This is a genomic window from Brevibacillus sp. FSL L8-0520, from assembly GCF_037963895.1.
GTDB classification, from domain to species: Bacteria; Bacillota; Bacilli; order Brevibacillales; family Brevibacillaceae; genus Brevibacillus; species Brevibacillus borstelensis.
This window is the reverse complement of the sequence record NZ_CP150171.1, coordinates 4,009,909-4,067,579: the sequence shown is the minus strand read 5'-3', so window position 1 is coordinate 4,067,579 and position 57,671 is coordinate 4,009,909. Positions and strand designations below refer to the sequence as shown.

Sequence of the window (57,671 nt, the reverse complement as noted above, 5' to 3'; positions counted from 1 at the left end):
CTGGTCACCACGACGGCGAAACAGCTTACGGTCTATGATCCAGTAACGGTTAAGCCGATGTTTTCCCTGCCCAAGGCGACCTTGGCTCCGAGCGACGGGAATCGAATGCCCTATTTCAAAGTGATCGTCGGCGGCAAATACGGTCTTGTCGATGTAAACGGGAAGTACGTCCTGCAGCCGCAATACACAAGCGTCCAAATGATGGGCAGCAGTGGTTTTTTTCGCGTGCAAAACCAAAAAGGAAGCGGCTTGTGGAAGGATGGCCGGATGCTTGCCGAGCCGCAGTACGCCGAGGTCAGAGTCGAGCATGACATGGCAGACGGTTATGTAGTGCTGCAGGGCGATCTGGAGACGTACCACTCCATTTCATCCGGTACCTCCTTTTCATTGAAGAAAGGGGCCAAATATTTGCATGACGGCTACGTTTTGGGGCAGGACCCGACAACCTCCCGTTACGGAGTGAAACGGATCAGCGGTGAAACGGTAGTGCCGTTTGAGTATCCGCGCCTGGAAGGGGTACCGGCGATGTGGCTCTTGGTTCGCTCCGATGGCAAAAAGGGCATCCTGCGCGCAGCGTGGGGAAAACCGGTAAAAGAGCCGGATGCCTGGTTTGATGCGGTGACGACGCTCGGGGGATACGACCTCGTCAGTGTTACGGACGGGAGCAAGACCGGACTCTATTCGCAGCAAAAAGGGCTTCTCGTCCCGCCGCAGTCGGGCACAATCGTCCGCTATGACTCAAAATTCGGGCGCGTGCTGGTCCAGGGACCGGACGGATCGACGCGCGAATACCGGCCAGACGGCACTTCGCAAGACACGGCTGAGCCCAAACCGCAGCGGCTGACGGATGCCCTTTCCTTTATTTATAAGCCTGGAGAAGGAGTCTTTCTCGTGGACACAGCTAGCGGCAAGCCGATCAGCAGTCACGCTTACCAGGGGGCCAATGTGGCTGCAGGCGGAAAACTCGTCGTGGCCTTCAGTGCCGGAGAAGCCGACCTGTACACGGCGGAGGGGACACTGCTGACAGCGGATGTCAAGCTTCCGGCAACCCATTCTCCACAGGAAGGGACGACAGTAACGCTCTTTCCGTCGGGAGAAAGCATGTATGCAGCCGGGATGAAAAAAGGGACACAGCAGCAAGCGTTCATCCGCGTAGCGGGCGGGGCAATAGAAGCGCTGACAGATTTTGTGTATCGCAGCGTTTCGATTCAGCCATGGGGGGATCGGCAACTGATCGCGCTGCAAAGGGCTGATGGCAGCTTTGATCTTGAGGTATTGGCGAGCGGACAGATTGCAGCCAGGCTGGAGCAAGTGCAAAACTATCGGCTGGAAGAATCGCAGTCCGGACTGTTTGTCCAGAAATCGGGCGGATGGGACGTCTACTCGGCCGATTTGAAGCAGATGACGAGTGGAAGCTACGGCCGGCTTGAGGTTTTGTCCACGTACAGCGGTGCGAAACTCGTCACGTATCGGGACAAGAAAACGGGACTTCTCGGCGTGCTAAGCAAAGACTGGCGGACAGCCGCTCCTCCGGCGTATGAATCGATCAAGCCGATGGATCAGGTGTTTCCGATGCTTGGCGTGGAACAGCTTCCGGCACCATTTGTCTTTACGACCAAGGACAAGTTTGGCTATCTGGACGCGAACGGCGCCGAGCTGTTTCGCACCGCTCTTTTGACCAAACGGCCGACAGTCACGTATCAAAACGTAACCGCCCAGCCATTTCCTGCCTACCAGCAGATGCTTCAGAGCGATCCGCTGAAGCTGGTAGATTTCGGCAAGCCGTACAAGTGGGATCGCGAACTCAGCGGAGAGGCGAACTTCTTTGCCAATCTGGCCTTGTATTTCGACCTTCCGACCGGTTCCGGGAAGCGGGAAGTGCTGGCTTTCCTGACCGGAAAAGGAATTCTGCAGCCAGATCCCGCCCGTACGGATTTTGCGGGAACCGACTTTTACGCACTGATGCATAATGTCGTCCAGGGAACGAGCGGCAAGTCGCTGACCCAGCAGCAGTTGGTAGATTGGGCGACCAAACGCGGGCTTGTGCGTGAGCGGGGCGGCCATTACCAGGGAGACATCTATGCGGATTATCACCAGTTGTTTTTCCAAGAGCTGCTCAAAGCCCAGGCCGGAAAAGGCAGCTACAAAGCAAAGCCTCTGGCCCTTTCAGCCCTCGATGAATCCCAGCGAAGCATGCTGAGCACGCGGATCATCGTAAACGGCAGGGCATTCGAACAGCTCCCCGTCCCGCTGCCGAGTGTCGAACTGGACCGCCATCTGAACACATTGATCCAGCAGTACAACAAGCATGCGGCTTCCCTGCTGCAAGCAGCGGTAAAGCAATTATAGAAAGCAAAAGTCCGTCTTGTGCATGTGAGCATAGGACGGACTTTCTTTTAGATCCGGACAGTCAATTCCCAGAGCACCGTACCCTGAGCATTTTTCTCCCTGTTTCAATCTCCTTCATCAAAGCCAGCCTTTTCTCCCAAGACCTTCAATTTCGAAAGTTGAAAAAAGAAAGTTGACGATGCTATACCCGACTGTTACTATCAAATTAATAACATGGTTGGAGAAATTAAATGAGGAAATATGGTTCTTTGACGTTTTCTATTCCATCTTCCCACATTGCCTCCACTAGTTTTTCAGGTTAACCCATTATTTAATACCATCAGTGGATTAATTCTGTACTGTTGGTCCTTCCTTTCCACACATACCATTAAGACAGAGTTGGTGATTAGAAATGAATTACAGCACATTGGTGGAAGAATACCGCGGTGGAGTGCTGGAGAATATCCACTTTGGCGTCATCTGCGGCGTAGACGAATCAGGAAAAGTCATCTTGTCCGCGGGCAGCGAAGAGCATATGACGTTTCTCCGCTCGGCGGCAAAGCCGTTCCAGGCCATCCCGGTCGCCAAACAGAAAATCGACGAAAAATTCGGGCTGACCAGCCGTGAAGCCGCCCTTTTTGCCGCTTCCCATCGCGGCGAGACGTATCATATGGAAGGATTGGAGTCGATCCTGAAAAAAACCGGCATTTCGGAAGAAGAATTGCTGACCTGCCCGACCTATCCGCTCAACGAAGAACCGAAGTTCGCCTGCCTGCGCGAAGGCGTGCCGAAGCGCCGTCTTTTCCACAACTGCTCCGGCAAACACCTGGGCTTTCTCGCCCTTTCCAAAGAGATGGGCTATCCGACAGACAGCTATTACGATGTCAGCCATCCTGCCCAACAAAGCGCTTTGGAAGCGTTTGCTTATCTGGCTGAGTATCCAAAGGACAAGATTGGCCTCGGCGTTGACGGGTGCGGCTTCCCTGTTTTTGCCGTGCCGCTCGTGAACATCGCCAAAGCGTATTTGAAGCTCGCTTGTCCCGATCTGATCGCGGACGCAGAAACGAGAGAGGCAGTCGTGAAAATTACCGGATGGATGTCAGCCAATCCCGACATCATCGCGAGCCACAATTTCGTTTGCACAGCGCTGCTGACCGATCCCAACATCATTGCCAAAGGGGGCGCGATGGGGGTATACGGCTTTGGCCTGAAAAAAGAACGCATCAGCTTTGCCCTGAAGGTTCTGGATGGCTCTGAACTGGTGTGGCCGCTGGTAATCGCCTCGATTTTGGAGCAGATCAACTACGAGAACAAGGACACCATTGAACGCCTGCGTGCGCTGGTGCCAAGCGAGATTAAAAATGACAACCATTTGGTCGTTGGCGAAAAGCGCACGGTGTTTCAGTTGGAAAAACGATAAGACGATGAGGGCAGCATGATACGTGAACCTGTTGCCTGAATAACGCCGCAAGCTGTCTGCATGCCGCTTGCATGACCAGGCAAGAAGAAAGGGATGGAAGAGGATGGACATTTCGGTTGGACAGCAGCGGGAGATGGAAGTCACGATCCGCCTGCTTTTCCAAGACTCGCCAACAGAGCACCTGCCGTATGCGCTGCGCCCGCACATGAAAGCGAAGGGAGCTGTCACCTGGTTTTTTGGCCGCGGAGAAGAAGGGCATGAGCTCATTATCGGACTAGGGGAGCGGGCGCGTTTTGACCTGGAGGCATTGCGCGATGCGGCGGGCAATGCGGGTCGGGCCGCGGAGAAGGAAAGGGTTACAGAAGCATGTGTGACGTTTGATTCGCTGGAGCCGCTGTTTGCTGCCGGACTGGACCGTCATAGCGCCGTCACAGCCTGGACAGAGGGCTGGCTTCTCGGTACATATGTGTTTGACCGGTATTTGTCAAAGGCGCAAGAACGGAGTGTCTCTATGCTGCATATCGCTTGTCCGGGTGCAGAAAAGGCGGAGCAGGCGATCGAATGGGCCCGTATCCGTGCAAAGGGTACATGCTTTGCCCGCGATCTCGTGAATGAACCGCCCAATCAGCTGACGCCGGTCTCCTTTGTCGAGCGGCTGCAGAACCATTTCGCCGCACGAGACGTGGATGTGACGGTTCATCGCGGGGAGGCGTTGGAGCGTTTGCAGATGGTTGGCCTGATCACGGTTGGCAAAGGCAGCGTCCATCCGCCGGCTATGGTGGAAATCCGATACTGCACCGACCCGTCCCTGCCGCTGACCGCGCTGATCGGAAAAGGAGTCACCTTTGACATGGGCGGCATGAATGTCAAGGCCGGGCGGGATATCAGCGACGCCCGCATGGATATGGGCGGAGCGGCTGCTGTCGCGGGCGCGCTGGACATCCTCACTTCCGTAAAGGCAAGGGCCAATCTGCTGGTGCTTCTGCCGATCGCAGAAAACGTGCCGGACGGCGGAGCCTTCTTGCCATCGGATGTGATCCGCTACCCCAACGGTCTTTCTGTGCAGACGGCCAATACGGATGCAGAGGGGCGTCTCATTTTGGCCGATGCCCTGATTCACGCCGACAGGCTGGGAGCCAAGCAGGCAATCGATATTGCCACGCTGACGGGGAATGTCGGGGAAGCGCTCGGCTTAAAGCTGGCCGGTATTTGGGGAGATTCCGGGATGACTGCCAAGCTCATCGCGTCAGGTAATGACTGTGGAGACAGACTGTGGCCGATGCCGTTGGTAGACGATTACGAAGAATTGCTGAAAAGCGACTATGCCGACATGACCAACATCAGTCCGATCAGCTACGGTGGAGCGATTGTCGCCGCGTTGTTTATCCGCAGGTTTGTGGCCGCCGGCATGAAATGGGTGCACATCGACATGGCTCCCCCTGTACAGGCGAAAGCCACCGGAGGCTATCGCGTCATGGGTGCCACCGGATATGGGGCGAGACTGCTCGCGGACTACGTGCTCGCTCAATAGACGGGCAAGGCAGAATTGTCAACCAGCAGCGCGGAAGATCAGCCCTTGGCGTTGCTGTTTGTCATCGAAGCGTTTTACAATAACAGGAAAACGGACGGGAGGATACCGTGCTATGTTGTTGGAAGTCATCGCGACCTCTGTAGAGGACGCCAAACGAGCGGAAGCGGGAGGAGCCGACCGGCTCGAGCTGATCACCGGGATACTGGAGGGCGGCGTAACCCCGAGCTGGGGCTTGATCGATGCTGTGGTCCGGGCCGTATCCATTCCGGTCAATGTGATGGTGAGACCGCACAGCCAGTCGTTTGTGTACACGTCTGACGATTACCGGGTCATGCGCGAAGACGTGCGAATCATTCGCGAGCTCGGCGCAGCAGGTATCGTCACCGGCATGCTTGCTCCTGACGGCCAGATCGATACGGAAGGGCTGGAAAGCCTGCTGGATCAGGCGAAAGGGCTGGATGTGACATTCCACCGCGCATTTGACGAGGCGGCTGACCAGTTGGAGGCCGTGCGGCTGTTGATGCGTTATCCGCAAATTTCGCGGATTCTCACCTCCGGCGGACAGAAAAGCGCCATCGATGGAGCGGAACGGATTGCCGAGCTTGTCCGGATGACCGCTGGGGAGCATTTGAGCATTTTGGCCGGAAGCGGGCTGGGCCTGGCAAACATCGCTGATTTCGTCGGTCGTACGGCTGTAACGGAAGTCCATTTTGGCACCGGCGTTCGGGAAGCCGGAAGCGCGCTCAAGTACGTAGATCAGGAGAAGGTAGCGGCTGTCAAACGATTGATTGCGGCAAAGTCATAACCAGGGAGCAGAGGAAGCAGCAAAATCGAAACGGCTTTTTCCCGGGCCCCGGTTCATAATTTGGCAACACATCATATTTCATAGAGAAACATGCGATACAAGGTCCTCGCCCAAGTTTAGGGAGAGGGCTTTTTTTGCGAAAAACCGAAAAGAATGGCAAATAGACGAATCTGTGAAGTACATCACATCTTACGTTTTTCGCCTCCTCTATAATCCGGAGTAAGAAGTGATCCATAGGGGAGGTATTGATATGTTTTGCTATCAATGCGAGCAAACACCGACAGGCGGTTGCAAAACGGTGGGAGTATGCGGAAAGACTGAGGAGCTTGCCAGTATACAGGATACGATCATTTTTGCGCTCAAAGGGATTGCGGCATATGCAACGCATGCCCGACAAATGGGACACATCGACCCGGAAGTGGACGGCATTACACAGGAAGCACTCTATTTTACTTTGACTAACGTGAATTTCAATTTAGATGAACACTTGAAAATGGCAATGAAAGTGGGCCGTGCAGCCATTCGCGTCATGGAGCTGTTGGATCAGGCCCATACGAGCCGGTTCGGCATCCCTCAGCCCATCCGCGTTTCGCAAAACAAAATCGAAGGAAAGTGCATCGTCGTGACCGGGCACAACCTGTTTGCGCTGGAGGAGCTGCTGAAACAGACGGAAGGAAAAGGAATCAATATCTACACCCACTCGGAGATGCTCCCCGCACACGGGTATCCCGCCCTCCGCAAGTACAAGCACCTCAAGGGAAATATCGGGAAAGCGTGGTTTGACCAGCGCCGGTTGTTCGAACAGTTCCCGGGTGCGATACTAGCCACGACCAACTGCGTCATGCCGATCAAGGGGACATATGCCGATCGCTTCTTCTCGTATGATGTGGCCGGACTCGAAGGCGTTACCAAAATTGAGAATGACGACTTCGCGCCTTTGATCGAGCGGGCACTCGCATTGCCGGATGCGGATGTAGAGTCGGATCAGACGCTGCTGACCGGATTTCACCATGAGACCGTACTGGGTATTGCCCCGGAAATTCTCGACGCCGTAAAGGCAGGCAAAATCAGCCGCTTCTTCGTCATCGCGGGCTGTGATGCTCCCGGAAAAGGCGGAGACTACTACCGGGAGCTGGCCACTTCTTTGCCGGCGGATGCGGTGATCATGACCACATCCTGCGGCAAATTCCGCTTTAACGATGTCGATTACGGCAAAGTACCGGGTACGCAAATCCCTCGCTACATCGATCTGGGGCAGTGCAACAACTCCATCTCGACGGTCAAAATAGCCGGCGCTTTGGCGGATGCGCTGGACTGCGAGGTCAACGATCTGCCTGTCAGCATCGTCCTCTCCTGGTTTGAGCAAAAGGCGGTAGCGATTCTCTTGGGGCTGTTCAGCCTGGGAGTCCGCGACATTCGCATCGGACCGAAGCTGCCCGAATTCATCCAGCCCGGGGTATGGGAGGTGCTTCAGAATTTGTTTGGAGTCAAAGCAATCGGAGAAGCACAGGCAGACCTCCAGGATATGATGGGACAAAACGTTTCGTAAGCCTGGTCTGGAGAACAGTTGCGCCAAAGAGACATGCCCGTTTCAAAACAGGCTCCCTCCGGTCTGCCGGCCCACATGACGTCAGAAAAGCTCCGAGCAGAACAGGCAGGCAATTATGCTTGGACCTATCACATTTCATCCGAAAACACCTTGCAAAAACCATGCAGGGAATTAACCAGAGACAGAACGTCCGGATATCATCAGGACGTTCTTTTTCATTGTTTTAGAAAATCCCTTTCTCGCAAATGGGATCGTATTCCAAAAAATGAGAAACGGACAGAGCGAACTGGAGCGCAGAGAATGCGAGTTGATGCGGTTTCCACGCAAAAAGCCTTCGTCTTTCTTCCACGTCCCGTTTGGCATGCGGTTTGCTACATGGATGGGTACCATGGACGAAACACGGAGGTGAACAGCTTGCAATATCCGTTGTCTCCAGACGTAAAACCGGAATTTTGCACCACGGGCTCTTACATGCGGCTGCCGGCACAAAGGGAGAACGCCAGAGTAGCCATCGTCGGTCTGCCCTTTGATACGGCTGCGTCTTTTCGCGTAGGAGCCCGCTTTGCCCCTCAGGCGATCAGACAGGCTTCCATGCTTCTGTTTCCGTATCATCCCGTTCACAAGGTCTTTCCATTTGAGGACACAAGAGCTATCGACATCGGGGATGTGCCGGTGATTCCGCACAATATCCATCGCAGCTACGACCGGATGGAAGCCGTCATGCTGGACTTGATGGCCAAAGGGATCGTACCGATCGGACTGGGAGGCGACCATTCCGTCACACTGGCCACATTGCGCGCCGCCAAAAGGGTGTGGGGGTCAGTAGCGCTGATTCAGTTCGATTCCCACACCGATACATGGGATACGTATTACGAAGAGAAGTACTGGCATGGCTCTCCGTTTATCCGCGCCCACGAGGAAGGGCTGCTGTTGCCGGACAAGGTTTTTCAGATCGGCATCCGCGGTACGCTGAACCACCCGGGTGACCTGGAAGCCAGTCTGGAGCTTGGCTATCACGTGATGACGACCCAGGAGCTGCGCAAAACCGGAGCCGCCGAAACGGTGAGAAAGATAAAAGAAGCGATTGGAGATACTCCCTGTTTTCTCAGTTTTGATATTGATTTTGTCGATCCCGCCTATGCGCCCGGGACAGGAACGCCGGAGGTCGGAGGATTTACAAGCTTCGAGACGCTGGAGCTGATCAGAGGACTGACGGACTTGAACTACATCGGCTTTGATCTGGTGGAAGTGCTGCCGCCCTACGATCCGGCCCAGACAACATCGCTGCTCGCGGCGACGCTCATCCACGATTTTGCAGCACTTGTTGCCCTGCGGGAGAAGCGGCTGTTGGCAGCGGGGGAGATGGCGGCAGATGCCGAGTAACGACAACAAGTCCCCTTGCGGACAGTGGCCGCAAGCCTTTGTGGATAATGGCTACAAGCATCGTCACTTAGGTAATCAAGCACACATCAGTAATACGAGGAAAGGTGGGGCATGCAGATGTTCAATCTGAAGATGTACATGGCTGGCGAGTGGGTGGATGCGGAAAATGGGGAGACTCGGGAGATTGTCAATCCGGCCACAGGAGAAGTGATTGCACGGGCGGCAGAGGGAACGGAGGAGGATGCCAAAAAAGCGATTCGCGCGGCACGAGAAGCATTCGACAGCGGGAGCTGGTCCGAGCTTGCGGCTGCAGAGAGGGCGCGGTATTTGTTCGCCATTGCTGACAAGCTGGAGGAACGCGCTGAGGAATTGGCTGCTTTGGAGACGCTGGACAACGGCAAGCCGCTGCGGGAAGCCCGCTTTGACGTGGCGGATGCGGCCGCTTGCTTCCGCTATTACGCCGGAATGGTCACCAAGCCTGACGGACAAACGTACCACGTCGCGGACCCGGTACAGGCGATGGTCGTGCGCGAGCCGGTCGGTGTCTGCGGACTGATCGTCCCGTGGAACTACCCGTTGCTGATGGCTGTTTGGAAAATCGCCCCCGCGCTGGCGGCCGGAAATACGATTGTCTTCAAGCCGTCCGAGGTCACGCCTGTTACGGCGATCAAGCTGTTTGAGATCATCGAAGAAGCAGGGGTGCCAGGCGGTGTGGCCAATCTGGTCATGGGACCGGGCCCTACGGTCGGACATGAGCTGGCCGCAAGCCATCTGGTAGACAAGGTTTCCTTTACGGGAGGCACGGCGACCGGCAGAAGCATCATGACTGCGGCTGCAGGCAACATCAAAAAGATTTCGCTGGAATTGGGGGGCAAGTCGCCCAACATTGTCTTTGCCGACGCGGACTTTGAGACAGCCGTAGACTACGCCTTGTTCGGAATCTTCGCCAATCAGGGGCAGGTCTGCTCGGCAGGCTCCCGGCTGCTTCTCGAGGACAGCATTCACGACCGCTTCGTCGAGCGGCTGGTGGAGCGTGCGAAAAAGATACGGGTAGGAGCGGGAGACGAACCGCAGACCGAAATGGGGCCGCTGGTAAGCGAGGCTCACATGGAAAAGGTACTGCGCTACATCGAGTACGGAAAAGCGGAAGGAGCGACACTCGCCTGCGGCGGCAACCGTCTGACAAATGGCGGTTTGGAAAAGGGCTATTTCGTCGAGCCGACGATCTTTGTCGACACGAGGCCGGACATGCGAATCGTCCAGGAAGAAATTTTCGGCCCTGTATTGGCCGTGCAGCGCTTCCGCGATGAAGCGGACGCTATCCGCCTCGCCAATGACACCGTCTACGGCCTCGCCGGGGGCGTCTTTACCCAGGACGGAGCCAAAGCGATGCGGGTCATCAAAAAATTGCGGGCAGGCATCACCTGGATCAACTGCTACCACCCCACCTACAACGAAGCCCCCTGGGGCGGCTACAAGCAAAGCGGAATCGGCCGCGGCCTGGGCACCTTCGGCTTCGATGAATTCACGGAAGTGAAACAGATCAATGTGAATTTGCAGGTGCAGCCAGTCGGCTGGTTTGAGAATTAAGGAAAAAACAGTGAGACACACGTAAACGGACTGGATCAGAATTAGAGAAGGCACGTCAGGGAACGCCACCCCTGATCCGACTTCCTGAATGATCTAAAAAAACAACGAAACAATCCAAAGCTGTAGAGATGAAAAAGGGAGAAAACGCGAAGGTCTTTGGGACACCACCCAGGCGGAATGGAAAAAGCGGAACACTCTTTCAGCGTCCAACCTCTGAGACGCTGCCTTGAGTAGGCTGCTTTTGGACGCAGCTTACGCTTTTGGAATGGAGCCGGACAGTAACGGCTTCCCGCAGTGTCCCACCGTACCCTGAGCATTTTCTCCCTTTTTCATCTCCTCCCCAACAGCCCTACAGGCATTTCCAATCTCGCCAAAGAAGCTTTCACAGGCTATTTCTCAAAACCAAGGAAGGATTCCAACTCCCAGCCGGGGAATTTCCCCTCATTGGCAAAACATTGGCTGTCAATCAGACCACCAGGTACGGAAGAGAATAAAGGAGGAGCAGGCCACATGAAGAGTTTGCAGGAGAAGCTGGAGACGATCATCGCTGCGGCCGGCGGACAATGGGGAGTGGTAGTGGAAGAAATCAACGGAAGCTTCTACTGGGAACACAACACCACGCAGACTTTTGCAGCCGAAAGCATCATCAAAGTCCCCGTCATGGCAGCCGTTTTCGATGCCGCCAGCAAAGGAAAAGTCCGCCTTGACGAAACGGTACTGATGAAGCAAACGGATCAGGTCGCAGGTTCCGGTGTCATGCAGCATCTCACACCTGATACGCATTACCCTGTGTACGATCTGATCACCCTCATGATCATTCAGAGCGACAATACCGCGACCAATATGCTGATCGACCTCATCGGCGAAGATCAGGTGCGGCTCACAATGGCAGAGCTTGGCATGCACGACAGCTGCTACAGCCGAAAGCTGATGCTGTACCCGGCGGACAGTCCGCCCAACAACATGATTACCGCTGGTGACATCGCCCGGATGCTCAAACGGCTGGCAACAGGAACGTTTCTTGGCGAGCATGCCTGCCGCCAGATGATCGGGATCATGAAAAAGCAGCAGGTGCGAAATGCGCTGCCTGCCCGGCTACCCCGCATCGAGGAGGGAGTGTCGGACGCCGCTGCCGTGTGGGAAATGGCCAATAAAACCGGCTGGGACACAGGCCGCCAGCACGATGTCGGCATCCTGTTTGCAGGCGGAAAAGCGTACTCCCTGACAGCCCTGTCGGAGAATGCTCCCCCGGATGCCTCCCTGCAGGCGATGGCCGCTATCGGATATGAAGTGTACCGCTGTGCGGTGAGCTGACCATAGAGAGCGAGTACAGAAAAAATCCCCAGTTTGCTTGGGGGTTTCTTTTTTGGGCAAAACATGGTAATGTATGGACGGTTTTCATCTTAGTGAAAAAGGCAGGAGAAAGAAAAGTGTCACGAAAACGTCGGACAGGTGCAAGCTTGAACAGTCCGCAGCGCAAAGCAGTCGAATACGGCATGCTGCTCGTGGGTTCCTTTGTGCTTGCCACCAGCTTCAACCTGTTTCTCAACCCTAATCAGCTAGCATCGGGAGGAGTATCGGGCCTCTCTGTCATTTTGTACCATCTCTTTCACTGGCCGCCGTCCATCGTCCAGTGGGCGCTGAACATCCCGCTGTTTTTGTTGGGCTTTTGGCTTTTAGACAGGCAGTACAGCATGAAGGCGGCGGTAGGCTCTATCGTCCTGCCGTTGTTTGTCGCGCTGACCAGCCATCTTGAGCCGCTTACGGATAACACGCTGCTCGCCAGCATTTACGGCGGGATGGGCGTAGGGCTCGGGATCGGCATCGTCTTCCGGGGCCGGGGCTCTACAGGAGGATTTTCCATCGCTTCGCAAATCCTGCACAAGTACAGCGGCATCAGCCTGGGCGTATCCGTTGCTGTCTTTGACGGCTTGGTCATCCTGCTAGCCGGTTTTGTCTTTACTCCCGAAAAGGCGCTGTATGCCTTGATTGCCCTGTTTGTGACCAGCAAAACGATCGATATCGTGCAGATGGGCTGGAATACGTCCAAAGTGGCGTACATCATCTCCGATGAAACAGACAAGATGCGCGAGGCGATCTTGTTTGATCTGGACCGGGGCGTGACGCTGCTGGACGGCGCTGGGGGGTATACCGGCGACGAGCGCAAGGTGCTGATGGCCGTGGTGAGCCAAAGCGAGGTCAGCAAGCTGAAAATGCTGGTGCGCTCTGTTGACGCTGAAGCGTTTATCATCCTGTGTCCGGCTCAGGAGGTATTAGGCGAGGGCTTCCGGGCTGTGTAGCGGGCATGTGGAGCCGTGGCCTATTGGTGAACGATGTCAGCTTTTGTGTGAAAGCACCAAACAATGAAAAAAGCGTTGCATCCAACAGTTGGATGTATCGCTTTTTACTTTTACAGGCATATCGTGGGGCTCGCGTGCACATTTTTCAAAGACAGCCTCATGAAAGTGATTGGGAAAAGCACAGCAGAGCGACAAGCCTGCAGGAAACCCTGTTTCCATGCTACAATAAACAAAGGAAAATGTCCGGTCAGGGGAGGAATCATGATGACAGAACAGGCATTCATGCAAAAAGCGATTCAGATGGCGTGCGAAAACGCGTCGTCCGGCCACGGTACCCCCTATGGTGCCTTGGTGGTGAAGGACGGCCACATTATTGGAAGCGGTGTCAACGAGGTGACAGCCACCAACGATCCTACGGCTCACGCCGAAATCCTCGCGATCAGGGAGGCGTGCAAGCACGAGAACAGCATCAAGCTGGAGGGCTGTGTCATCTACGCGAGCGGAGAGCCGTGTCCGATGTGTTTGGCCGCCATTTACTATACCGGGATCAAAACGGTCTACTACGGCTATTCCAAGGAAGAAGCAGTGCCTTTCGGATTCAACTCCGGGGCGATTTACGAGCAGATTGCGCTGCCGATGGAGCAGCGTTCGGTCCAGATGAAAAAGCTGGAGAATGATCAGTCGGAGCCAAACCCGTTTGTCATCTGGGAGCAGACACAAGGGAAGCTGGACTGAATGGCTTGCCTGCCTGATGCGACAACATAGATAAGCTCGTGCTGCAGGCATGCGAGACAAACAAAAGGAGTTCATGAGCTACAACCCCTTGGTCGCAGCAAAATGGTCAAGGGGTTATTTCTTGTTCAAAAAAGGAGAGTAGGGATAGCTGCTTATCCGAGTGCTTCGTCACAAAAATGTCGCACATCGCGGGTCCTGTACTTTTCCTGACTTTACGTTATAATAAGTTTAGTAAAATGACTGTTGGCAGGGAGTGAACGATTCGTGTATAAAGCGTTGGTGGAATCCCACGTTGGTGGCTGGGAAGTGGCCTTTGTCCTTCTGATCATCGGCTATATCCTTTACCGTGCAGGAAAAGAACGGGTAGCAAAAATTCTACATATGATTTTGCGTCTGATGATTGTGATCATTGCTGTGTCCGGCATTTGGATGCTGTTTGCGTTTCGTGCGGGCGACTGGCTGTACTACGTCAAAGGCCTTCTCGCGCTGATTGTCTTTGGACTGATGGAAATGTCGCTGGGCCGCGCGCGCCGAAACGAAGCGAGCATCGGCTTTTTCGTCGGGGCGCTGGCGCTGATGGTCATCGTGATTCTGATCGGATATCGGGTAATCGTGTAAATAGTGTTTTGCAAGGAGACAGGCCAATTCCTACAAAGGGATTTGGCCTTTTTATATGCCAAGAAAACCGGAGAGACGATGTTTTTATTCCCCAATTTTTCTTTTTGGAGAAATACTCCACTTTATGATAACATATTGGAGGAATCATTCGTTTTTCTGCGCGAAGCAATAGCCAAGGAGGTAACCGATGACAGAATCAACAGCAGACAGGGGAGAATGGACGACAACGAGTACAGGCAAAACAGCCACACTGCTGGAGATCAACAGTCTTCTTCCTTCCTACACCAAATCCGAACGCAAGGTAGCGCAGTACGTTCTGGCCCATACCGAAACCGTTATTTATGCGTCGGTCATTGATTTGGCGGAGAAGATCGGGGTGGGGGAGACCACGGTTTTGCGCTTTTGCCGAAAAATCGGTTTCCGCAGCTATCAGGAATTTAAGCTGGCACTCGCCCAGGAACTGGCAAATCCGTCCCAGCATTCCCGCGATGAGGTGACCAAGGAAGATTCATTGCATGCGATTGCGCAGAAGGTTGCCGCTTTTAACGTCCAGTCGATTCACGATACAGACGCCCTTTTGGATGTCGAACAACTAGGGCGCTGCGTACAGTTACTCATAGAGGCGAGAACGATTCATTTCTACGGGGTAGGTACCTCGGGGGTGACAGCTCTTGACGCCAAATACAAGTGCCTGCGTATCGGGCTTCGAGTAGACGCCTTTTCCGATGCGCATTTGCAAGCGATGGCAGCATCCACGCTGGAGCCGGGCGATGTGGCTGTAGGCATATCTGTATCGGGCAGTACAAAGGATACGATTGACGCCCTGAAACTGGCGAAAGAAGCCGGCGCCTCCGTCATCTGTCTGACTCATTACCGCCGGTCCCCGATTACGCAGCATGCCGATATTACGCTCTTGACCGCCGCCAAGCAGGGGCCGCTGGAGGGCGGTTCGCTCGCTGCGAAGATCGCCCAGCTTCACGTGATTGACGTACTGTGCACAGCGGTATCCCAGAAAATGAGCGACAAGGCGTTGACCTACAAGCAGAAGACAGCCAAAGCCGTATTGGATAAAGTGTATGAGCCAGCCCAACCGGGCAAAGGCAAACCATAAAATGAAAGAGATTGGACAGGTGACTTACATGAAGTGGAAAATCGTTGAGAATTACGAGGAGTTGAGCGCGGAGGCAGCCAGGCTTGTCGCTATGCAGGTCAAGAAAAAGCCCGACTCTGTGCTCGGACTGGCTACGGGAAGCACGCCGGTCGGCATGTACAAGGAATTGGCTCGTATGTATCGCGTAGAGAATCTGGACTTTTCCCGGATTACCACCTTTAATCTGGACGAATATGTCGGACTGTCGGTCGATCATCCGCAAAGCTATCATGTCTTCATGCAGGAGCATTTTTTCCGCCACGTAAATCTGCTCCCGGAGCATACTCATATTCCGAGCGGAGACGCCTCCGACCTGGCGACGGAATGTACCCGATACGAGCAAGCGATCAAGGCTGCAGGTGGAATCGATGTGCAAATCCTGGGGATCGGGGGGAATGGCCACATCGGGTTTAATGAGCCTGGTTCTGCGGCTGACTCCCGGACGAGAGTCGTTCAGCTCGCCCAAAGAACGATCGAAGACAATGCCCGCTTCTTTTCTTCCATCGAGGAGGTCCCGACAGCAGCGGTATCCATGGGAATCCAGACCATTCTGGAGGCCAGGAAGATCGTGCTTTTGGCCAGCGGCGAATCCAAGGCAGAAGCCGTTCACCGCATGCTGGAAGGAGAGCCGACAGCGGAAGTGCCAGCGTCCTTGCTCCAGCAGCATCCAGACGTGGTCGTCATCATGGATCGGTCGGCTGCCAGCCGTCTCAGCGCCGAATGCAAGGAAACCGAACACGCCCGTCTGTAAGGCGTGTTTTTTGCTGGACACGAAATGCAGAAGGCAGAGGGTTGTTCACCAATTCGTATCGGATAACCCTCCGGCGATTATGCTATACTGGGAATGGTAACAGGAAATACAAGCCATATCACGCAAAGGAGCTGATCCTGATGAGTACAAACGAAGCGCTTCTCACGTTGGAAGGTTGGTATACGTATCACGATTTCCGCAAGATCAACTGGGAAAAATGGAAGAAGGCGACTCCGGAAGAGCGCAATGCAGCTGTGGACGAGCTCCAAGGGCTCCTGAAAGCATGGGACGCAAACGAGCAGGAGCAGGCAGGCAGCACTGCCGTCTATTCCATCCTCGGACACAAGGCCGATCTGGTGTTCATGTTCCTTCGCCCGACCATGCAGGAGTTGGACGCGATCAAAACCGCCTTTAACAAGACGAAATTTGCCGACTTCACGGAAGTGGATTATTCCTACGTATCTGTAGTTGAATTGAGCAACTACGTACATAATCCGGGCGAAGATCCGAAATCCAACCCGCACGTCCGTGAGCGGCTCTATCCGACCTTGCCGAAATGGGAGCACATCTGCTTCTACCCGATGAACAAAAAGCGCGACGGACAAGACAACTGGTACATGCTGACCATGCAGGAGCGCGCGGAAATGATGCGCTCCCACGGCATGATCGGCCGCAAGTACGCAGGCAAGGTCAAGCAAATTATCGGCGGTTCCGTAGGCTTTGACGATTGGGAATGGGGCGTCACCCTGTTTGCCAACGATCCGCTCGAATTCAAGCACATCGTGTACGAAATGCGCTTTGACGAAGTAAGCGCGCGCTACGGCGAGTTTGGCAACTTCCTGGTGGGAAATCGCGTGACTGCGGAGTCCCTGCAGGCGATGCTGCAAGTGTAAAGAGGCGCCATCACGAAGGCTTCTGACCAACAAAACCAGTGCAAACATACAAAAATCTACCGCTGCAACGAGCGGTAGATTTTTTATTTTTCCAAATTAATGGTAATATAACTAATGATGTGTAAATTTGGGAAGGGGTTGTATGGCTTGAAAAACAAAAAACAAACCTGGCGGCTCACGGCCGGACTGTCAGCGGCTGTGTTGTTGGCGTCGCTGCCTTTGCCCGCGGGAGGAGTTCTCGCGGCTGGGAGTACGGGGGCTGCTACTGCAGCAGCGGAAGCTGACACGGCAAGCTTAACAAAAACGCAAGTAATGGATAGGGCGGGGGAAATTGTCAGCATTCCGGCTGAGTTTACATTGGAGGGAGCCTCCCTTACAAACAATCATAGTCTTCCGCCAACTTGGAATCTCAGGTGGAAAAGTGAAGGTGATGAATCTAAATATATCCATATGGAGATCGATGCCCGAACAGGTACGCTCATTGAGTACTCGAGAGATACCGGCAAATCAAAAAAAACGGGCGGGAATTTGGTAGAGGAAGAAAAAGCTCTGGGCTCAGCAAATGGTTTTTTAATCCGAGCCTTGCCAAAGGAAGAATGGGAGAATCTCTCGGAACCAAATGAATTTGGGTTGAATTTCGACTACTACTATGATTCGGCACAGGAACGGGTCTATACCTTCACCCGTATGCATGACGGCATTCCATTTATCGAGAACGGCGTTCAAATCGTTACAGACCGAGCCGGCGTAGTTGTCAAATACAAACGATACTGGACGGATGAGCCTCTTCCTGAAGCAAAAGACATCCTGGCGGAAGAGGAGGCAGTCAAACGTCTGGCTGAAAAGACGAGGCCGTCACTCGTGGTTGTAGATTTGCCTTCTCGTAGGAGTGGCTTTAGCTTTGACGAACACGATGCTTTTTATGAAAAGGGAGAGGCGTACAAACTCGTCTACGGCTATCTAGGCAAAGACCCCCGCTATCTGGACGCGAAAAGCGGCAAAATGCTGAACATATGGGGAACGGAAGCAAAAGACTATGAGATTACTCCGCTTGGAAACACCATCAGCAAGTCAACGGGAGAAAAATCGATAACGCAGGCAGAGGCGAAAAAAATCGCGGACGATCTGCTGAAGAAGCTTCCGGGTTCATACCGGTTTCTGCAATTTAGAGGGGGCAGCTCCGCCCAAAACCTAGAGCAAGTAGTGGAACGACACGCAGGTATGGAATATGTGCCCGCAGATCCGCAAAAGGAAAAGACCGAGAAGGTGACAGTGATTATTAGCCCTAAAGGCGAACTGCTCCAATATTATAAAGAGATAAATTCAGAAAGCAAAAAAGTTGACAAGGCAATTTCCTATGAACAAGCGAAAGAAATTGCCCTTCAGATGGTGAAGACCTTAATGCCTGAACGTTTGGGGGAACTGTATCTGATCGAACGAAATCCTCCTTCCGATCAAGAGGTCGAGGAGATACTGGCAAGTGGGAATCGGAATTATGTGTTCAGTTACGGTTTACTGATCGATGGCATCCCATTTGATCCTCTTTATCTTGATGTCAGGGTAAAACCTGGTACAGGGGAACTGGTGGAATTTGGATTTCTACAAGACGCAAAACCGCCAGCCACCCTCCCAGCAGCAAAAATCGACCGGGAAGCAGCAAAGAAGATCGAGCAGAAGAATCAAAAAGCCATGCTCACTTACTTTCTGCCGGAGAATTGGATGGATAAAGCCAAACGTGGAGAGAAGCAAACACCAATGCTCGTCTACCGCTACATAGGCGATGAAGGACTCGTAGATGCGGTCACCGGCGAATGGATCATTCTGGATAAACAGAGAGAGAAAGAAAGCAAGGGCCGAAAATAAGCGGAAAAAGAACCGATGTATCTACGGCATGAGGTACGGCATGAGGAAAGATATCCATGACAAAATCTCTGTTTTTGCCAGATGAATGGCAAAATTGATGTGAACAAAATGAACAAAACGTAAAAGTCGAAAGGAGTTGGACGAAGTGACGAGAAAAAAGCAGTCCTGGAAGCTTGCAGCCGGGCTGACTGCAGCCGTGTTGATGACGTCATTGCCTTTACCCGCAGGAGGACTTCTGGCAGTGGGCAGTACCGCATTTGCGGCAGAAGCGAAAACGGGCGGGATGACAAAGGAAGAAGCGGTCAAAAAACTGCAAGGCTATGTATCCATCCCGGGTGATTTCAAGCTGGAGCGGGCTACCTACCTGGACCCGGAAAGAGAATCCTTCTATGATCGCCCATCCTGGCGCCTGAGCTGGGATGATGGGAAAGAAGGCGGTATTTACGCGACGATCGATGCGAAGACAGGCGTTTTGCTGGACTACTCGAAATATACGGAGCAGCGGGAAAAAGGGGCAGGGGAAGCAAGTCTGGAGGAAGAAGCCGCTCTGGCAAAAGCGAAGGAGTTCATAAAAAAGGTAGCGCCAAAAGATGAGCAGCGGAAGCTCTCCCAGCCGAATGAATACAAACAGCTGCTTCCTTACTACTATAGTTTGGGAAGTGAACACACATTTGCATTTACGCGGGTGGAAAACGAAATACCCTTCCTGGAGAACGGTTTTCAAATCGTCGTCTCCCAGGACGGGGAGGTAGTAGAGTATCACAGGTTGTGGAGTGACGAGGCGCTCCCGGACGCAAAGGATGTGCTTGGGGCAGCGGAAGCAGAGAAGCTGCTGGCGGAACGGACCAGCCCTTCTCTTGTGTTTGTGGAAAAGTCATCACTGACCAGGCAGCCCCTTCAAGACCGGAGTCAGTATCAGCTAGTCTATCGCTACCTGGAAAGCGACCCCCAGTTTTTGGATGCGAGTAGCGGCAAAGCCTTGAACCAGCGGGGCGAGGAAGCGAAGGAATCCGTGTTCAAGCCACTGGGTAGCGCAGTCCGCAAGACGGACGGTGAAGATCGCGTCATAACCAAAGAAGAGGCGCAAAAAATAGCCGACCAGGTGATCAAGCTTCTCCCCGGCTCGTATCGTTCCGATGGCAATCGGGGCAGCGGAAGCAGCACAGGACCTGACGGAATCGAACGGCGCAACTGGAGCTTTGATTACACTCCGCTTCACACCCAGGAGAAAAATGTGGAGCCGGTCAAGCTTCGGATCAGCGACCGGGGAGAGCTGATCGAATATTCCAGCAAGGAACGAGGTTTTCGTGCAGAGACTGGCAAAAAGATCGAAAAAGCGGTTTCCTACGAAAAAGCGAGCGAGAGTGCCCAGCAACTGGTGAAAACGCTGCTTTCCGACCGCCTGGGCGAAATTTATATGATTGATCGCACGCCTACGGAACAACAAATCGAAGAGCAACTGGAACGTGGTCAATACTACTACATTCCGTTTGGCTGGATGAAAGACGGCATTCCGATCGAGCATGCCGAGTTTGAAGTCGTGGTCAATCCTGAGACGGGTGAAGCGGAAACGTTGAACCTTCGCGGGGAAGGCTATCCGAAGATCGAGAGCCCGACAGCTGCCAAGATCGACAGGGAGGCGGCCAAAAAAGTAGAGCAAGAGCAGCAAAAAGTGTTGCTCACCTACTATCAGCCGCAGGCGAACTACTACAGAGCAGCGCCGGACAAACAAAAGCCGCTTCTCGTCTACCGCTATGTAGGGGACCGCGGCATGGTGGATGCAGTCACTGGTGAATGGCTCAGTCTGGACAAGCAGCTTGAAAAAACGAAGGCGAGCGACATTTCGGATCATCCTGATCGGGAGGCATTGCAATTTGCCGTTCGTTTGGGCCTGTTTCCGGTAATCGACGGGAAGGTTGAGCCGGATAAGGAGGTGACCCGAGGCGAAATGGCCGTCATCGCTTCCCATCTCATTGAGCGCATCGAATTTCACCGTTCGTACAGCCTCTCCAGCGACGAGGGGCGACAGCCGTATCGCTTTGATGATGTCGATCCAAAGCATCCGCTGTACGGCGTCGTCCAGAAGGGAGTTCAGACCGGTCTCTTCGCCAAGAAAGGGAGCAGATTCGAACCGGATCGTCCGATTACCCGGGCGGAGGTGGCTGAATTCGTAGCACGCCTGCTGGGATACGGCGACCTTTTGGATAAAACGGACATCTTTTCTGCCCCATACGGAGACGTAGAGAAAAACGCTGTTCCAGCGATAGCGCTCGTCCATGCGTTCGGGCTTCTGGGCGAAAAGGGGAAAGCCGATTTTAAGCCGAACGGGACGCTTACCAGAGCAGAAGCGGCCAGGCTGGTTCAGAAGCTGATCGAACTCAAGAAAGACTACAGATAGAGAAAAATAGCTGGCTTCGGTCAGATGGATGACTGCCGATTTTGCAAAAGAAATCGGCAGTCTTTTCCATGTTTCTATCCGAGACGGAAGGGAGGGATCGTTCTTCCATCGATATCTGTAAAGCCGTATTCCTCTGCCAGCTCCCCTACTCTCACGATTTGACCGCTTTTTTGCTTCACTTCCGGGTCACCTGCCAATGCGCAAATGGCACGCCCGATGTAGTGAGGAGTTTCGGTGTTCTTCAATTCCTCGACAGCTTGCCAATGGTCTGCGTCCGTGTTGAACGCGGCCAGCACAAGTTCTGTTCTCATCCATCCCGGAGAAACCGCGACAACGGCGATGTTGTCAGCCTGAAGTTCTGTTGCCAGTCCGTAGGCCATTCGGTTTAACGCGTTTTTTGCTAAATCATAGTAAAAATGTCCAGTGTATTTGTGATCGTCCCAAAACGTTGTATGCACGATCAGACCTGATTGGCGCCTTCGCATAAGCGGGACGGCGAAGTGGTTGGTCGCAAGCTGTGCCCGCACACCTGCCTGAAACATGTGATCCCAATGCAGCAAGGGCAGCTCCCAAAAAGGCTGATATTCGATAGCCAGCTCGTTCCCGCCCCACACATTATTCACCAGGATGTCCAATCGTCCTTGCTCCTGTTGGATGCGGTCAATGACAGCTTCTGTTTCTTCGTCGTTTGTGTGGTCGCAACGAACGGCAAATGCGGTTCCTCCATGGGATTGAATTTCTGCTGCAGTGTCGTCAATTGTTCCCGGATAGTTTTGCGTAGATTTTCCTCTGACACTTCTCCCGGTGACATACACCGTCGCCCCGGCTTTCGCCAGTTCCACCGCAATTCCTCGTCCGGCGCCTCTGCTTCCCCCCGTGACCAAAGCGATTTTGCCTGTCAATGGATTCATGGAACAGATCTCTCCTCTCGATTAACCTTGCGTAAAAGCAAGTCATGCCTCTATTTTTGCAGGCCAATATGACATCTGCTGTCTTGATTGCCAAAATTTCAGTTGGCTTCTTTGCCCTAGGGTTGTCCCTCTTTTCAGCTCCTTTACGAAAGCCCCGGCAGAGGTGCAGATGAAACCTGAAAGCACGGCAGAAGACTTTCCTGCCTCACGATGCTACAAGAAGACTGCCACCACCCAATCCGAATCCATTGCAGTCATCAACATTTCGTGTAAGATGGGGAAAGGAGGGGTGCCCATGTCTATTCGGCTGCGATTGCTGCTTTCCTATACAGCCATGCTTTTGATTACCGTGATTTTATTTGTCGCGGCCGTGTTTCTCATCGCCGTGGCGGTGACAGGGGACGTCAGGCATGTACGCGACCTGTACACGAGCCGCTATGCCGTCATGCCGTTGACCGAGCCGGAGGAGACCGTGTCTGTAGAGACCAAGTTTCTCGGCAAGAGCGACCCCGAGCAGCTCCTCGACGCGGCATTTTTGCGGGAGCTCGAGCAGCGGTTGGCTCCTGTTCAGGCGGGGATTCTCGTCCGCAAGGGCAGCGAAATCCATCACGCGACGCCGATGCTGCAGGTGCCAGGGATGAAGGCGGCGCTTCCGCCCTACGAATTCGGCAACCTGCATGTACGCGACATTTTGGAGACGGAGGGCCGCTTTTTTTCCTACGTCAAGTTTGATTTTCACTTTGCCGACAAGACAGAGGGCGGCGTTTACGTAATGAAAGAGGTAAGCCCTTATGCGGAGCTGACCCGCAGCCTGTTGCCTGTCTTGATCCTGTTTTTGCTGTTGATGCTTGCGCTGATGAACGGCTTGCTGAACTTCCTCGTCTCGCGGAGCATTATCCGGCCGCTGTACCGGTTGAAAACGGCAACGGAGCAAATCAGGGACGGCGAGCTGGATTTTCATATTGAGCAGTCCGGCCGCGATGAGATCGGCCAGCTCTCCCAAGCCTTTGAGGATATGCGAAAAAAGCTGAAGGAATCCGTGGAGCTCCAGCTGCAGTACGAGGAAAACCGCAAAGAGCTGATCTCCAATATTTCTCACGACCTGAAAACGCCGATCACCTCCATTCTCGGATATGTAGAAGGGATTCGCGACGGGGTGGCGGACACGCCGGAAAAGCTGGAAAAATATCTCGATACGATCGCCCGCAAGGCAAAGGGTATGGACCAATTGATCGACGAGCTGTTCCTGTTCTCGAGGCTGGATCTCGGAAAGCTGCCGTTTACCTTTGAACGCTTGGACATCGGACGCTTTCTGGAGGATTACGTAAGCGAGCTGCGATTTGACCTGGAAGAGAAAAATGTGACGGTCGAGTTTGAACGGCAAGGGTCAGCAGTTTCGGCAGCCCCATCAACGCCCCCGGCGCTCGTACTGGCGGACCGCGACAAGCTGAGGCGGGTTCTGGCCAATGTCGTCGACAACAGCTTGAAATACAATGACAAGCCGGAAAAGCGGATATCCTTTTCGCTGCAAGTCGATACTGGACAGGTGCGAATCGAGATTTCCGACAACGGTCCGGGAATCGATCCAAGAGCGATGCCGAATATTTTTGACCGGTTTTATCGGGCGGAGCAGTCACGTGGTACGGACACGGGAGGGAGCGGCCTTGGTCTGGCCATCGCCAAGCAGATCGTCGATGAGCATCGGGGCACGATCAAAGCGAGCAGCATTGCTGGCGAAGGAACGGCCATCCTGATCACCCTGCCGCGTGTAGAGGGGGCAGAAGCATGACGAAAAGCATTCTCGTCGTTGAAGACGATAAAAGCATTGCAGAGCTTCAACGTGATTATTTGGAAATAAATGGGTTCCGTGTGGATGTGGAGCACTCCGGCAGCGCTGGACTTGCAAAGGCGCTGAAAGGCGACTACGATCTGATCATCCTTGATGTCATGCTGCCCCATGTGGACGGATTCGAGCTTTGCAAGCAGATTCGTACGAGCAAAGACATCCCGATCCTGCTGGTCACGGCCAAAAAAGAGGAGATCGATAAGATCAGGGGGTTCGGTCTGGGAGCAGATGATTACGTGATCAAGCCGTTCAGTCCCGGAGAACTGGTGGCCCGCGTCAAGGCGCATCTGGCCAGGTACGAACGCCTCTCGGGCGGAAGGGAGCAGCGCAGCGACGAGATCCAGATCAGGGGTTTGCGGATCGACAAAGCGTCGCGTCGCGTCTTCGTCAACGAGAGGGAGGTGCCTTTTACCACGAAGGAATTTGACCTGCTGGCGTTTCTCGCAGCCAATCCGAATCGCGTTTTTAGCAAAGAATATCTGTTTGAACGCATTTGGGGACTGGATTCCGCGGGTGATATTTCTACCGTGACGGTCCATATTCGCAAGCTCCGGGAAAAGGTGGAGACCGATCCCTCCCATCCCCAGTATATCGAGACGGTCTGGGGTGCCGGGTACCGGTTTACGGTGTAGGAGAAGCTTGTTTAGAAAATGTTTCGACCCGCTTAAGGTTTTTTTAAGAACTGCTTTAGAACGGGTTTAGATTTGCTCCCTATCCTGAGGAGGAACGAGAATCCTCTGGAATGGAAGGAGCGTTACCACATGAAAAGAAAAGCTTCGCATACAATCACCGGACTGCTTGCCACCGCTGCAATTGGTACGTCTGTTCTGATACCTGTTCAATCTGCCTGGGCAGCGGCCAACTTTGCCGATATAAACAAAGCCGGGTCTTATCAGGCTGCAGTGAAAACGCTGGCAGAACAGCACGTATTCGAAGGATACGGTGCTGATCTGCTCAAGCCGCAGCAGGCGATTACCCGTGCCGAGCTGGCCAAGTTGGCGGTGGCGGCATTCGGTCTGCCGACAGGTCAGGGAAGCGCAGCTTTCACCGATGTAGGAAGCGGCGACTGGTTTCATCCGTACGTGACGGCTGCTGTCTCCGCGGGCATCATGAGCGGAGACGAAGCAGAATTCCTGCCTGATCAACCGCTGACCGTCAGTGAACTGGTGCATGTCGTGGCGAAAGCAAGCAAAACAGATAGAGCGGCCCTCCAGAAAATCCTGGGCAATGCGCAGTCTCAGGCGAAAGCATCCAGAGCCGAGGCGGCTTATCTGGTGGTCGAGGCCAAGCGTACGGCCCAGCAGGCCCAGCAGGTTCAGCAGGCAGCCGAGAACAGAGTGACGAGCATCGAAGCGCAGAACGTGATTACGCTGGTCGTGAAGTTCGCGAAGCCTTTGCCAAAAGAAGAGGTGGAGCTGGAAGCAGCGAAGAAAAACTTTGTCTTTGACAACGGCTTGACCATCCGCAATGTGCCGCAGCTGATGACAGGCACTGAAGCGACGTATATCGTGCCGACCACCGTTCAGAAAGAAGGAACCACCTACACATTGACGTACAAAGGGAAACAGGCAGGCACATTTGAAGCCAATCCGGAGAAGCTTGCCCTCCGTTCGACCCAGCAGGTTACAAGCGACACGTTTGAAGTGGAATCCAGTCTCGAAGACGGCGTCACTGACTACGGAAACGTCATCGTAGCGTACCGCAACTCTCGCCCGAATCCGTTCGCTCTCGACGAGAACAACCAGTACAACGGAAAAACGTATGAAATTCTCTCCTCGATGCGGGATATATCCGTCACGATCACGCCAGAGGGCGGCGAACCGATCAGAGCGGGCTACGTTCCTTTCACGCAAGCAACCGATGGCCGCCAGGCGCCAAAGTTCCGACTGCCTGACGGACAGAAGCTGAAGCCGGGCACCACGTACACGGTGACAGCGGATTGGGCGACGCTGCAGAAAAACACGTTCGTCGCAACCGAGAAGGCGCCGCTGACGATTGAAGAAGTGAAGGCTGCGGATGAAAAAACGCTGTCTGTCACCTTGGCCGAAGATCCGAAGGACGAGCTTTTCGCCTTGCGCAGCATTACGCTGACAGCACCGGACGGTACCAAGCTCACTGCCGATTACAAGCTGACAAGCCGCAAGGGTCAGGTAGGGACATTTGAATTGAAAGACGGAGCGCTTGAAGCGGGCACGACATACGAGGTCGCTCCTGCAGGCGACTGGGCGATTGCGGATAGTGTCCGTGTAACGCTTGAATAGAATGTTGATCTCCCGCACAAGTTTATGAATTCTTTGCCGCGAGAGTCTCTCATGAGGAGAGACTCTCTTTGTTTTGCACGGCGTTTTTGATACTGTATTAAGAGGAAACAAGCTCTGCCGGACATGGCCGGGAAAAGGGACAAGAACAAAACAAAGATGACCAACCAAAGAAGGACGGAACAGCAATATGCCTTTAAAAATTGGATACCGAACGATAAAAACTGCAATTGGTACGGGAGCGGCGATTCTGATCGCTCAGCAGCTGGGCCTTTCTTTCTATGCCTCGGCCGGAATTATTGCGATTCTCTGCATTCAGGTGACGCGAAAACAGTCGTTTCGGACAGCGATCAACCGCATACTCGCCTGCCTGCTTGGATTGGTGGTCGGGGTTGCGCTGTTTGCCCTCCTCGGGTTTCAGCCTGTGGCGCTGACGCTTCTCATCCTCGTCTTCCTCCCGCTGGCTGTCCGCTTTGGCATTCAGGAGGGCTTCGTGACCAGCATGGTCGTCCTCTTGCATCTCTATTCTGCGGAGCGGATGGACGTGCCCGTCATTTTAAACGAGCTTGCCCTCGTTACGATCGGCGTTGGTGTTGCCTTGCTGGCCAACCTCTACATGCCCAGCCTGGAAAAGGAGCTGAAGGGCATGCAGGCGGCTGTGGAGAGGAACTTCGCGACCATTCTGCAGGAGTTCTGCTTTTACCTGCGCCACGGCCAAAGCGATTGGGACGGGCGCGAGATGATCGAGACCGAAAAAATGCTGGAGGAAGCAAAGCTGCTGGCCTGGCGCGATGTAGAGAACCGCATCGTCCGCAAAGAGGAAGACACCTACTACGAGTATTTCGTCATGCGGGAAAAACAGTTTGAATACCTGGAGCGGATGCTGCCGATCGTATCGACACTCAGCGTGCAAGTGCCGCAGGGGCATCAAATCGCGGATTTTCTCGACCACCTGAGCCATTCCATCCATCCGGGCAATACGGCGTACCGCTTCCTCGACAAGCTGCAGGTGATGCGCGAAGAGATCCAAGAGGCGCCGCTGCCCCAGTCGAGAGAAGAATTCGAAACCCGCGCGTCGCTCTTTACCTTGCTCCGGGAGATCGAGCAATACTTGTATATCAAGCACAAGCTGGGCAGGAAAAGCCCGGTGAAGAGGAAACAAGATGGGTATTAAAGGGTGTAAACGACGTGCGCGTATGGAGTATTTTTCCGTATGCGCACGTCTGTTTATTTGTATTAGGATTTGCCATAACGCTTCAACCAGTTTCGAGTATTTTTACAGCGTTGACCAATACCATACGAAAACGATTAATCCCATAAGATCAAGAAATAGCGTTGCATACATAGATGCGTTGTTGGCTTTTCTCTTCATTTCGATCAAAGCTAATAGAAGAGACAAAAAATAGAGGACGATGAGGACATACATAAGCCATCCAGCAAGTAGCCAGTTTAAGTGAGTCCGTTCCAGCCAAAGATACGAAAGGAATCCTCCATTCGCCAGCAAAGCAAGAATAAATGAAAGATTGATTTTTTTCACGTATATTCTCCTCTCTATTGGGGGCTGTCAAGATTTTTGTGTAAACTCAATCAACCGATATATGAACAGGTTTCATCCCCCTAATTGGGACATCTTTTTCGGAGCCAATAGAGTCAAGGGCGTGAGGCGAAGCGAACCCTTGACGCGTTGGTGGAGAGAAAGATAATCCCTTCGGGGATGAAGCCTTTCATTTGCTAACGGATGTACGGCTGTACCCGATCTTCAAAGAAAACGGATAGCTGTAAGAGAATCTGGCCCCAGTTCTGGACTCGTCCCGTCCATTTTCGCAGAACATCCATGGTTACGAGATATAACATCTTCAAAAGGGCATCGTCTGTGGGAAACATGGCTTTTCCCTTTGTCACCTTTCGAAGCTGTCGATGATAACTCTCGATGACGTTAGTTGTATAGATCAGCTTTCGAATCTCGGGAGGATATTTAAAGAAAGTGGCGATCTCGTCCCAGTTATTCCGCCAGGAACGAACCATCAAGGGATATTTACTGCCCCAGGTTTGTTCAAACTGCTCAAGCTCTTCCAACGCGGCTTGCTCCGTTGGAGCTTTATAGATGGGTTTTAGCTCGGACGTGATCTTTTTGAGATCCTTATAGGAAACATATTTGATGGAATTTCGGATTTGATGGATGACACACTTCTGAATCTCCGTTTTCGGATAACATGCTGAAATGGCTTCTGTAAAGCCACGAAGGTTATCGACGCTTGTAATAAGAATATCCTGGACCCCACGATTTTTCAGTTCATTGAGTACATGCAGCCAGAATTTTGCCGATTCATTCTCCCCAATCCAGATCCCAAGCACATCTTTATGACCGTCAAGGTCAATACCAATTACCATATAGGCGGCTTTATTGACGATAGCTCCGTCCTGTTTTACCTTAAAGTGAATGGCGTCAAGGAAAACAACAGCATAAACCGCTTGCAAGGGGCGATTTTGCCACTCTTTGATCATCGGTACAATCTTATTGGTTACATTCGATATGAGCGTTGGTGAGACTTCGATGCCATAGAGCTGCTGCAGATGGTCTTGGATATCGCGTGTGGATACGCCTTTGGCATAGAGGGCAAGAATTTGATCTTCGATCCCTGTCACGTTGGACTGATGTTTCTTTACAATGTTTGGCTCAAAATCACCCTCTCGATCTCGAGGGACTTGGATGTCGACATCCCCGTACTCAGAACGGACGGTTTTCTTGCTATACCCATTGCGGCTGTTGGTTGTCCGCTTGTTTTTCATGTCATGCTTGGGTATCCAAGAGAAGACTCGATTTCAGCTTCCAGCATTTCTTGGATTGTGTCTGCGAATAGATCCTTTAACGCTGACTGTACGTCGTCCACTGACTTCATGTTTTTCTCTTTGATCCACTGCTTGATCTGCTCTTTTGACATCATAAAAATCTCCCAACCTTTCTACTCCTAATTGTAGTTTAGAGGTTGAGAGTTTACACAAAATATTTTACAGACTCTCGTGAAGCCAATGTGCAGAAAATTTGATCTACTGTACATCAACCCCAATTAGGCCTTCCAATTCCGTATCATATTATTTTACGAACGCCAGTATACCGGTCTTACGCTCCCCCAATGATACCGCCTATAAACGTTCACAAGACTGCCAGATTCCAGCACAACAAGAGGAAGTTTGATCGAGATGGTCGGAGATGGGAGCAATGATTGAACTTAACTAGGAACGCCTTCGGTTCGAGGAGTTTGGATTTCAACAAACCGCATTGATTCTGGATTAAGGAGTAAGTTAAAGACTGACTACATATCTTTCTGAAAATTAAGAGGTAACTAGAATTTTCTTCTTTATTATATCCCATCATGAGACAATACCTGAAGTGTAGCAACAAAAATCATTAGAGCCATTGGTTTTTTATTCAAAAGGGCGGACCAAACAGCGAATCGTAGTAGTTGTAAATGGATTGTAGTGGTATTTTTGGGAGATTCTATTATAAACTTTAGGACTAACTAATTAGGATTACAAAGGAGAGAAAACTGTGAAGAAAAGATATATGATAAGTTTTATTGCCTCTATTCTTATGATTATTTCTTCTTTAATAAGTTTGCTTCTAAGATTATCTATGTCTTTATCTATCGCTTTACCAACCCTTTTATTAGTGGGAGGAATCTGCTTCTTTATATCTGCCTTCGTATCCATGAAGAAAGAAAAGGAATAGACGAGTTTGATCGCGGAACAGAGAGTCGGAGAGCATTTGCCACAGTTCGATATACCCCCAGTCCACGATGTCCCCCATATCCATATTTCACCAAGCATCCTCTCTGTACGGCTAGAATTGCCGCCAAGTATCCACAGGATCTGTGATTTCTTCTTTTGCAGCAATTACTCCCTACTTAATTGAGCCATCCACTTCCCCAAACCCCTAAATTTTCGCAATGGTTACCATTGCGATTTCTCATTTTTTCATAAATTTCAACTATGATACTGTAAAGCAAAGAACATCGAGAGAGGAAAGGAGTGCTGCGCGTTGTTGCCATTTCGCGTCATCAACCAGAAAACGACTGAACAAATTTTGGACATGGCCCGCGTCATCGAGACGGTGGAACAAGCCTATACGCTGAAAGCCCAAAAGGAGGCTACCCTGTTCCCCATGGTTTTCTACGAATTCGAGCCGGGCAAAGCGGATATGGACATCAAGTCCGGCCATCTGACAGGCGCCAACATTTTCGGATTGAAGCTGGTCTCCTGGTTTGGAGAAAACACGGAGAAGAATCTGCCCCAGCTGATCGGAATGGTCATGGTGCTGGACAGCCGTACAGGCGCTCCGCGGGGAATCCTCAGCGGCGAGCATATCACATGCATGCGCACGGGTGCAGCCGGGGGGATCGGCGCCAAATACTTGGCGAGACCGGAGTCGGAGCATCTGCTGATCGTCGGCAGCGGTCATCAAGCCCCTTTTCAAATCCTGGCCACGTTGATTGCCATGAAGCATGTAAAAAAAGTATCTGTATACAACGCCCGCTCCTACGAACGGGCTGCTGCGTTTTGCGAAAATATCCAGTCCAGGCTGCTCAAAATGGTCGCCTCCCAGTTTAAAGGACAGGATGATCTCTTAGGCGAGTACACCAAGCGCTGTCAGATCGAATTTGTTCCCGTAGAGAACATCGAGCAGACGACAAGAGAAGCGGACATCATCATCACCGCTACATCTGCCCGTCAGCCGTTGATCCGGAAAGAATGGGTAAAGCCGGGAACACATATCACCTGTGTCGGAGCGGATATGGAAGGCAAGCAGGAGATCGATGAGCATTTGTTTGCCGCAGCCCGCGTTTTTGTAGATGACGTCACGCAATCGGTGAACGTTGGAGAAATGGAGATTCCCGTAAAGAAAGGCGTCGTTACGAAAGAGACAATCGTAGCGGAAATCGGCGAAGTGATCCTGGGCCGGACAGCCGGACGGACGTCGCCTGAAGAGATTACGATCTTTGACAGCACCGGCATCGCCCTGCAGGATTTGCTGACCGCCAAGCTTGTGCTTGAGGTGGCGGAAAAGACGGGTGCCGGTACGGTAGTCGAACTCTAAGAAAAGGGAGGAGCAAACAAAAGATGCAGGTAAAACCGTTTAAAGTCGAAGAGTGGATGAATGAATATGAAATGGATGCGGTCTACAACATCGCCGAGACATGCGTGGATTCTCTGACCGTGGAAGAATTGATCCGCCTGTCGGATGAGCCGGAGCGCTTTTTTGGCGAACTGGCAAAAATGAAGCTGACGTACGGTCATATCGAGGGATCGCCGGAGTTTCGCTCGCTGGTTGCGGGTTTGTACAAAACGATGAAGCCGGAAAATGTCATTTCGATGAACGGCGCCATCGGGGCCAACTTCCTGCTGCTTTACTCACTCGTGGAACCGGGGGACGAGGTCATCACCGTACATCCGACCTATCAGCAGCTGTACTCGGTGCCGGAATCGTTCGGGGCACAGGTGAAGCTCCTCGGGCTGCGTCCGGAAAACGGATTTTATCCCGATCTGGGTGAACTGAGAAGCATGGTTAGCCCGAAAACGAAGCTGATCTGCATCAACAATCCGAACAACCCGTCCGGCGCGCTCATGGGCGAAGAGATGCTGCGCGAAATCGTGGAAATCGCCCGCAGTGTGGATGCCTATCTGCTCTGCGACGAGGTGTATCGCGGACTGCATCAGGACCCCGAGGTCGTCGTTCCGTCCATTGCGGACCTGTACGAGAAAGGAATCAGCACAGGCAGCCTGTCCAAGGTGTTTTCGCTTGCCGGCCTGCGTCTCGGTTGGATTGCGGGACCGCTTGCCGTGATCAAGGAATGTGTCAAGCACCGCGATTACAATACGATCAGCTGCGGCATGATCGACGACGTCCTCGCCGTGCATGCATTGAAAAACTACGACAAGATCATGGACCGCAACCTCGGAATCGTCCGCACCAATCTGCAAATTCTGGACGACTGGGTGCAAAATGAACCGCTTATCTCGTATGTGAAGCCGCAGGCCGGGACGACAGCGATGCTGAAATACGAGCTGGACATCCCGTCCGAGGAGTTTTGCATCGACCTGTTCAAAACGACCGGGGCCTTCTTGACGCCGGGAAGCTGCTTTGACATGGAAGGCTATGTGCGGATCGGCTACGCGTGCGCCACAGACGTGCTGCGCGACGGTCTGGCAAAAGTATCAGAATATCTAAGGGCCCGCCGCTAAGTGCTGGCCCTATAAAAATACAATTGATTGCATAAATATAAAAATGTTATTATTAAAAAAAGTTTAGGGAGGGGAAACTGCTTATGGCGCAACCAGAAATGAACACCAAGCCTTCGCTTTCAAAGGTGAAAGAAATAAACGTTTTCGTCTTGCTCTTTGCCGTGCTGGCGATCGCGGTCGTCTTGACCTATCTGATCCCGGCGGGCGAATACGGACGCGTGGACGTAAACGGCAGAAGCGTCGTCGATCCGCAATCATTTCAATTCATCGAATCATCTCCGGTAAAGCCGCTTGGACTCGTTAACAGCGTCCATACCGGCATGGAGGAAGCGGCGGGCATTATCTTTTTCGTTTTGATTATCGGCGGAACCTTCGGTATTTTGACAGCAACCGGGGCGATTGAGGCTCTGATCGTCACGCTCTCACGCAAGCTGCAAAACCAGGAAAAATGGCTGATTCCGATCATGATGTTCTTCTTTGCCATGGGGGGATCATTGATGGGAATGGCGGAAGAAACGATTCCGTACATAGCCATTATGATACCGCTGGCAGTCGCTTTGGGATTTGACGCGATCACAGGGGCGGCGATTGTCCTGGTAGGCGCCTCCGTCGGCTTTACGTCGGCGATCATGAACCCGTTTACGGTCGGGGTAGCGCAAGGCATTGCCGAGCTTCCGACGTTTTCCGGGGCGGCGTACCGCATTGCCATTTTTGCCGTAATGTACATCGTCTCGGTCGGATTTGTCTACCGCTATGCGATGAAGGTGAAAAAGGACCGCTCACACGGGTTCTTCGGCAATTTTGAGGGGAAAGACGCCTCGGAGCTGCTGCGCGGCGATATTGTTCTTACGACGAGACACAAATGGATTCTCGGCTGTTTTGTGGTCAATTTTGTCGTTCTGGCCTTCGGCGTAATCAAATATGGCTGGTATATTACAGAAATTGCCGGACTGTTCCTACTCTTGGGAATTGTCATTGGGTTAATCGGGAAACTCTCGTCCAACACGATTGTAGAATCATTCATGAAAGGAGCCTCCGGCGTAATTGCAGGGGCGCTTGTGATCGGCGTTGCCCGCGCGGTCGTGGTCGTGCTGAACGAGGGCCACATTCTCGATACGATCCTCTACTATGCAGCTGCGTTGATCAATGAGATTCCGGCGACGCTGACCGCGTTTGGCATGCTTGTGCTGCAAACAATCATCAGCTTTATCGTGCCGTCCGGCAGCGGAATGGCCGCCTTGACGATGCCGATCATGACACCGCTCGCCGATCTGGTGGGCGTGACGAGACAAACCGCAGTGCTCGCGTACCAGTTTGGGGACGGGATTTCGAATATTTTCATCCCTACGTCCGGGTACTTCATGGCGGGCCTGGCAATTGCCGGGATTCCATGGATGCGCTGGATGAAATGGATCCTGCCGTTGATCCTCCTTCAGTACGGCATCGCCATTGCCGCAGTAGTCGTGGCCCAGCTGATCGGCTACGGGCCGTTTTAAGAAACATTGGAACAGGGGGATGTTTCGCGGACCAGCGAGCTTCCTGCCTGCATCATTTTTGCTAGGAGCGTGATTGTATGACTAGAGCCTTGTGCACTCCAGAACTCGCCCAATGGGCTGTCGGCCACCGCCGCTACCTGCACCAAAATCCGGAGCTGTCCGGGGTGGAATTCGAGACTGGCGAATACATCAAAAAATGTCTGCAGGAGCTGGACATCGAAATTCTCGACTTTCCCGCACCGAGCGTCGTCGGCTTTTTGAAAGGAACCGAAGGGAAAAAGACGATTGCGCTGAGGGCTGACATCGACGCGCTGCCAGTTCTGGAGGAAGGCGAGAAGGATGGCTATATTTCCAAGCGCGAGGGCATCGCCCATGTCTGCGGCCATGACGGACATACGGCCGTGCTGCTCGCCGCCGCCAAATGGCTGTCGGAAAACCGGCAGGAAGTGAAGCCGAACGTGCTGTTTTTGTTCCAGTCCTCGGAGGAAATGCTGCCGAGCGGGGCGGAAAAACTGGTGGCCCAGGGAGCGGTCGACCAGGCGGATGCGGTCTTTGGCCTGCACCTCTGGCAGCCGCTGGAGAAAGGAAAGATCGGCATCACCTACGGCGCGATGATGGCGTCGGCGGACGATTACCGCATCGTCATCGAAGGAAAGGGCGGGCACGGCTCGATGCCGCATGAGACCATCGATCCGATCTACATCGCCAGCCATGTGATCGGCGCTTTGCAGGGAATTGTCGGACGCCGGATGAACGCCATCGAGCCGGCGGTCATCTCTGTGGGTAAAATCGAAGCGGGGACGACGTACAACATCATTCCCAACCAGGCGGTCATGTCCGGCACGTTCCGTTCGCATTCGGAAGCGACCCGCCGGGCTCTGGCGGAAGAAATGAAGCGGACCGTCGAGGGAATCTGCGCCGCTTTCGGAGCAAAGGGGACGCTGGAGGTCGACTGGGGCACGCCGCCGGTGGTCAATGACAAAGAGATGAGCCAGTTCGTGGAGCAGGTCGTGACAGAAAAGCTCGGAAGCGAGCTGCTTGTTCATGTCGATCCGGTCATGGGCGGCGAAGACTTCTCCCACTACTTGCTCAAAAAGCCGGGCGCCTTTGTGTTTGTCGGCATGAACGGCGAAAAGAGCGCCTATCCGCATCATCACCCTCGCTTCGATATCGACGAAGACGTGATGCCGACAGCGATCAATCTGTTCATTCAACTCGTCAAGCAGTTTGCATAAGGACTTGCCGACAAAGGTGACCTAATAGGCTCGCCCGGCCGTTTGCACAAGGAGTTTGCCTAAGGAGGTTTTTACAGGATGCTATCCGTTTCATTTTTCGATATTGTCAAAGCGCACAAGGATTTGCAGGGCCAAGTGACGAAGACGCCGCTGCTGCGTTCGGACGCTCTGTCCGGGGCAGCAGGCGCGGACGTGTGGCTCAAGCTGGAATGCTTGCAAAAAACAGGCTCGTTCAAAGTCAGGGGAGCGCTGAACAAAATCGCTTCCCTGAGCGAAGCAGAGCTGGCCAAAGGCGTTATCACCGCTTCTGCGGGAAACCATGCGCAGGGCGTAGCCTATGCCGCGTCCCTGAAAGGCGTATCCGCCCTGATCGTCGTGCCAAAGACGGCTCCGGAGACGAAAAAGGCCGGAATCAAGAAGTACGGAGCGGAACTGATCGTTCACGGAGACAACTACGATGAAGCAGAGGCGCATGCATACCAGCTAGCGGAGGAAACGGGCAGAACCTTCGTGCACGCATTTGAAGACGACCAAATCATCGCCGGTCAAGGGACGGTCGGACTGGAAGCGCTGCTGGAGGAGCCCGATTTCGATACGATCATCGTTCCGGCTGGCGGCGGAGGCCTGATCTGCGGGATCGCGACCGCAGCCAAGGCGATCAATCCCGCGGTGAAGGTGATCGGAATCCAGACCCATGCGTCGCCGCCGTGGTACTATTCGTTCCGGGAAGGACGCCTGGTCGATGTGGAGTACAGCGACTCGCTTGCTGACGGCCTGCACGGCGGCATTACCCAGGGCAACCTGGATCTGGCGCTGAAGATCGTGGACGACATACTCCTCGTCGAAGAAGAGCACGTCGCACAGGCCATGCACTGGCTGGCAAAAGAGCATCACCTGATGGTCGAAGGCTCGGGCGCAGTCGGCGTCGCAGCCCTGCTGCAAGGGGCCGTTTCGGGCATCGCGGGCAAAAAAGTGCTGACGATCGTCAGCGGCAGCAATGTGGACGCAGGCAAGCTGGCAAAGCTGATCGCGAGGTACGAATAGGATGACGCGGATTCGGTCCATCGACATTTACGCGATTGCGCTGCCGTTGATCCGCCCGTTTATCATCGCCTACGATACGTTCCGCGAGATGCCGACGATCCTGGTCCGGCTGGAGACAGACGAGGGAGTCGTAGGATACGGCGAGGCTACGCCGGACGAGCATGTGACAGGGGAGACCTACTGGAGCACAATCGAGGTCATCAAGCATCATCTGGGTCCGGCTGTGCTTGGAGAAAACCCGTTTTCCATCGAGCGGATTCACGACAGGATGAACCAGAAGGCAAAGGGAGTCCCGGCGGCCAAGGCAGCGATTGACATCGCCTGCCACGACCTGATGGGCAAGCTGGCGGGCCAGCCGCTCTACCGTTTGCTGGGCGGCCCTTCTCACGACGAGCTGGTCATTCCTTATGTCATGAGCATTCAGCCGCCGGAGGTCATGGCCCAAGAGGCCCAAGCGGCTGTCGCCGAAGGGTACGGAACCTTGAAGCTGAAGGTCGGGACGGACGTCGCCTCAGATGTTGCCCGGGTGCAGGCCGTACGCCAAGCAGTCGGGCCCGATATCAGGCTCCGGGTCGACGTCAACCAGGGCTGGGGGTACGCCGCCGAGACCTTGCAGGCGCTGAAGCATATGGAGGCGTTGGGCATCGACTGGATCGAGCAGCCGGTTCACGCCGACGACCTGGACGGCATGGCCGATATTCGCCGAAAGACGGCGATCCCCGTGATGGTTGACGAAGGACTTTTGGGAGACAAGGAGATGCGGCAGATCACCCAGAAAAATGCCGCAGACTGGATCAACATCAAGCTGATGAAATGCGGCGGTTTGTACCCGGCAGTGCGATTGAACCACCAGGCGGAAATGGCGGGAATCCGCGTGCAGATCGGTTCGATGGTGGAGTCGGCCGTCGCCACCGCGGCGGGAGCGCATCTTTCGCTGGCAAAGAAGAATATCTGGTCCAACGAGATGGTCGGCCCCCGGATGTTTGCCAAAGACGTGGCGGATTTCCCCGTTTTCGGCGACCGCATCCGGCTTGGCGAATCACCGGGGCTGGGAATAGCAGTAAACGAAGAGACTGTTGCGTCTTTGATGCGCATTCACGTGAAATTGGCATAGCATAAATGGGCTCCATCGGGTACACTTTGGGGAATAAGGAATGAGCGTTTGACGCCTTCCAATTCGGACAAAGCGAGTGTAGACGATGGAGCTTCGTAATTTAAGGACCTTTCAGGTCGTCGCCGAACATTTGAATTTGACCAAGGCAGCCGAGCATCTGGGCTACAGCCAGCCGACCATTACCCTGCAAATCAAGGCGCTGGAGAGGGAGCTGGGCCATTCGCTGTTGAACCGGGTGGGAAAGAAAACATTCCTCACCCCGGCAGGCAAGGTGGTCAGGCAGTATACGGAGCAGTTGTTTTCCGTCATGCAGCTGATGGAAGAAGAGCTGAACCACCTGAACAACCCCTTTGGCAATCTGGTTGTCGCCGCTCCTGAATTTTACTGCACCCAGTACATGCCGCACATGCTGAAGTCATATCTGGAAATGCATCCGCAGGTGAATCTGCAGGTCATTTCCTGCAGCAGCCAGGAGGCGCTGCGCAGGGTGAACAACCATGAAGCCGACATCGGCATCATCGCGGGAACATGCGATCTTTCGGATATTTATGCAAGTGTGGTGGATCTGGAGGAGTTCGCGCTGGTCGCTACGCCGGAAATGATTGCCGGGCGCAGCTTCTCCGAGGTGCTGGAGCAGTATCCGTTCCTGTCCTACCAGGAGGGCTGCAACCTCGACGGGTTTATCAGCCAGTGCCTGGCGGAGATCAACTACTCTCCCCAATCCGTCATCAAGTGCACGAGCGAAGAGACGATCAAGCGGTCGGTGCTCAATCACACAGGGGTCGCCTTTCTCAGTACCGCGCTCATCCAGGCGGAGCTGCGTTCCGGAGCGGTAGAGGAGCTGCACCGTTTTTCCCGGCGTGCCGAGACGTCGATTATTTGCCTGAAGCGGCGAAAGGACGAGGCGGCGATTGAGACCTTCGCCGAGCTGGTGACCGATGTGTGGCAAAGCGTTCGGGAAAATCAGTAGGGCTTCGTATAACGTAAAAGAGCATCTCATCCAGAGATGCTCTTTTCAGCGTCTTTGGGAGTGGGTTTTGGGGCGGGGCAAGGTAAGATCAGGTCAGGTAAGGTAAGCTAAGCTAAGTTAAGCTAAGCTAAGTTAAGCTAAGTTAAGCTAAGCTAAGTTAAGCTAAGTTAAGCTAAGCTAAGTTAAGCTAAGCTAAGCTAAGCACTGACAGCTAGCCTGTTTTACCGTAGTCCATCGAGAAAATCCCGCACTGCCCGATAGAAGCCATTCGGGTCATCAGAGTGGACACCGTGACCGCATTCTTCAAAAACTTCAAGCTTTGTATTGGGCCTGCGGGAAACCATAAGCTTGGCCTGATGAATATCCATGACAAAGCTTTTTTTTCCGTGAATAAGCAAAATGGGGCAAGTAGAGGACAGCCAGTCTTCCCACCAGACACCATTTATGTTTTGTGTAGAAATATTCATCCCTCTTAAGTCGGAGCGAAATCCCCAGCCCTGTTCATCCTCAAACACGCTTTCCGAAAAGTAATCAATGGCTCTAACCCCTGCGCGCTCCAATGATGCTCTCAGTTCCTCCAGTGACGCGGAACGGCTGGGGAGCTTTTCGGCAAAGGACATGTCGGCATTGATCTCGACACCGATGTCTTCCACAATAACGGCTCTGACGAGTTCAGGATAACGTGCAGCAAATTGATAGCCGTTTACTCCGCCTAAAGAATGCCCCAGTATGGTGACAGGCTGTCCGCCAAGCTCCGTGTCAATAAGGCTAAAAATATCATTCAGGTAGCTTTCTCTGGAGTAATCCAGATCGGGAGAGTGCTCACTCCAGCCATGTCCGCGTTGGTCCAAACCGATCACCCGCCAACCCTCGATTTTGGAGGCGAAGTCTGAGTAGGTTCTGGCATCGTTCATATGTCCGTGCAGCATCAGTAAAATTTCTTCACCCTCACCCCCGAAATCAAGGTATGAGAGCTTCATCTTTCCCGATTGAAAGTACTTTCTTGTTGGCAATTGATTGTCTTTTGCGTGAAGCATTTCCTTTCCTCCCTTTCCCATCCGAATTGAACGAAATTTGATGGCAAGTCAACTGTAACGGATAATAGTGACAACTTTTGTCATGATTTAAAAATTTGTGTACAGCTATTTGGCATATCGCTTGACTCTGCTTGATAACGAGAAATGTGCGATAACGTAAGAGCTCTTCCCTGCGATCCATGGAGCTGTTTTTGTCCCTACCGTCATATACATCTAAAGAGTTTGACTATTCAGCCTATGACAGGTATAATTTGGATAACTTTGTTAGTTAAATTAACTAACTCTTTGGTGGTGAATGGCAAAGCGTGCGTTCTTCAAAAAGAACAGGCAGCAGCAAGCTTGTCAAAAAGTGGAACAAGGAAGAGATATTGCAGCAGGTCATTTTGCATGGACAAATTTCCCGCGCCGACCTTTCCAAGGAGACGCAGCTCAGCCGTCCGTGTGTGTCGGCCCTCGTCGATGAAATGATTCAGGAAGGCCTCCTGCACGAGGTAGGCATGGGAGACTCGCGCGGCGGCCGCAAGCCGATTTTGCTCGAGTACAACTATCAGGCATACGCGATTGCCGGGGCTGTGTTCGAAGGCTCCACGCTGGATATGGCAGTAGCTGATCTGAAAGGACGGTTTTTGGGGCGTTATCAGAAGCGGCTGTCACAGCCTGGAAACGGGGAGCTGGTGATCGAGGATTTGGCCCAAGGGCTGGAGCGGCTGCTGGAGGAAAGCAGTCTTCCCGCTGACCGGCTGCTCGGGATCGGTGTCGGCCTGCCCGGCGTTACCCAGCGCGGGAGCGGTACGGTCAGCTTTTCGCCCAGCACAGGCTGGATGGGCTCGCCAATCCAGAAGACCATCGAGGAGCGCCTCGGGCTGCCTGTTATCATCGACAACGACGTAAACATGATGACCCTGGGTGAGTACGTCCGCGGCGTCGGGGTCGGCCACAGCACGGTCGTCTACATGTATGTAGGCACCGGGATCGGCTCCGGCATCATCCTGGACGGACAGTTTTACCGTGGGAGCCGGGAAGCGGCAGGGGAGATCGGCTTCATGATGATCGGTCCCGCCAATTCCAGAAAGGACGGAGCGTCGGGTGTTTTCGAGACGCATTATTCCGCTCCCGGCATCGCATGCAAGGCCAAGGGATTTCTCTCTGACCTTCAGGAAGGGTCGAGTGTCATAAAAGAGCTGATTCGGTACGCCGAGAAAGGACACGAGGAAGCCGTCCGACTTCTGGACGAAGTGTACCTCAACTGGGCATACGGAATAGCCAATATTGTCAGCATCCTGAACCCGGAGCTGTTGATCCTGAGCGGGGAGATGGTCCATATCGATGATAAAGGGGTGAAGCGGATTTCCGATTGGCTAAGTGAGTGGGTGCCCGTAGCGCCTCGTCTGGAGAAGGCTGCTCTTGGCGAACAGGCGGGCTTGATCGGTGCCGTCCACAGCGTTTTAGAGGCGTTCCCGTCCACGAGACTGCTGGACAGGTAACAGAAAAAAAGGGGGAGTTTGTTTTGAAACAGTCCAACAGCACACTGAAAAAATGGATGCGAGGCGTGTTTGCCAGCTCGCTGGCCCTGACGGTTGCGGCGTGCTCCGGCGGCGGACAGGAGGCGAAGCCGGCAGACAGCAACAATACTGGCGGGCAGCCGTCCGGCGAAGCGAAGCCTGCCGAACCGGAAGGCGACCAGAAGCTGATCATTTACACCGCACGCGACAAGAACATCTTCGAAATCGTCCTGCCCAAGTTCAATGAAAAGTATCCGAATATCGAAGTGGAGACGCTGGAGATGGGAGCGCAGCAGATTCTGGAACGCGTACGCGCCGAAAAAGCCAATCCGCAGGCCGATTTCTGGTGGGGCGGCACGCAGTCCGCTCTGAGCACGGCGGCGGATGAGGGCTTGCTGGAGCCTTACAAGCCGACGTTTGCCGACAAGATTCCGGATTTGTACAAGGACCCGCAGGATCGCTGGTATGGAGAAATGCTGCTGCCGGAGGTCATCATGTACAACTCCGAGGCGCTCAAGCCGGAGGAAGTTCCGCAAGACTGGGATGAGCTGATCGATCCCAAGTACAAGGATAAAATCGTAATCCGCAACGTTCTGCCATCGGGAACGATGAGGACCATCTACTCTGCCATGATCTACCGCCAAGGACCAGACACCCCGGAAAAAGGCTACGAGTGGCTTAAAAAGCTTGACGCCAACACCAAGGAATACACCCAGGACCCGACCAACCTCTACCTCAAGCTGGACCGCCAGGAAGGCGTCATCTCTCTGTGGAATCTGCAAGACGTACTGATTCAGAGCAAACAGAACAACCATCCATACGACTTCGTCTATCCAAAGAGCGGGGCACCGATCCTCGTAGACGGCGTCGGCTTGATCAAAGGCGCGAAAAACGCGGACGCGGCCAAGAAGTTTTACGAATTCCTGTTCAGTCCGGAAATTGCCGCCCAGCTTGCCAAGGAGCGCTTCCAGTTCCCGTCCCGCACGGACATCAACAAGGACGATCTGCCTGACTTCATGAAAAACCTCGAGCTGAAGCCGCTGGAGCTGGATTGGAAGGTCATGGCGGAAAAAGAAAAAGAATGGATGCAGCATTGGGACGAAAACATCAAAGGAAAAGGAAAGAAGTAACCGGTTTCACGGACAGCGACCAGACGGGGAGGCACACAAGTCGCTCCGTCTGGCTCTTGCATAGAGGTGGTCTTTATGCGATCACTTCCGGACCGGGCCCATTTTTTTTAGGGAGGACACCTGATGAGCAGCGTAACACTGGATCACGTACACAAGCGATTTGGAAAGGCCAAAGGGGTAGAAGATGTCCACATTCATATCGAATCAGGAGAATTCTTCACGTTTTTGGGCCCCAGCGGCTGCGGGAAGACGACTACCCTCAGAATGATCGCCGGCTTTTACTACCCGACGGAAGGGCGCATCTCGTTCGGCAGCCAGGATGTGACGATGCTGCCGCCCAACAAGCGCAATACCGGGATGGTTTTCCAAAACTACGCCCTGTTTCCGCATATGACGGTGTTTGAAAATATTGCCTTTGGCTTGCAGGTTCGAAAAATGGCGAAAGCCGACATCAAAGAACGCGTGGAGAGGATCATGAAGCTGGTCCGTCTCGATGGGTACGGAGAACGCCGGATCGACCAATTGTCTGGCGGACAGCAGCAGCGTGTCGCTCTCGCCCGTGCCCTCGTCATCGAGCCGCAAATCCTGCTGCTCGACGAACCGCTGTCCAACCTGGACGCGAAGCTGCGGGAAGAGACCCGTTATGAAATCAAGCGCCTGCAAATGGAGCTGGGCATCACCACCATTTACGTGACGCACGACCAGGCGGAGGCGATGTCGATGTCAGACCGCATCATGGTCATGAACAGCGGAGTGGTGCAGCAGATCGGCACGCCGCACGAGATCTACCACCGGCCGGTGAACCGCTTCGTCGCGTCCTTTATCGGCGAAACCAATCTGTGGGAAGCGACAGTGACAGGAATTGAGGGCCAAAACGTCTATGTGCAGGTGACGCCCGACATCTCCCTGTGCGGCTCCTTGCAGCAGGCATCCCCGCAGGTTCGTTTGGCGGTCGGAGAAAAGGTAGCGCTTTCGATTCGTCCCGAAGCGGTTCGGGAAAGTGCGGGAGCGGACGGTGAGAACGTGGTGAGAGGAACCGTGGCGCTTGCCGAGTTTACCGGTGCATGCGTCAACTACGTGACCAGCGTCGGACCCCACCAGTTGAGGAGCATGTTTATCAATGAAGGAAGCGCTGTCAAACAGCCCGGGGAGGCCATTTCCCTGCACATTCCAAAGAACAGCATCTATTTTGCCGGATAAGGAGGAAAAGCGATGAGAGCAGAGCTGCAGCCAGGATCGGCACCCGCAAGGCGAATGTCGTTTACCTCTTCGCCGGCATTTGTGTATGTACTGGTTTCGCCGCTGTTTTTGATCTTGCTGGCGTACGTCATTTACCCGCTCTGGGAAACGTTTGTCGCCAGCGTCCACATCGATGGCGAGACGACGTGGAAAAACTACGTCCGCTTCTTCAGTCTGGAGCATACGGCCAATCTGGAGGCGTTGTGGACCAGCATTTATATATCCGTCCTGAGCGTCATCAGTTGCGGAATTGTCGGAGTGACGATGGCTTTTTTGCTGGAGCGCTACGAATTTCCGGGGCGAAAAATCCTGTCGGTGCTTGCCTTGGTGCCGATGGCCCTGCCGCCGCTGATCGGGGTGCTCTCGTTTACGTTTTTGTACGGTGAGAGCGGCATTTTCCCACGGGCGTTCAAGGAATTGTTCGGCCTGGCCCAAGTGCCGTTTTCCTTGAAAGGGATCTGGGGTGTTGTCGTCGTTCACACCTTTACGATGTACACGTATTTCTTCATGACCGCGTCGGCGGCGATCAAGGGGCTTGACCCGTCTCTGGAGGAAGCAGCCGCAAGCCTTGGGGCAGGGCGTTTTACCGTTTGGCGGAGAGTCATTTTGCCGATGCTCACCCCTGCGCTGGTCGCCTCGTCCCTGCTGGTGTTCATGATTTCGATGGCGTCCTACACGGCCCCGCTCATCTTCGGAATCGACCGGACGATGACGATGCAAATATATCTCTCCCGAACGAATGGAGACCTGGACATGGCGGCGGCGCAATCGACGATTTTGTCGATCGTGTCGGTAGCCTTCCTCCTGTTGATGCGCTGGTATCAGGGAGCGCGGAATTATCAAAACCAGAGCAAGGGCGTCAGCGTGCACAGAACGGAAATCAAAAGCAAGACAGGCCGCTATATCTCGATCGTGCTGGCTTTTATCGGCATCGTCATCCTGATGCTGCCCATTTTGGTGCTCGTTTTGATTTCCTTCTCCGTGGACGGCACGTGGACGGTCCAGATATTGCCGCCAAAGTATACGGTGGATCATTATCTCGACTTGTTTACCGACAAGAAAACCTGGCGTCCGATCATGAACAGCTTGGAGCTGAGCGCGATTGCCACAATCGGGATCGTCCTGTTCGGGGTGGCGGCAGCCTATGCGATGGTAAGGCTGCGTTTTCGCGGAAAGACATTGCTGGACGTCCTGATTATGCTGCCCTGGGCACTGCCTGGGACGGTCGTGGCGGTCAACCTGATCGCAGCCTTCAGCGAGCCGACCGTGTTCAGCTTCAACCAGGTGTTGATCGGCACCTTCTGGATTATCCCGCTTGCCTACTTTGTCCGCCATCTGCCGCTCGTGTTCCGTTCGACGTCGGCTACGCTGATGCAGATGGACCCGTCTGTCGAAGAGGCGGCGCGAAACCTGGGGGCTACGTGGTGGTACAGCTTCCGGCGGGTTGTCTTTCCGATGGCGTTCGGCGGGATACTGGCCGGGACCTTGCTCGCGTTTGTCCAGTGTATCGGCGAGTTCGTGGCATCTATTCTGATCTTTACCCCGCGGACTACGCCTCTTTCCGTGGCGATTTTCCAAAAGATGTACTCCTTTGAATTCGGTACGGCATGTGCATACGGCGTCTTGCAAATCGTCGTGATCATCATCGTGCTGTTCGTCTCCAGAAAACTGACCGGCGACAAGGCGGGAACGGCGGTTTAAACAGGCAAGATGCCTAGCAAGTCCGCCGTCAACTGTTGGCGCTTTGATTACTCGTGCATTTCCGTTTTGCTTCTATGGGTCAATCCGTGGCGACAGCATGAACTCCCCTGCATGAAGGCCATGATTGATAATGCAGGAATTTCCTGCAGATAGATCATCTTACAGAGGAAATGGAGGAGGGTTCATTGAAAAAGGGGACTTTTGCCAAGCTGTTTTCCGTCACTACAGCCGTCGCGCTGGCCGGCAGTCTCGTCCTGCCGCTGGCGCCCCAGACCGCTCATGCCGACCGCGGTGTCGTCGACCTGTGGAAAGCGATCAAGCCGCTGACCACGATTGCCAGCGCCATGAACACAGGCGCGCATCCCGACGACGAGCACAGCGCAATGCTGGCGTACCTGTCGCTGGGCAAGGGAGTGGACACGTCCAGCATCATCGCCAATCGCGGCGAAGGCGGACAGAACGAGATCGGCAGCGAGCTGGGCAATGCGCTCGGCATCATCCGCACGAGGGAGCTGCAGGAGGCGTCCAAGGTCACCAATGTGACGCTGGGCATCCTCAGCGAACAGATTGATGATCCCGTCTACGATTTCGGCTTCTCCAAAAGCCCGGACGAGACCCTTTCCAAATGGGGAGAAGAGGAGGTCTATGAACGGCTGATCCGGAAAATCCGGGAGCTGAGACCTGACGTAGTCATTCCCGCTTTCCTGAACGAGCCTTCTACGCACGGACATCATCGCGCCATCAATGTCATCACGGTCAGAGCGTTTGAGGACGCAGCCGACCCGAGCGTGTTTCCCGAGCATCTGGCCCAGGGGCTTTCGCCGTGGCAGGTCAAAAAGCTGTACGTCCCGGCGTCGGCAAAGGACTATGACGTCAGAGTGCCTGTAGGCGAGTATGACGAGATTTACGGAGCCTCGTATCTGCAACTGGGCGAGGAATCCCGGTTTATGCACAAGAGCCAGGGGATGGGGCGGCACTATGATGAAGGCCCGAGCTACAATTACTACAAGCTGGAAAAGTCGGTCGTCCCGGAGAATACAGGGAACACAGCAAAGGAAAAAGAACCCGATTTCTTTGAAGGCATTGCCTATACATTTGACGATCTTGCCGAGGAAGTGAAGAAAGCCGCAGGCGGTGGCAAGCTGGCAGCGGAGCTGTCCGCGCTGCAAAAGGATGCCGACCGGGTGATCGCCGCCTATCCGAGCTTCGCCAGGGTGGCAGAAGAAGTCCACGCGATGCTGGCCGACGTCAGGAAAACAAAGGCGGTTGTGGAGGCATCCGGTCTGGAGCGTGCAGTGAAGCAGGATGTGCTGCATCGGCTGGAGGTAAAAGAAAACCAGCTCAGCAAAGCGAGTGCGGAAGCGTTGTCGCTCGTAGCCAAGGTGCGCCCGGAGACGGGCGAGCTGGTCGCGGGACAGACGGCCAAAGTAACCGTAACGGCTTATAATGGCGGCCAGGTGAAATGGAGTCAGGTGAAGCTGAGCTTGCATGTCCCGGAAGGATGGAAGGCGCGGGCAACAGGTCCGACCAGCGTAAACGGTCTCGGATATAACCAGACGGCAAAAGCCGAATTCGAGGTGACGGTGCCAAGCAACGCGTCTTTGTTCCAGCCGTATCAAGAGCCTTTGATCACGGCGGATGTTGCGGTCACTGCCTTTGAAACGGCTTCTGTCACTCACGTCGTTCCTGCTGACGCGGTGGCCGTGCTGCCCGGCTTTGCCCTGTCGGTCAGCCCGGGCGCGACCGTGCTGAATACGCTCAAGCCGGAAGAGCCGATCTCGGTCAAGGTGACAGTCAAAAACTACAATCCGGGAGCAGCCAATTCCGCCATTTCGCTGGAGCTGCCGGATGGCTGGTCTGCTGAACCGAAGTCCGTGCCTGTTTCCTTCGCGGCCAAAGGTGAGACCAAATCGGCAGCGTTTACGGTGAAGCCGGGATCTTCGGTAAAGCCGGGCCAATACAAGGTAACGGCTGTCGCCCGCGGAAACGGAAAGGAAAGCCGCCAAGGCGCCCAGGTGATCCGCTATCCGCATATCGGCACCACATACTTTGTCCAACCGGCAGAGGTTGCGATCCAGGCCTTTGATCTGAACGTGCCGGAGGGCTTGAAGGTCGGGTACGTCTCCAGCGGCTTTGACAACATCGACCAATACTTGCGCCAAGTCGGGGTGGACGTCGTTTCGCTCAGCGCCAAAGACATCGAATCGGGCGATCTGAGTCAGTACGATTCGATCGTGCTGGGCATCCGCGCCTACGGATTCCGGCCGGAGCTGATTCCGAGCAATGCCCGCCTGCTCAAATACGTGGAGGACGGAGGCAACCTGGTGGTGCAGTACCACAAGCCGGAAGACAAATGGAAGCCGGAGCTGGCGCCGTATCCGATCACCATCGGGACGCCGCTGATCCAATGGCGCGTGACGGACGAGAATTCCAAAGTGACGATGCTGGCGCCTGAGCATCCGATCTTCAACACGCCCAACAAAATCACGGACGAAGACTGGAATCATTGGATTCAGGACCGTTCCGCCTACAATCCGTCCAAATGGGCGAAGGAATATGTGGAGCTGATCAAAAACGGCGATCCGGGCGAGAAGGAGTTTACCGGTACGTTCCTCACCGCCACATACGGAAAAGGGACGTATACGTACAGCTCGCTCGTCTGGTACCGTGAAATACCTGCGCTGGTGCCGGGGGCGATCCGGCTGTTTGTCAACATGGCCAGTCTGAAGCAATAAATATACAGCAAGCGATCGCAAAGAAAATGCGGGATACCCGACGCAGACAAGAAAGGCGAGAGAAGCGGGAGGCTGCCGTTTGCCGGCTGTCCTCCCTGTTTCCAGCCTTGGGGAAGCTTTAACCGAAGAACGTATATCCTCTAAAAAATAAAGAAATGGCCGGAAGGAGAAACACCGATGGATACCAAAGAACGGATCTTTCAGCAGGAGGGGGACCACTTCCCTGGAAAGACGTATGTCGAAGCAGTATTGGAGCCAGCCTTTACGGAAGCCAAAACCCATCTTTTGACGCCGATGATGGCGATCAACAAGGCCCATCTCATCATGCTTCGCGAGCAGGAGCTGATCACGGATGGAGAGGCCAAACAGATCGCCCGTTCGCTGCGCGGCATCGATCTGGAAGAGCTGCGTCGCTCCTCGTACACGGGACAATTTGAGGATTTGTTCTTTCAGGTGGAGAGCAAGCTTCTGGAGCTGGCGGGTGACGTCGCGGGCAATCTGCATCTGGCCCGCAGCCGCAATGACATGGGTGTCACCATTTATCGCATGGTACTGCGCGAGAAATTGCTGGTGACACTATCGTCAGCTATCGCCCTGAAAGAGCAATTGCTCCGGTTTGCAGATGAACACGCGGAAACGGTCATGATCGGGTATACGCATACACAGCAGGCTCAGCCGACGACCATGGCCCACTATATCATGGCCGTGGTCGATTCGCTGACGCGGGATATCCGCAGGCTGATCAGCGCGTATCGGACCTGCAACCGCAGCCCGATGGGGGCCGCAGCACTGACGACGTCCGGTTTCCCGATCAGCCGGGAGCGGGTGATGAAGCTGCTGGCCTTTGACGAGCTGGTAGAGAATGCATACGATGCGATCGGAGGCGCCGACTATTTGGGTGAAGTCGCTACGGCTGTGCAGCTGGCATCGATCAACCTGGGACGTACCGTTCAGGATATGCTGCAGTGGTGTACACAGGAGTTTGCCGTATTGAAAGTGGCAAGCCCCTATGTACAGATCAGTTCGATCATGCCGCAGAAGCGAAATCCCGTCTCTTTCGAACACATGCGGTCCCTGCTGTCGTCGGCGGCTGGCAACGCCAGTACCGTTTTGACGATGATGCACAACACTCCGTTCGGCGACATCGTCGATACGGAGGACGACATGCAGCCGTACGCATGGCGCAGCCTGTCTGTCCTCGATCAGATGTACCGGCTGATGGCCTGCGTGGTAGGGACGATGGACGTCAACAAACAGGGCTTGCTGGAGCGGGCCAAGGGCAGCTTTGCCACGGTAACGGAGCTGGCTGATACCCTTGTTCGGACGGACCGCCTGTCTTTCCGCACCTCCCACCACATCGTCAGCAGAGTGGTAAAAGAAGCGATGGCACGCGGACTTCGGGCCGATGAGATCGGGCTCGATCTCGTTCAGGAGGCGGCACAGGCCGTTATCGGAAGAAACATGAGTCTGACCGAGCAAGAGCTCAGGCAGGCGCTTGATCCCGTTCATTTTGTGGCGATCCGCAAGCTACCCGGGGGTCCCAGCCCAGATGAAATGAGACGCATGATCACCCATCGCAAGCAAGAAGGCCAAACCGACTCGGCCTGGCTTGCAGCGGAGAAGGAAACAGTTCGGCAAGCTATGAGCTATCTTGATCAGATCACGTCCGAATGGAGTGAAGCATGATGACCGTGACACGCATTCCCCTCTTGGCCGTAGACGGCGGGGGAACAAAGTGTCTGGCCGTATTGGTTGACGACTCGCAACAGATCGTGGCTACGGGTCGTGCGGGCTCCTGCAACTACCAGGGGATTGGCAAAGAGCTGGCAGCCCGGGAGCTGGAGGCGGCGATACGGGCAGCGCTGCAGGAAGCCGGAGTCCGGCAGGAGACAGCGAGCGCAGACGAACCTCCATCGACTCGCCGCTCCAGCGATCGCCAGACTCGGGAGAACAGCCCTGCGCTTGGGAAGGAAACGCTGGAAATTGAATGCGCGGTGTTTGGACTGGCCGGACTGGATACCGAATACGACCGGCGCGTGATTACGGAAATGGTGGTTGCCGTCTTGCAAAAGCTGCAAGTACATGTGCGCCATTTGCTGGTGGAAAACGACGGCTTCGCCGCCCTTTTGGGGGCCACAAACGGGGAGCCGGGAATTCTCGTCATTGCTGGTACCGGTTCGATCGCCTTCGGTGTCAACAAGGCTGGCGAAACGGCCCGATCAGGCGGTTGGGGCCATCGGGTCGGAGACGAAGGGAGCGGCTACTGGATCGGCAAACAGGCCGTTACGGCTGTGCTGAGGGCAGCGGATGGACGCGGAAGCCAGACTGTACTGACAGACCTGCTGCTGCCGCATATCGGTCTTGCTCACGTAGAAGAGCTGTTTAACTGGACATACGGTTCGGAATACTCCGTCGACAAGCTCGGGGAGCTCTCTCTTCTCGTCAGCCAGGCAGCCGACCGTGGAGACTCTGTTGCCCTCGGCATTTTGGAGAGGGCGGGAGAAGAGCTGTTTCTTGCGGCCAAAGCAGTGATGGAGCGGCTGGGCATGGGCAGAGAGCCGTTCAAAATGATCCTTCAGGGAGGCGTCTTGCAAAACGATGAGCGGGTCCGTTCGATCGTCATGCAGCGAATCCGCTCGGCGGCTCCCCAGGTTGTGATCGACAAGGCTCAAAACGAACCTATTTACGGTGTAATCGCCAAAGGATTGGCATATCTCAAAGGGAGAACCGAGAGACATTGAGGTGAAAAGCATGAAACGATGGATGTTTGTGTTTCCCCATCCCGACGACGAATCTTTTGCATGTGCCGGAACATTGGCAAGGTGCCGGGACGCTGGACATGAAACGTGTCTCGTTTGCGTCACGTCCGGCTGCAAGGGGCGTCCTGGTCCGTTTCCCATCAACTGCCGGGAAGAGCTGGCCCGGCATCGGGAGCAGGAGCTTGCGCGTGCAGCCGACGTTTTGGGGATCGGAAAGCTGGAGCTGCTCCGTTATCCGGATGGCGGATTGTCAGCAGTGGAGCCGGAAGAGCTTGCAGAGCGCATTTGCCAGTTGATCGTGGATTGGAAACCAAACGTGGTAGTCACGTTTCCGCCGGACGGCGTGACCGGGCATCCCGATCATATCGCCGCCTCCAATGCTACCGTTGCCGCAGTGGAACGGGCGGAACAGCAACTGCAAAACGGGGAATACCCCTCGCTCTATTTCGTATCCATTCCGCATTACTACGACCATTGCCCCGACAAGGGACCGAGGCCGGCCGTCCCCATTACAGGAAAGGTGGACATCACGCTATACCGTGAACAAAAAGCGGAAGCGCTGCGTGCCCATCAAAGCCAGGAATACTCGGTCAATCGGGCTTATCCGGGCGTAATGAACGGAGACAGCAGCGTAATCGGTTGTTACGAATACTATACACTGGTGCGAGAGAGAGGCAGGGCCGTCACTCCGGTTTCCCCCGAGAAAGAGATTCCCTTGATCCACCTGTAGACTTATACTAAGGGAAAACAAATTGGTGAAGGGGGAGCGGGCTAATGAAGACGATTGGATTGATCGGCGGGATGAGCTGGGAGTCCTCCGCGGTGTATTATCGTTTGCTGAATGAGGCCGTAAAGGCGGAAAGAGGAAATTTGCATTCTGCCAAATGCCTGCTGTTCTCCGTTGATTTCGCAGAAATTGCGCATTTGCAGCATCAGGGAGAATGGGCGGAACTGGGCCGGGAAATGGTGCGTGCAGCCCAAAGACTGGAGGCCGCCGGTGCCGATATGATTGTGCTTTGCACAAATACGATGCACAAGGTCGCGGAGAAGATCGAGACACAGGTCCCGCTTCCCTTTATCCATATCGCTGACGCTACGGCTCACTCCATCAAGGCTGCCGGTTAACGAGAGTGGGCCTGCTTGCCACCCGTTTTACGATGGAAGAGGAGTTTTACACGGGAAGGCTGAGGGACAAGCACGGCTTGGACGTGCTCATTCCTTCTGCGGAGGAACGGGAAGCCGTGCATGAAATTATTTACACGGAACTATGCCAGGGAGTAATCCGGGAAGAGTCGAAAGGCAGGTATCTGGAAATAATCCGACGCCTGATCGAGCAGGGGGCCGAGGGAATCATCCTGGGCTGCACGGAAATCGGCCTTTTGATCGGGCAGCAAGACTGTGCCGTGCCCGTTTTTGACACCACCCGGATTCACGCGGAAGCCGCTGTCCGCTACGCTCTCGGGGACGATGCCGAATAAAAAGGAGGGGATGACGCAATCCCCTCCTTTTTTGTGGCAGCCGATTATGGAGAGTCCGCGTTTTCGACCTGTTCGAAAAGCGGCTAAGGCTTTGCTGACCTTATCCGGCAGCTTATGTAACCGATTTGGAGTGTTTTTTGGTATGGGCGATCGCTGTCTGGATATAGGCAGTCAACGTATCGATAAACGTTCGGGCTGCAAATCCCATGTATCTGTCCGAACGATGGACGATACAGATGTCCTGGCAAGGCGTCGGATCCAGAAGCGAGATGATCGCGATCTCTTTTCGGTTGAGATTTTCCAGCAGCAGTCGGGGCAGTACGCATGCACCGATCCCCTGCTCCACCAGTGTGAGCAGAGAGGACAGGGTGGTCGTTTCGATATGCGGCTGCAGACGGAAACCTTCCTGGAGACAATAACGGCTGATCACTTGCCTGACTTGATGATCCGGGGGAAACATCACCATTTTCAAGTGCTGCAGCCCGGCAAAGGGGATCGCTTTTTCCTTGGCGAGCGGGTGGTCTGCACGGATAGCCAAGGCAAATTCTTCGTGAAATAACGGCAGCACGGTCATTCGTTCAGCGGGGGGAGGCGTGGTCGTGACGCCAATGTCGATAGTGCCGCTGATGACCTGCTCCAAAACCTTCGTGGATTCGATGACGGATAAAGACAATTGCGGGTAGGTTCGGTGGAATTCCACAAGCAGAGCATCAAAGAGAAGATCCGCATCTCCGGGCAGAACCCCGATCGTGAGCGTTCCGCCTTGCACATTTTTCATTTCGGCAATGGCGTCGCGGGCATAGGCAAGATGGGAAAAAACATGGCGGCTTTGTTCCAGCAACACTTTCCCTGCTTCTGTCATCGCGATTCTTTTACCCATGCGATCAAAGAGCGGGACGCCTAACTCGCTCTCCAAAAGCTTGATCTGTTGGCTGAGATTGGACTGTGTGGTGCAAAGCTTCTCGGATGCCCTGGAAAAATGCATCTCCTCGCAAACAGCGATAAAGTACTCCAATTGTCGCAGCTCCATGTATCCCTCTCCCCGCAGTTATCATCACTTTCAGTAATCATTATAATCGGAAACTGGCGATTGTAGAGTTTTTTTGAAAAGGGTACAGTTGTTTTGACAGGAAGCACACAGTCAATAACGGAGAATGAATGGAGGAATGGTCTTATGTCTCAAAACATTGTCAACACCGCAAAATCTGTTCGGCAAATCGTCCTGCACCAGGTTCAATCCATCCCCGAGGAGCTGTTCGATGCTCAACCTCCACAGTTTACCAATACGATCAGATGGAATGTCGGCCATATCGTCTTTTGCCTGGAATCCTTTCTCTCCCTGGGCTTCCCGGACACCTCGCGCCTTCCGGAGTCGTATGCTGCCTTGTTCAATACGGGGACGAAGCCGTCCGATTGGACCGCTGAGCCTCCAACAAAAGAAGAGCTTGTCGAGCACTTGTCCGAGCAGCTTGCCCGCATCGCAGAGATAGCCCCCGGCAAGCTCGAGGAACCGCTGAAGTCGCCGGTGGAAATGGGACCGCTCCGTTTTACGACAGTCGGCGAGGTCGTGAACTTTGCCATCGTCCATGAAGCGATGCATTCCTCAACCATTTCCAGCTTGCTGAAAGTCGTGCAATACGGGAAATAAACGCAAGAAAACGCTTGGATGGTCTCCAAGCGTTTTTCCATGTCATGTTCATATGCTTCTATAACGAATGGACGTGTTGCCTAGACCTCGGAAGCATGGATCTGTTGCTTTAAATCCGCCATCCGCTTTTTTCCCCATTCATACATCATCTCGACGATCGGCAGCAGCGTCATGCCGAGCTCAGTCATGGAGTACTCGACCTTCGGGGGAACTTCCGGGTAAACCTCTCTATGAACGATCCCGTCTTCCATCAGCTCGCGGAGTTGATTGGTCAACATTTTATGGGATATTTTCGGAAACAGCCTCTGGAGGTCGCTAAACCGATGCGGCCCCTCAACACCCAAGTGCCACAAAATGACGACCTTCCATTTTCCGCTGATGATGGACAGTGTAAGCTCCTTTTCACAATTGAAATCGCCATTTTTGAGCTTTTCCTGAATTTCTTTTCGCAATTTGTCTGACATCGCTTCCTACGCCTCCTTCTCCAATAGTAACATTTTTGTAACCATCGAACAAAAAAGTGCATGCTTCCCGCCATGGGCAAATGACGATAGGATGAGAGTATCTTTTGAACACTTGTTCACGATCAAGGAGGACATTATATCATGGCGAAAAAAGCATTGCTTATCATACCACCAGACCGTTTCAACGAGGATGAGCTGTTCAGACCGAAAGAAGAACTGCAAAAAGCCGGTATCGAAGTGACCGTTGCCAGTACAAAAACGGGTGTGATCACAGGAGACAACGCGGGAAAAGCGGAAGCCGAGGTCATCTTCTCGGAAGTGTCGGCAAGCGACTATGATGTCGTAGCGGTGATTGGCGGTTCCGGAACCATCGACCATCTGTGGGGAAACCAGGAGCTGATCAGCTATTTGAAACAAGCGTATGACCAGAACATTCTCGTTTCCGGCATCTGCGCAGGTTCGGTAGTGGTCGCAAAGACAGGCTTGCTTTCCGGGCGCAAAGGTACGTGCTACCCTGTTGACGTGATGATCTCCGAGCTGGCTGCAAACAACGTAGAGTACGTAGCCGAGCACGTTGTGGCACACAAAGACGTGATTACGAGCGACGGTCCAGACGGAGCTGTGGAATTTGGACAAAGCCTGGTGAAAGCATTGGCCTAAGCTGGCTAGTCCAGGTTTGTGTCGAAATCCGGTTAAAAACGTAAAGACTGTCTCCCGAAAACCAGATAAGGCAGCAAGCTATCGGCCAGCTTCAAACATGTTTGTGCATGTTTGGGGCTGGTCTTTCTTTAATTGGTCAACTAAGTTACAATAAAAAACAACAAAAACAAAGTAAAAACAATTTCTTAATACTTGATTCACACGTGATTTACAAACAGCCCGTATCATGAGAGGTGATGAAAGGTTCTGAAAAGAGAGGGAGAGGTTCATATGAAGCGTTGGTTCCATCCTTTGCTTGCGTCCTTGTTGCTGCTTCCTGTCGCCGCAGGTTGCGGTCAGGCTTCAGGGACACAAACACAATCACAGCAATCCACAGTCTCTGCAGGAGGTGCAGCATCAGGTTCATCCGAGCTCACCGTCTACACGGCATTAGAAGACGACCAGATCAAGTCGTATCTGGAATCCTTCAAGCAGAAGCACCCGGAGACAAAAATCAATATCGTCCGCGATTCTACCGGTGTGATTACCGCCAAGCTCCTGGCGGAAAAAGACAATCCGCAGGCTGACGTGATCTGGGGAGTAGCGGCTACCAGTCTGCTGGTGCTGGATCAGCATGGCATGCTGGAAGGGTACTCGCCGAAAGGAATCGAGCGGGTCGCTCCCGAGTTCAAAGACACGCAGGAGCCGGCCCATTGGGTAGGCATAGATGCCTGGGAGACTGCGTTTGCTGTGAATACGGTTGAGCTGGCGAAGAAGAACCTCCCCATTCCGCAGTCCTACGAAGACCTGATCAGGCCGGAGTACAAGGGAATGATCGTCATGCCCAATCCGGCATCGTCGGGCACCGGCTACCTGACTGTTTCCGCCTTGCTCCAATTGAAGGGCGAGGAAGAAGGCTGGGCCTATCTGGACAAATTGCATGAAAACATGGCTGTCTATACCCACTCCGGCTCCAAGCCGGCAAAAATGGCTGCTTCCGGCGAGTACCCGATCGGCATTTCGTTTGGCTACCGCTCCATTACCGAAAAGCAAAAGGGAGCGCCGGTCGAAATCGTCTTCCCGAAAGAGGGCTCGGGCTGGGATGTGGAAGCAAACGCCCTGGTGAAAAAGCAAACGATCAAACCGGCAGCAAAGCAATTTCTGGACTGGGCGATTTCTGATGAAGCGATGAAGGAGTACAACAAGAACTTTGCCATCGTCAGCGTCAAAGGGGCAAGCAGCCAGATTCCGGAGGGCTATACGGTCGATCCGCTGCAGCAATTGATCAAAAACGACCTGAAAAAATCGGCTGAGAACCGCGACAAGGTGCTGGCTGAGTGGGAGAAGCGTTTCAACCAAAAAAGCGAGCCTGCGAACTAAGAGGAGTGCGAACATGACACAATCCTATTTATCCATCCAGGGCGTGAGCAAGCGTTTTGGATTGTACACCGCGCTCGAGCATGTTTCCTTTGCCATCAGCCAGCATGAATTTATCTGCCTGCTCGGCCCCAGCGGCTGCGGAAAATCAACGCTGCTACGGATTTTGGCCGGACTGGAGCAGCCGACGACAGGCCGCATCGAACTGCACGGACAAGATATTACCACCCGCCCCCCGGCGGAGCGGGGAACCGCGATGATGTTTCAATCCTATGCCTTGTTCCCGAACCTGACCGTTGCCGAGAACGTCGCGTTTGGCTTGCGGGAGAAAAAATGGATGCGGACCGCCATCAAGGAAAAGGTGGCGGAGGTACTGGCGATGGTCGATCTGGAGCAGGCGGGAGGCAAATATCCGGCCCAGCTCTCTGGCGGTCAGCAGCAGCGAGTGGCTTTAGCCCGGGCCATTGCGCTCGCCCCCGATGTGCTGCTGCTGGACGAGCCGTTGTCCGCGCTGGACGCCAAGGTCCGTCAAAAGCTCCGCCGCGAGATTCGGCGTCTTCATGAAGAAACAGGCATGACTACGATCATGGTTACCCACGATCAGGATGAAGCTTTGACCATGGCCGATAAAATTGTCGTGATGGACCACGGGGAGGTGGTTCAGATCGGGACGCCGGAAGATGTGTACAATCGGCCGGGCAGCCCGTTTGTCGCCGATTTCATCGGAGCGATCAACTTTTTTGAGGGAACCCGTTTTGTCGGTCATCTCCCGGATGCAAACGCGCTTTTGGCGATTCGTCCCGAGCATGTTCGTCTGCTGGATCACGAGACGGAGTGCGGTATCCCTGCCGTCGTCGAAAGCGTAGAGTTCCGCGGTTCGTTTTACCGCTTGTTTTTGCAAGTGCAGGATGAGCAGGAAGCAACAATTCCTCTTCGCCTGACGATTGATTTGCCTGCCGCATCGGCGCAGCGAATGAGAGTAAAGCGTGATCAAAAGGTACTGCTGGAGCTTCCCCTGGAAAAGCTGCTGGTATTTGAACGGGACGCTTGGAAGGGTGCAGGGTGAGGAAAATGGAGACATTGCTGCACGCAAAAAGGGAAGCGGACAAGGCCAAGCAGGAGGGGACCCGTGAAGACCTGCGCATGGATGTGGACAGCAGCGCCCGCAATAGCGCCAGCAAGGAAACGATCTTCGATGCGGGGAGCCAGGGGAAAGCGATAAAGAGGGGCGGGATCGACAAAGCCTGGCAAAAGGGCGTCCTTGCCTTGCTCGTTATGGTCCTGGGGGTCGTTGTGCTGTGGCCCTTGCTGACATTGTTTGTCCGAGCCTTTTGGGACGAACAGGGACGCTTTGCAGGCCTTTCCAATTTCATCGCCTATTTTTCCACACCGTCGCTCGTCCAGTCTTTTACCAATACGCTGTACATCTCTTGCATGACGACGATTTTGGCGGTTGCGCTCGCTTTTTTGTTTGCCTACGCCTTGACACGCACCAGGATGAAGGGCAAGGCGTGGTTTCGTTCCATTGCTCTCT

Annotated in this window: 45 protein-coding genes and 2 pseudogenes (2 of these 47 only partly in view); 41 read left to right on the top strand and 6 right to left on the bottom strand. The window is 53.9% G+C overall.

What is annotated here, in order from left to right; all coding sequences use genetic code 11:
- From NSQ24_RS20215 to NSQ24_RS20140, 16 genes are all read left to right on the top strand, one after another.
- Nucleotides 1-2,349, top strand: the 3' portion of a protein-coding gene (locus NSQ24_RS20215) for a WG repeat-containing protein (protein WP_339166463.1). Its footprint begins 549 nt before the window's first position; 2,349 of the gene's 2,898 nt are visible here — the last part of the coding sequence; its start codon lies beyond the left edge, outside the window; its stop codon occupies nucleotides 2,347-2,349.
- 391 nt (nucleotides 2,350-2,740) lie between these two features.
- A complete protein-coding gene (locus NSQ24_RS20210; RefSeq protein ID WP_003389540.1) occupies nucleotides 2,741-3,748 on the top strand; it encodes an asparaginase in 1,008 nt (335 codons plus the stop codon).
- Between the two features lie 103 nt (nucleotides 3,749-3,851).
- A complete protein-coding gene (locus NSQ24_RS20205; RefSeq protein ID WP_003389539.1) occupies nucleotides 3,852-5,279 on the top strand; it encodes a leucyl aminopeptidase family protein in 1,428 nt (475 codons plus the stop codon).
- A 112-nt stretch (nucleotides 5,280-5,391) separates the two neighbouring features.
- On the top strand, nucleotides 5,392-6,084 hold the full coding sequence (locus NSQ24_RS20200) for a copper homeostasis protein CutC (RefSeq protein WP_003389538.1): 693 nt from the start codon (nucleotides 5,392-5,394) through the stop codon (nucleotides 6,082-6,084).
- Between the two features lie 250 nt (nucleotides 6,085-6,334).
- The gene (gene hcp, locus NSQ24_RS20195; protein ID WP_327985920.1) at nucleotides 6,335-7,633 is read left to right on the top strand and encodes a hydroxylamine reductase; all 1,299 of its coding nucleotides are present in this window, start codon (nucleotides 6,335-6,337) and stop codon (nucleotides 7,631-7,633) included.
- Nucleotides 7,634-8,047: 414 nt separating this feature from the next.
- On the top strand, nucleotides 8,048-9,016 hold the full coding sequence (gene speB / locus NSQ24_RS20190) for an agmatinase (RefSeq protein ID WP_003389535.1): 969 nt from the start codon (nucleotides 8,048-8,050) through the stop codon (nucleotides 9,014-9,016).
- A 117-nt stretch (nucleotides 9,017-9,133) separates the two neighbouring features.
- On the top strand, nucleotides 9,134-10,606 hold the full coding sequence (locus NSQ24_RS20185; RefSeq protein WP_031931891.1) for an aldehyde dehydrogenase family protein: 1,473 nt from the start codon (nucleotides 9,134-9,136) through the stop codon (nucleotides 10,604-10,606).
- Nucleotides 10,607-11,116: 510 nt separating this feature from the next.
- Complete coding sequence (locus NSQ24_RS20180) at nucleotides 11,117-11,920, top strand: serine hydrolase (protein ID WP_003389531.1); 804 nt, start codon at nucleotides 11,117-11,119, stop codon at nucleotides 11,918-11,920.
- A gap of 116 nt (nucleotides 11,921-12,036) precedes the next feature.
- A complete protein-coding gene (locus NSQ24_RS20175; RefSeq protein WP_003389530.1) occupies nucleotides 12,037-12,906 on the top strand; it encodes a YitT family protein in 870 nt (289 codons plus the stop codon).
- Between the two features lie 264 nt (nucleotides 12,907-13,170).
- Entirely contained in the window at nucleotides 13,171-13,641 is a 471-nt protein-coding gene (locus NSQ24_RS20170; protein ID WP_024983389.1) for a nucleoside deaminase, read from the top strand.
- A gap of 264 nt (nucleotides 13,642-13,905) precedes the next feature.
- A complete protein-coding gene (locus tag NSQ24_RS20165; RefSeq protein WP_003389528.1) occupies nucleotides 13,906-14,259 on the top strand; it encodes a DUF1516 family protein in 354 nt (117 codons plus the stop codon).
- 187 nt (nucleotides 14,260-14,446) lie between these two features.
- Nucleotides 14,447-15,370, top strand: a complete 924-nt coding sequence (locus NSQ24_RS20160) for a MurR/RpiR family transcriptional regulator (protein WP_003389527.1) — start codon at nucleotides 14,447-14,449, stop codon at nucleotides 15,368-15,370.
- 28 nt (nucleotides 15,371-15,398) lie between these two features.
- Nucleotides 15,399-16,160: a glucosamine-6-phosphate deaminase gene (gene nagB, locus NSQ24_RS20155; protein WP_003389526.1), complete on the top strand. Its 762-nt coding sequence runs from the start codon at nucleotides 15,399-15,401 to the stop codon at nucleotides 16,158-16,160.
- Nucleotides 16,161-16,300: 140 nt separating this feature from the next.
- Nucleotides 16,301-17,053, top strand: coding sequence for a hydrogen peroxide-dependent heme synthase (gene hemQ / locus NSQ24_RS20150; RefSeq protein WP_003389525.1), 753 nt, complete (start codon nucleotides 16,301-16,303; stop codon nucleotides 17,051-17,053).
- A gap of 147 nt (nucleotides 17,054-17,200) precedes the next feature.
- On the top strand, nucleotides 17,201-18,916 hold the full coding sequence (locus NSQ24_RS20145; protein WP_039070507.1) for a YcdB/YcdC domain-containing protein: 1,716 nt from the start codon (nucleotides 17,201-17,203) through the stop codon (nucleotides 18,914-18,916).
- Between the two features lie 145 nt (nucleotides 18,917-19,061).
- On the top strand, nucleotides 19,062-21,314 hold the full coding sequence (locus NSQ24_RS20140) for an S-layer homology domain-containing protein (protein ID WP_339166459.1): 2,253 nt from the start codon (nucleotides 19,062-19,064) through the stop codon (nucleotides 21,312-21,314).
- Nucleotides 21,315-21,388: 74 nt separating this feature from the next.
- Here NSQ24_RS20140 and NSQ24_RS20135 read toward each other — a convergent pair whose 3' ends face one another.
- Entirely contained in the window at nucleotides 21,389-22,225 is an 837-nt protein-coding gene (locus tag NSQ24_RS20135) for an SDR family NAD(P)-dependent oxidoreductase (RefSeq protein ID WP_003389521.1), read from the bottom strand.
- A gap of 295 nt (nucleotides 22,226-22,520) precedes the next feature.
- Here NSQ24_RS20135 and NSQ24_RS20130 point away from each other — a divergent pair, with 295 nt between their 5' ends.
- The 4 genes from NSQ24_RS20130 to NSQ24_RS20115 all read left to right on the top strand — a co-directional run bounded on the left by NSQ24_RS20130 (nucleotide 22,521) and on the right by NSQ24_RS20115 (nucleotide 27,503).
- Nucleotides 22,521-24,014, top strand: a complete 1,494-nt coding sequence (locus NSQ24_RS20130; RefSeq protein WP_122958514.1) for a HAMP domain-containing sensor histidine kinase — start codon at nucleotides 22,521-22,523, stop codon at nucleotides 24,012-24,014.
- Complete coding sequence (locus NSQ24_RS20125) at nucleotides 24,011-24,703, top strand: response regulator transcription factor (RefSeq protein ID WP_339166457.1); 693 nt, start codon at nucleotides 24,011-24,013, stop codon at nucleotides 24,701-24,703. The genes NSQ24_RS20130 and NSQ24_RS20125 overlap by 4 nt, the downstream gene beginning before the upstream one ends.
- 129 nt (nucleotides 24,704-24,832) lie before the next feature.
- The gene (locus NSQ24_RS20120; RefSeq protein ID WP_003389518.1) at nucleotides 24,833-26,332 is read left to right on the top strand and encodes an S-layer homology domain-containing protein; all 1,500 of its coding nucleotides are present in this window, start codon (nucleotides 24,833-24,835) and stop codon (nucleotides 26,330-26,332) included.
- 187 nt (nucleotides 26,333-26,519) lie between these two features.
- Nucleotides 26,520-27,503, top strand: a complete 984-nt coding sequence (locus NSQ24_RS20115) for an aromatic acid exporter family protein (RefSeq protein WP_024983383.1) — start codon at nucleotides 26,520-26,522, stop codon at nucleotides 27,501-27,503.
- Between the two features lie 102 nt (nucleotides 27,504-27,605).
- Here NSQ24_RS20115 and NSQ24_RS20110 read toward each other — a convergent pair whose 3' ends face one another.
- Both NSQ24_RS20110 and NSQ24_RS20105 read right to left on the bottom strand, forming a co-directional pair.
- A complete protein-coding gene (locus NSQ24_RS20110; RefSeq protein WP_122958518.1) occupies nucleotides 27,606-27,866 on the bottom strand; it encodes a hypothetical protein in 261 nt (86 codons plus the stop codon).
- Nucleotides 27,867-28,060: 194 nt separating this feature from the next.
- Nucleotides 28,061-29,274 (bottom strand): annotated as a pseudogene (locus tag NSQ24_RS20105) (IS256 family transposase).
- 1,094 nt (nucleotides 29,275-30,368) lie between these two features.
- Here NSQ24_RS20105 and NSQ24_RS20100 point away from each other — a divergent pair.
- The 7 genes from NSQ24_RS20100 to NSQ24_RS20070 all read left to right on the top strand — a co-directional run bounded on the left by NSQ24_RS20100 (nucleotide 30,369) and on the right by NSQ24_RS20070 (nucleotide 38,428).
- Nucleotides 30,369-31,424 (top strand): ornithine cyclodeaminase family protein, encoded by a 1,056-nt coding sequence (locus tag NSQ24_RS20100; protein WP_031931887.1) that lies wholly within the window; start codon nucleotides 30,369-30,371, stop codon nucleotides 31,422-31,424.
- Nucleotides 31,425-31,447: 23 nt separating this feature from the next.
- Complete coding sequence (locus tag NSQ24_RS20095; protein WP_024983895.1) at nucleotides 31,448-32,569, top strand: aminotransferase; 1,122 nt, start codon at nucleotides 31,448-31,450, stop codon at nucleotides 32,567-32,569.
- A gap of 83 nt (nucleotides 32,570-32,652) precedes the next feature.
- Nucleotides 32,653-34,065: an AbgT family transporter gene (locus tag NSQ24_RS20090; protein ID WP_171506425.1), complete on the top strand. Its 1,413-nt coding sequence runs from the start codon at nucleotides 32,653-32,655 to the stop codon at nucleotides 34,063-34,065.
- Between the two features lie 77 nt (nucleotides 34,066-34,142).
- Complete coding sequence (locus NSQ24_RS20085) at nucleotides 34,143-35,300, top strand: amidohydrolase (protein ID WP_003388904.1); 1,158 nt, start codon at nucleotides 34,143-34,145, stop codon at nucleotides 35,298-35,300.
- Nucleotides 35,301-35,378: 78 nt separating this feature from the next.
- Nucleotides 35,379-36,344, top strand: a complete 966-nt coding sequence (locus NSQ24_RS20080) for a threonine/serine dehydratase (protein WP_003388906.1) — start codon at nucleotides 35,379-35,381, stop codon at nucleotides 36,342-36,344.
- Between the two features lies 1 nt (nucleotide 36,345).
- Nucleotides 36,346-37,458: a dipeptide epimerase gene (locus NSQ24_RS20075; RefSeq protein WP_171506424.1), complete on the top strand. Its 1,113-nt coding sequence runs from the start codon at nucleotides 36,346-36,348 to the stop codon at nucleotides 37,456-37,458.
- Nucleotides 37,459-37,543: 85 nt separating this feature from the next.
- Nucleotides 37,544-38,428, top strand: coding sequence for a LysR family transcriptional regulator (locus NSQ24_RS20070; protein WP_003388908.1), 885 nt, complete (start codon nucleotides 37,544-37,546; stop codon nucleotides 38,426-38,428).
- 221 nt (nucleotides 38,429-38,649) lie between these two features.
- Here NSQ24_RS20070 and NSQ24_RS20065 read toward each other — a convergent pair whose 3' ends face one another.
- Complete coding sequence (locus NSQ24_RS20065) at nucleotides 38,650-39,465, bottom strand: alpha/beta hydrolase (protein ID WP_003388909.1); 816 nt, start codon at nucleotides 39,463-39,465, stop codon at nucleotides 38,650-38,652.
- 305 nt (nucleotides 39,466-39,770) lie between these two features.
- Between NSQ24_RS20065 and NSQ24_RS20060 the strand changes: the two genes are divergently transcribed.
- The 9 genes and pseudogenes from NSQ24_RS20060 to NSQ24_RS20020 all read left to right on the top strand — a co-directional run bounded on the left by NSQ24_RS20060 (nucleotide 39,771) and on the right by NSQ24_RS20020 (nucleotide 52,009).
- Nucleotides 39,771-40,949 (top strand): ROK family transcriptional regulator, encoded by a 1,179-nt coding sequence (locus NSQ24_RS20060; RefSeq protein WP_003388910.1) that lies wholly within the window; start codon nucleotides 39,771-39,773, stop codon nucleotides 40,947-40,949.
- A gap of 23 nt (nucleotides 40,950-40,972) precedes the next feature.
- A complete protein-coding gene (locus NSQ24_RS20055) occupies nucleotides 40,973-42,097 on the top strand; it encodes an extracellular solute-binding protein (protein WP_024983899.1) in 1,125 nt (374 codons plus the stop codon).
- A 123-nt stretch (nucleotides 42,098-42,220) separates the two neighbouring features.
- A complete protein-coding gene (locus NSQ24_RS20050; protein WP_003388912.1) occupies nucleotides 42,221-43,297 on the top strand; it encodes an ABC transporter ATP-binding protein in 1,077 nt (358 codons plus the stop codon).
- Between the two features lie 12 nt (nucleotides 43,298-43,309).
- A complete protein-coding gene (locus NSQ24_RS20045; RefSeq protein WP_003388914.1) occupies nucleotides 43,310-45,037 on the top strand; it encodes an iron ABC transporter permease in 1,728 nt (575 codons plus the stop codon).
- 185 nt (nucleotides 45,038-45,222) lie between these two features.
- The gene (locus tag NSQ24_RS20040; protein ID WP_327925775.1) at nucleotides 45,223-47,772 is read left to right on the top strand and encodes an NEW3 domain-containing protein; all 2,550 of its coding nucleotides are present in this window, start codon (nucleotides 45,223-45,225) and stop codon (nucleotides 47,770-47,772) included.
- A gap of 177 nt (nucleotides 47,773-47,949) precedes the next feature.
- The gene (argH, locus tag NSQ24_RS20035; protein ID WP_003388917.1) at nucleotides 47,950-49,458 is read left to right on the top strand and encodes an argininosuccinate lyase; all 1,509 of its coding nucleotides are present in this window, start codon (nucleotides 47,950-47,952) and stop codon (nucleotides 49,456-49,458) included.
- Nucleotides 49,458-50,513, top strand: a complete 1,056-nt coding sequence (locus NSQ24_RS20030) for a BadF/BadG/BcrA/BcrD ATPase family protein (protein WP_122957877.1) — start codon at nucleotides 49,458-49,460, stop codon at nucleotides 50,511-50,513. The genes argH and NSQ24_RS20030 overlap by 1 nt, the downstream gene beginning before the upstream one ends.
- Nucleotides 50,514-50,523: 10 nt before the next feature.
- Entirely contained in the window at nucleotides 50,524-51,261 is a 738-nt protein-coding gene (locus NSQ24_RS20025; protein WP_024983902.1) for a PIG-L deacetylase family protein, read from the top strand.
- Between the two features lie 44 nt (nucleotides 51,262-51,305).
- Nucleotides 51,306-52,009, top strand: a pseudogene (locus NSQ24_RS20020) (aspartate/glutamate racemase family protein).
- Nucleotides 52,010-52,121: 112 nt separating this feature from the next.
- Here NSQ24_RS20020 and NSQ24_RS20015 read toward each other — a convergent pair.
- On the bottom strand, nucleotides 52,122-53,039 hold the full coding sequence (locus NSQ24_RS20015; protein WP_024983904.1) for a LysR family transcriptional regulator: 918 nt from the start codon (nucleotides 53,037-53,039) through the stop codon (nucleotides 52,122-52,124).
- A gap of 144 nt (nucleotides 53,040-53,183) precedes the next feature.
- Here NSQ24_RS20015 and NSQ24_RS20010 point away from each other — a divergent pair, with 144 nt between their 5' ends.
- Entirely contained in the window at nucleotides 53,184-53,657 is a 474-nt protein-coding gene (locus NSQ24_RS20010; RefSeq protein WP_003388922.1) for a DinB family protein, read from the top strand.
- Nucleotides 53,658-53,737: 80 nt separating this feature from the next.
- On the opposite strand, the gene NSQ24_RS20005 is transcribed toward NSQ24_RS20010, so the two are convergent.
- Nucleotides 53,738-54,121: a helix-turn-helix domain-containing protein gene (locus NSQ24_RS20005; RefSeq protein ID WP_003388923.1), complete on the bottom strand. Its 384-nt coding sequence runs from the start codon at nucleotides 54,119-54,121 to the stop codon at nucleotides 53,738-53,740.
- Nucleotides 54,122-54,262: 141 nt separating this feature from the next.
- Here NSQ24_RS20005 and NSQ24_RS20000 point away from each other — a divergent pair, with 141 nt between their 5' ends.
- The 4 genes from NSQ24_RS20000 to NSQ24_RS19985 all read left to right on the top strand — a co-directional run.
- Nucleotides 54,263-54,781, top strand: a complete 519-nt coding sequence (locus NSQ24_RS20000; protein WP_003388924.1) for a DJ-1/PfpI family protein — start codon at nucleotides 54,263-54,265, stop codon at nucleotides 54,779-54,781.
- A 270-nt stretch (nucleotides 54,782-55,051) separates the two neighbouring features.
- Nucleotides 55,052-56,140 (top strand): putative 2-aminoethylphosphonate ABC transporter substrate-binding protein, encoded by a 1,089-nt coding sequence (locus tag NSQ24_RS19995; protein ID WP_243014027.1) that lies wholly within the window; start codon nucleotides 55,052-55,054, stop codon nucleotides 56,138-56,140.
- A 13-nt stretch (nucleotides 56,141-56,153) separates the two neighbouring features.
- Entirely contained in the window at nucleotides 56,154-57,203 is a 1,050-nt protein-coding gene (locus NSQ24_RS19990) for an ATP-binding cassette domain-containing protein (RefSeq protein WP_172921169.1), read from the top strand.
- A 5-nt stretch (nucleotides 57,204-57,208) separates the two neighbouring features.
- Nucleotides 57,209-57,671, top strand: partial view of a putative 2-aminoethylphosphonate ABC transporter permease subunit gene (locus NSQ24_RS19985; RefSeq protein WP_275261608.1) — the beginning only. It continues 1,370 nt past the right edge of the window; 463 of the gene's 1,833 nt are visible here — the first part of the coding sequence; it begins with the start codon at nucleotides 57,209-57,211; the stop codon falls past the right edge of the window.

What these genes read in the sequence shown, in the direction of transcription:
- NSQ24_RS20185 (WP_031931891.1), top strand. Translation starts at nt 9,134, where the DNA reads ATGTTCAATCTGAAGATGTACATGGCTGGCGAGTGGGTGGATGCGGAA.
- NSQ24_RS20080 (WP_003388906.1), top strand. Translation starts at nt 35,379, where the DNA reads ATGCTATCCGTTTCATTTTTCGATATTGTCAAAGCGCACAAGGATTTG.
- NSQ24_RS20120 (WP_003389518.1), top strand. Translation starts at nt 24,833, where the DNA reads ATGAAAAGAAAAGCTTCGCATACAATCACCGGACTGCTTGCCACCGCT.
- NSQ24_RS20205 (WP_003389539.1), top strand. Translation starts at nt 3,852, where the DNA reads ATGGACATTTCGGTTGGACAGCAGCGGGAGATGGAAGTCACGATCCGC.
- NSQ24_RS20050 (WP_003388912.1), top strand. Translation starts at nt 42,221, where the DNA reads ATGAGCAGCGTAACACTGGATCACGTACACAAGCGATTTGGAAAGGCC.
- NSQ24_RS20045 (WP_003388914.1), top strand. Translation starts at nt 43,310, where the DNA reads ATGAGAGCAGAGCTGCAGCCAGGATCGGCACCCGCAAGGCGAATGTCG.
- NSQ24_RS20070 (WP_003388908.1), top strand. Translation starts at nt 37,544, where the DNA reads ATGGAGCTTCGTAATTTAAGGACCTTTCAGGTCGTCGCCGAACATTTG.
- NSQ24_RS20210 (WP_003389540.1), top strand. Translation starts at nt 2,741, where the DNA reads ATGAATTACAGCACATTGGTGGAAGAATACCGCGGTGGAGTGCTGGAG.
- NSQ24_RS20200 (WP_003389538.1), top strand. Translation starts at nt 5,392, where the DNA reads ATGTTGTTGGAAGTCATCGCGACCTCTGTAGAGGACGCCAAACGAGCG.
- NSQ24_RS20025 (WP_024983902.1), top strand. Translation starts at nt 50,524, where the DNA reads ATGAAACGATGGATGTTTGTGTTTCCCCATCCCGACGACGAATCTTTT.
- NSQ24_RS20130 (WP_122958514.1), top strand. Translation starts at nt 22,521, where the DNA reads ATGTCTATTCGGCTGCGATTGCTGCTTTCCTATACAGCCATGCTTTTG.
- NSQ24_RS20010 (WP_003388922.1), top strand. Translation starts at nt 53,184, where the DNA reads ATGTCTCAAAACATTGTCAACACCGCAAAATCTGTTCGGCAAATCGTC.
- NSQ24_RS20180 (WP_003389531.1), top strand. Translation starts at nt 11,117, where the DNA reads ATGAAGAGTTTGCAGGAGAAGCTGGAGACGATCATCGCTGCGGCCGGC.
- NSQ24_RS20160 (WP_003389527.1), top strand. Translation starts at nt 14,447, where the DNA reads ATGACAGAATCAACAGCAGACAGGGGAGAATGGACGACAACGAGTACA.
- NSQ24_RS20135 (WP_003389521.1), bottom strand. Translation starts at nt 22,225, where the DNA reads ATGAATCCATTGACAGGCAAAATCGCTTTGGTCACGGGGGGAAGCAGA.
- NSQ24_RS20065 (WP_003388909.1), bottom strand. Translation starts at nt 39,465, where the DNA reads ATGCTTCACGCAAAAGACAATCAATTGCCAACAAGAAAGTACTTTCAA.
- NSQ24_RS20005 (WP_003388923.1), bottom strand. Translation starts at nt 54,121, where the DNA reads ATGTCAGACAAATTGCGAAAAGAAATTCAGGAAAAGCTCAAAAATGGC.
- nagB (WP_003389526.1), top strand. Translation starts at nt 15,399, where the DNA reads ATGAAGTGGAAAATCGTTGAGAATTACGAGGAGTTGAGCGCGGAGGCA.
- NSQ24_RS20030 (WP_122957877.1), top strand. Translation starts at nt 49,458, where the DNA reads ATGACCGTGACACGCATTCCCCTCTTGGCCGTAGACGGCGGGGGAACA.
- NSQ24_RS19990 (WP_172921169.1), top strand. Translation starts at nt 56,154, where the DNA reads ATGACACAATCCTATTTATCCATCCAGGGCGTGAGCAAGCGTTTTGGA.
- NSQ24_RS20090 (WP_171506425.1), top strand. Translation starts at nt 32,653, where the DNA reads ATGGCGCAACCAGAAATGAACACCAAGCCTTCGCTTTCAAAGGTGAAA.
- argH (WP_003388917.1), top strand. Translation starts at nt 47,950, where the DNA reads ATGGATACCAAAGAACGGATCTTTCAGCAGGAGGGGGACCACTTCCCT.
- hcp (WP_327985920.1), top strand. Translation starts at nt 6,335, where the DNA reads ATGTTTTGCTATCAATGCGAGCAAACACCGACAGGCGGTTGCAAAACG.
- NSQ24_RS20000 (WP_003388924.1), top strand. Translation starts at nt 54,263, where the DNA reads ATGGCGAAAAAAGCATTGCTTATCATACCACCAGACCGTTTCAACGAG.
- NSQ24_RS20115 (WP_024983383.1), top strand. Translation starts at nt 26,520, where the DNA reads ATGCCTTTAAAAATTGGATACCGAACGATAAAAACTGCAATTGGTACG.
- NSQ24_RS20095 (WP_024983895.1), top strand. Translation starts at nt 31,448, where the DNA reads ATGCAGGTAAAACCGTTTAAAGTCGAAGAGTGGATGAATGAATATGAA.
- NSQ24_RS20015 (WP_024983904.1), bottom strand. Translation starts at nt 53,039, where the DNA reads ATGGAGCTGCGACAATTGGAGTACTTTATCGCTGTTTGCGAGGAGATG.
- NSQ24_RS20085 (WP_003388904.1), top strand. Translation starts at nt 34,143, where the DNA reads ATGACTAGAGCCTTGTGCACTCCAGAACTCGCCCAATGGGCTGTCGGC.
- NSQ24_RS20170 (WP_024983389.1), top strand. Translation starts at nt 13,171, where the DNA reads ATGACAGAACAGGCATTCATGCAAAAAGCGATTCAGATGGCGTGCGAA.
- hemQ (WP_003389525.1), top strand. Translation starts at nt 16,301, where the DNA reads ATGAGTACAAACGAAGCGCTTCTCACGTTGGAAGGTTGGTATACGTAT.
- NSQ24_RS20125 (WP_339166457.1), top strand. Translation starts at nt 24,011, where the DNA reads ATGACGAAAAGCATTCTCGTCGTTGAAGACGATAAAAGCATTGCAGAG.
- NSQ24_RS20075 (WP_171506424.1), top strand. Translation starts at nt 36,346, where the DNA reads ATGACGCGGATTCGGTCCATCGACATTTACGCGATTGCGCTGCCGTTG.
- NSQ24_RS19995 (WP_243014027.1), top strand. Translation starts at nt 55,052, where the DNA reads ATGAAGCGTTGGTTCCATCCTTTGCTTGCGTCCTTGTTGCTGCTTCCT.